Source organism: Flavobacterium frigidum (assembly GCF_048286735.1).
GTDB lineage: Bacteria > Bacteroidota > Bacteroidia > Flavobacteriales > Flavobacteriaceae > Flavobacterium.
In genome coordinates this window covers 1-57,671 of the sequence record NZ_JBLVPU010000011.1, presented here as the reverse complement: position 1 = coordinate 57,671, position 57,671 = coordinate 1, and the positions used below count along the sequence as shown (strand labels likewise).

Here is a 57,671-nt window from a genome sequence, read left to right as displayed (position 1 = left end):
TCTATTAAAACGATTGTTTATTTATTGAGTTCTATTGGTTATGAACCCTACATTAGTTTAGAAAATTATGAAACGGGAAGTGATGAAGTAGATAGAAGTTTGACTTATAAACTAGGCGTTGCTTTCTTTTGTTTTGGGAATATTATGTTGCTTTCGTTTCCAGAATATTTTGAAGTAAAAGAATTTTGGTTAGACCAATACCGTGGCTTTTTCCGCTGGTTGATTTTTGCTTTAGCGTTACCAAGTTTCTTTTACTCGGCGAGTGGTTATTATGTATCAGCGTATAAAAGTATTAAAACGAAAATGCTTAATATCGATATTCCTATTGCTTTGGGAATCGTGGTGATGTTTGTGCGAAGTACGTTTGATATCGTCATGGATTACGGTTCTGGTTTTTTCGACAGCTTAACCGGATTGATTTTCTTTATGCTTTTAGGGAAAATGTTCCAAATCAAAACCTATAGTTTTTTGAGTTTCGAAAGGGATTTTAAATCCTATTTTCCGATAGCAATTACCAAAATTAATTCGGATTTATCAGAGGAAAGTGTGGCGATTTACGACGTTGAAAAAGGTGATCGATTACTCATCAGAAATCAAGAACTCATTCCCGTTGATGGCATTCTAATTTCAGAAAATGCAGAAATCGATTATAGTTTTGTAACCGGAGAAGCGATTCCTATTGCTAAACAATCTGGAGACAAAGTTTTTGCAGGAGGAAAACATATAGGAAAAGTAATTGAAATGGAAGTTTTACATGCTGTTTCCCAAAGTTATCTGACGCAATTATGGAGTAATGATGTATTCCAAAAAAATGTAGAGCAAAAGCACAAAACGATTACGGATAGCATTAGCCGTTATTTTACACCTATTTTATTACTGATTGCTTTTGCAGGATTTGGTTATTGGATTTTTATTGATGCTAATACCGCTTTCAATGTGTTTACGGCAGTACTTATTGTTGCTTGTCCTTGTGCTTTGGCATTGACGGCACCATTCACTTTTGGGAATGTATTGCGAATATTAGGAAAACAGAAATTTTATCTCAAAAATGCGTTGGTTATTGAACAATTGGTGAAAGTAGATACCATTGTTTTTGATAAAACAGGAACGATTACCACTAATAAAAAATCGAAAATTTCTTACGAATCCTCCCCCAACCTCTCCCATTTGGGGGAGCAAAAAACAGTAGAGACTGATACAAATTTAATATTGATAAAAAACGCACTTCGTGGATCAAACCATCCATTGAGTAGAATGCTTTATGACTTTTTACCTGAAATGAAAAGATTAAAAATTGATGATTTTGAAGAGATTACAGGGAAAGGAATTAAAGTAAAAATAGAAGGGAATATAATTCAAATAGGTTCATTAGAATTTTGTACTCCGCCATTATCTGTTTTGTCTCCCTCCTCTTTGGTGAGTCCCGAAGCGTCGGGAGGGGAGGGGAATACCTCGGTTCACTTAAAGATAAATGATGTGTATTACGGGAAATTTATTTTCAATAATCAATATAGAGAAGGACTTGAAAATCTTTTCAAAAATTTAAGCAATACCTATCAAATCATAGTTTTATCGGGTGATAATGAAGGAGAACACGCTACTCTAGAACAACTTTTGCCGAAAGGCACGGAGTTAATTTTCAATCAGAAACCGGAACAAAAATTAGAATTTATTAAAAACTTACAGCAAAACGGCAAAAATGTAATGATGGTAGGAGATGGATTGAATGATGCCGGGGCTTTAGCGCAAAGCAATGTAGGAATCTCCATTTCTGAGAATGTTAATGTTTTTTCACCGGCTTGCGATGCTATTTTGGATGCCAGCGAGTTTCAAAAATTGAATTATTTCTTGAAATTATCAAAGAATTCAATTACTACTATCAAAATGAGTTTTGGACTTTCCTTATTATACAATGTAGTGGGATTATCGTTTGCGATTACTGGGAATTTATTGCCTCTGGTTGCAGCCATTATAATGCCTTTGAGTACAATAACCATTGTAAGTTTTGTTACGGTGATGAGTAGTTATTATGCAAATAAAAAATAGAATTGTATACGTTTTTGAGGTGTGCTTTCACATAGATTTAACAGATATTAGTAAGTATGACAAATGTCATATTTTACTCAAAAACGTAAAAGTAACTTTGGTAACACAAATTAAGGTATGAGTGTCATTTATTTATTAATCTCCATCAGTATAATAGTCGCCATTGGTTTCTTTATTGCTTTTATACGAGCAGTAAAAACAGGCCAATATGACGATGATTACACCCCCTCAGTTAGAATGCTATTTGACGACGAATTAATACAGCCGAAAGTTGAAAAACCAAAAGTCAAAAGTGACTAGACTTTGTGATATTCAACAGTAATTTTTAAAATTTTTCAATCATTTAATTTTTTTATTTATGGAAATGCAGCAGTTTTATTATGATAACAAAATTGTAAAAAACTTCATTTACGCGACTATTGTTTTTGGAGTAGTAGGAATGTTAGTAGGACTTACATTGGCCTTTATGTTTCTTTTTCCAAATATTACCGATGGGATTTCGTGGTTGAGTTACGGTCGATTAAGACCTTTACACACCAATGCGGTTATTTTTGCCTTTGTAGGGAACGCTATGTTTGCGGGTATTTATTATTCCTTGCAACGCTTGTTGAAAGCCAGAATGTTCAGTGATTTTTTGAGTAATCTTAATTTCTGGGGCTGGCAATTAATCATTGTCGCAGCAGCCATTTCATTACCGTTGGGGTATAGTTCTTCTAAGGAATATGCCGAATTAGAATGGCCAATTGATATCGCAATTGCATTAATTTGGGTTGTTTTTGGTATCAATATGATTGGAACTATTATAAAACGTAGAGAGCGCCATTTATATGTTGCGATTTGGTTTTACTTGGCAACATTCGTAACGGTTGCAGTTTTACATATTTTCAATAGTTTATCATTACCGGTTTCTGGAATGAAAAGTTATTCCGTTTACGCAGGGGTTCAAGATGCCTTGGTACAATGGTGGTACGGTCATAATGCGGTTGCGTTTTTCTTGACGACACCTTTCTTAGGATTGATGTACTATTTTATACCAAAGGCGGCGAATCGCCCTGTGTATTCTTACAGACTGTCAATTGTTCACTTTTGGTCGTTGATTTTCATATACATCTGGGCAGGACCACACCATTTATTATATTCTGCTTTGCCAAATTGGGCGCAAAATTTAGGTGTTGCCTTTTCAATTATGCTTTTAGCGCCTTCTTGGGGTGGTATGATAAACGGATTATTAACATTAAGAGGGGTTTGGGATAAAGTGCGCGTAGATCCAGTTTTGAAATTCTTTGTGGTAGCTATTACCGGTTACGGAATGGCAACTTTTGAAGGTCCGATGTTATCCTTAAAAAACGTAAATGCTATCGCGCATTATACAGATTGGATTATTGCTCACGTTCACGTAGGTGCATTGGCTTGGAACGGATTTATGGCTTTTGGTATGATTTATTGGTTGGTTCCTAGAATGACTAAAAGTAATATATACTCTCTTAAGTTAGCAAATTTCCATTTTTGGATTGGTACTTTAGGAATCATATTATATACTATTCCAATGTATGTTGCTGGTTTTTTACAAGCATCGATGTGGAAACAATTTAACCCAGACGGAACTTTAACGTATGGTAACTTTCTGGAAACAGTAACTCAAATTATGCCAATGTATTGGATGAGAGCTATTGGCGGAACCCTTTATTTAATTGGAATGTTTACTTTGGTGTATAACATTATTCAAACGGTTCGATTGGGTTCTAAAATTGAAGACGAATTAGCGGAGGCTCCTGAGTTAATCAAAATTAGTGCGGGTAGAGTAAAAGGAGAGAAATTTCACCCTTGGTTAGAAAGAAAACCTATTCAATTAACCATTTTGGCAACGGTTGCAATTTTAATTGGAGGTGTTATCCAAATTGTTCCCACGATTATGGTTAAATCGAATATTCCGACCATTGCCAGTGTAAAACCGTATTCTCCACTAGAATTAGAAGGACGTGATTTATACATCCGTGAAGGTTGTGTAGGATGTCACTCGCAGTCTGTTCGTCCCTTTCGTAGTGAAGTAGAGCGCTATGGACCACAATCTAAAGCAGGCGAATATGTATACGATCATCCATTCCTTTGGGGATCAAAACGTACAGGTCCCGATTTATTAAGAGTGGGTGCAAAATACAATGATAATTGGCACTTTAACCACTTCTGGAATCCGCAAAGTATATCTGCAGGATCTATTATGCCAGGTTACAAATGGTTGTTCGACAATAAACCAATGGATGTTTCTTTGACTCAAAAGAAAATGCAGGTTATGGCGACACTTGGAGTTCCTTACACAGAAAGTCAAATTGCAAGTGGTTTAGATGATTTAAGAAAACAAGCTGTCGCTATTGAAGAAAACTTGAAAAATGATCCCGATTTTGTAAAAAGTTATAACGAAAGCAAGAAAAAAGCCGCAGCCAGAGGAGAGAAATTTGTTCCAATGAACGAAAGAGAAATCGTTGCCTTAATTGCTTATATGCAAAGATTGGGAACCGATATTAAAGTAAAAGATAATACTAAAAAATAAAAGTCATGTTCGAACAAATAAAACACAATATGGAAACTATTGAAGGTGTGGCGATATATCCCATCGTATCATTATTAATTTTTTTCTTCTTTTTCGTGGGTCTTGGTTTATGGGTGTTCTCCTATAAGAAAGAGACGATAAGTGAATTGAGTCAAATTCCATTGAGAGATAATTAAATAGTATAATTTTTTAAAATTTAGAAAATGAAAAAATTAATTCCAGTATACGTTAGGGTACCTGTTATTTTCTTTGCCGTCATGATGGCGATGGAGTATTTTATCGATTCAGGAGATCAACCTGCTTTTATAAAATTTCCAATTGTTTCCGTTTTCTTATTTGTGTTTCTTTTTCTTTTGATAGCAATTGAAATTACCGTGAGTGCAGTAGATACTATTACGTATCACTTGTTGACCGAGGAACAAAAAATCCAATTAAATGCAGTTAGCGATTTAAGTTTCAAGGATAGTGAATGGTACAAGAAATTGATGGCAAAATTGACTAAAACTGAACCTTTAGAAAGTGAAGGTCAGCTTTTATTAGATCATGATTATGACGGCATCAAAGAGCTTGACAACAATTTGCCACCATGGTGGGTGTATTTGTTTTATGCATCAATTGTTTTTGGAGTTGTTTATATGGTTCGATACGAAGTTTTGGGAGCTGATAATCAAGAGATGGAGCTTAAAAAAGAAGTCGCTCAAGCCAAAATTGATATTGCAGAATACATGAAAACCGCACCGGATATGATGGATGAAAAAACGGTGACCTTATTGACAGATCCTACAGATTTAGCAGCTGGAAAAGAAATATTTACAATCAATTGTGCGGCCTGTCACAGAGCTGACGGTGGTGGACAAATTGGACCAAATTTAACGGATGATCAATGGATTTTAGGGGGCGGAATAAAAAATGTATTTCATACTTTAGTAAATGGAGGACGTGACGGAAAAGGAATGATTTCTTGGAAAGGCACATTGAAACCTAAAGAAATGCAAAAAGTTGCCAGTTATATCTTATCCTTAAAAGGTAGTAATCCACCAGATGCCAAAGCTCCAGAAGGTGAGGTTTGGGTAGAAAAAAAGAGTACTGTTGCAGTTAAATAACAATTAGAAACACACGTTTTTATTTAGCTTAAGAATTTTAATAATTATTTTGAACTTGTGTTTTAAATAAAAAAAAATGTCAAAATTACCAGACGAAGCATTTAGAGATACCATAGGAACTATTGATTTAGAAGGAAACAGAAAATTTATTTTTCCTAAAAAGCCTTTAGGAAAGTTCTATGATTACAGGAAATGGGTGAGTTATTTTTTACTGATAGTCCTTGTTGCGAATCCTTTTATAAAGATAAATGGGAATCAGTTCATGATGTTCAATATATTAGAACGCCGATTTAATATTTTAGGTTTTCCTTTTTGGCCTCAGGATATTTATCTTTTTGTGCTCTTTATGATAATCGGGGTAGTTTTTGTCATCCTTTTTACAGTGATTTTTGGACGGATATTTTGTGGATGGATTTGTCCACAGACCATCTTTTTAGAAATGGTTTTTCGTAGAATAGAATACTGGATTGAAGGCGATCGTGGTGCCCAAATTCGTTTGGAAAAACAAGATTGGAATGGGGAAAAAATAAGAAAGAAAGCCTTCAAATGGACAATTTTTTTAATCATTTCTTTTTTTATTGCCAATGTTTTTCTGGCTTATCTTATCAGTAGTGACAAGTTGCTTTTAATGATTGAAGAAGGACCAGAAAACCATGTGAGCACGCTGATTTCATTATTGATTTTTACAGGAGTTTTCTATTTTATTTTTGCATGGTTTAGAGAACAGGTTTGCATTATAGCTTGTCCTTACGGAAGATTGCAAGGGGTTTTATTAGATGATAAATCGATAAATGTGGCTTATGATTTTGTTCGTGGCGAAAAAGAAGTAGGCCGTGCTAAATTCAACAAACAAGAGGATAGAGCGACAACTGGAAAAGGCGATTGCATAGATTGTAAACAATGTGTAAATGTTTGTCCAACTGGAATTGACATTCGTAACGGAACGCAAATGGAATGTATCAATTGTACTGCTTGCATTGATGAATGCGATACAATTATGGATAGCGTTGGTTTACCAAAAGGACTTATTAGATATGCTTCAGAGGATGAAATTGAGAAAAAAGTAGCGTTCAAGCTTACCCCTAGAATGAAAGGATATTCAGCAGTATTATTCATTCTAACAGGAATTTTGATTGGATTATTGTTCTTGCGTTCTGATGTTGAAGCCAGCGTTTTAAGATTGCCAGGACAATTATTTCAGCATAAAGGCGATAATATTAGCAACATTTATACTTTTAAAATTATCAATAAAACCAATAATGACTTTGATGATATCCATTTTAAACTTGTGGGTATAAATGGAAGTTTGAAAGTGGTTGGAAAACAAGAATTAAAAGTGCCTAGACAAGGGATGAATGATGGAACACTGTTTATTGAAATCAACCAAAATTTATTAGAAAATGATAAAACAAAACTGAGAATTGAGGTGTATAATGGAAATAAAAAAATTGAAACAGCGACTACTAATTTTTTAAGTCCGCGAAGTTTTGATTAAATAGTATGAAATTCAAGGTTCAAAATATAAATATAATAGTATGAAAATTAGCTGGGGAACAGGAATCGTAATCGCTTTTGGTTTGTTTATAACCTTCATTTTGTATTTTGTTTTTACGGTTCAATCCGATTCAAAATACGATAATGAGTTAGTGGTAGAAGAATATTACAAGCATGATGCACATTTTGGAGATGAAATGGCACGTATACAAAACGCAGCTGATTTGATGCAAAAGCCAACAATTACAAGTGTCGCAAACGGAATTGAAATAGTTTTTCCAACAGTTTTTGATCCAAAGAAAATTAAAGGTAAAGTGTCCCTTTACAGACCGTCTAACAAAAAATTAGATTTTGAAATTCCAATTTCACTATCTAATGCTACTACTTTGCTCATACCTAAAAAAAGTTTGGCAGGCGGTCGATGGGACATTAATATGGAATGGCAATACGATGGAAAATCGTATTTGTCTAAAGAAACGATATATATCAATTAGTCTTACAGTAAAAAGTTTTAAAGTCCATCAATTGGCTTTAAGAATTTTTACTTTATGACATTAGAATAAAACAATGCTTTACACTGCCTTCATTTTCGGTTTAATAAGTAGTTTTCACTGCATAGGAATGTGCGGTCCTATTGCTATGATGTTGCCTGTAGACAGAACGAATCAGGCCAAAAAAGCAACTCAAATCATCACCTATCATTTAGGAAGAGTATCGGCGTATGCCTCTATTGGCTTTGTTTTTGGTCTCTTGGGAAAAGGTTTTTTCTTGGCAGGTTTGCAACAAAACTTATCTATATTTATTGGTGTAGCCATGATTGTTGTAGTGGTAATTCCAGACAAACTTTTTGCGATATACAATTTTTCAAAACCCGTTTTTAAATTAATCTCCAGAATTAAAACGGCTTTAGGAAGTCAGTTCAGAAACAAGAGTTACAAATCCCTTTTTACTATTGGTGTACTAAATGGTTTTTTACCTTGCGGAATGGTTTATGTAGCCTTGTTTGGTGCTATTGCCATGCAAAGTGAAAGTTTGGGTGTTTTGTATATGATTTTATTTGGGTTAGGAACCGTTCCCTTGATGAGCAGTGTAGTGTACATCAATTCATATCTCACAATTCCTATTCGAAACCGAATCCAAAAAGCAATTCCATATGTAGCGGTTTGTATTGGCTGCTTATTTATTTTAAGAGGATTGGGATTGGGAATTCCTTATATTTCTCCGTCGAATATGAGTTTGTTTATTCAAGAAAATCCAAACTGTCACTAACTTTTAGATCTTATAGGATATGAAAAAGCACGCCATTTCGCGTGCTTTTTTTGTATATTATAAAACATTAAATTGTCATTGAAAACAAAGCAGTTTTTGGTGCTTTTCTTTTCAAACGTAAATCGAATGCCATACAAATATTACGAACATAAGGTTTTCCTTTTTCTGTAACGGTAATCCCAAAGTGATTAATTACTAGCAATTCGTCATTTTCCATTTCCTTCAATTGTATTAATACATCTGGAATTTCATTAAAATAATCGGCTATATTTTTCCAGGAAGTTTCAAATTGACACATTAAATTCAGAATGTGCTTGCGGATGATGAGGTCTTCATTGGTCAATAAATGCCCTTTAAAAACCGGTAATTTGTTCCATTCTAGTATTTGATAATAGTCCTCCAAGTTTTTTACATTCTGTGCAAAACTAGACCAACTGTCACTGATGGAAGAAACGCCCAATCCAATCATTAATTGTGTTTTAGACGAACTGTACCCCATGAAATTACGATGCAATGTCCCATTTTGAAAAGCTTCATATAAACTGTCAGTCTCCAACGCAAAATGATCCATTCCTATTTCATGATACCCATTTTCAGATAATAATTTTTTACCTGTTTCATAAAGCGTTCTCTTTTTATCATCTTTTGGAATGTCTTCGTCGTTAAAACCACGCTGTCCATTGCCTTTAATCCAAGGAACATGAGCGTAGCTATAAAACGCCAATCGGTCGGGTTGTAATGATTTTGTTTTCTCAATCGTATCAATTACATTCTCTATTTCCTGAAAAGGCAATCCAAAAATAATATCATGACCTATAGAAGTATACCCGATTTCTCGAGCCCAAAACGTAACTTTTGCTACATTATGAAAAGATTGTAAACGATGAATTGCTTTTTGAACTTTCTCAGAATAATCCTGAACACCAAAACTCACTCTTCTAAAACCTAAATCGTAAAGCTTTTGCAAATGTTCGTGAGTTGTATTATTCGGATGGCCTTCAAAACTAAATTCATGATCTTTGGCTTTTTTAGCATGAACAAAGATGCCATTTATTAAATCCTCTAAATTTTTTGTAGAAAAAAATGTGGGAGTTCCACCACCCAAATGAATCTCTTTTATAGTTGGCTTTTCTCCAAGAATCTTGCAATATAAGGTCCATTCTTTCAAAACGGCTTCTATATATGGATTTTCAACGCCGTGATTTTTGGTGATTCGCTTGTTACAGCCACAAAAAGTACATAGGCTTTCGCAAAAAGGCAAATGAATATACAAACTAATGCCTTCTGAAGAACCACTCGCTTGAAAGGATGTATTTAATCTTTTAGCCCAAATTTCATCCGTAAAATCCGTCTCGTCCCAATACGGAACTGTAGGATAACTGGTGTATCTTGGTCCAGGAACATTATATTTTTGTAGTAAGGAATTTTTCATGGCAAAATCATTTATAGTTGTTCAAAAGTAGAACGACTACTCAACTATTAAAATGATAATTATCATATTGAAGAAACCTTTTGTAAAAATAAGAGGCTGTCTTTATTGGACAGCCTCGGGATTATTTTTGATGTAAATTTGAAATTTACTCTATTTTCAAATTTCTCAATTGTTTGAGTTTATCTTTCCAAACATCTAAACTTTCTTTATGGATAGCGATGTTTTTACGAACTTCTAGTACTATAGAATTCTCTTTTTTAGCATTTCTAGTATTGGTAAAAAATTGAATGTTGTTCTCCAATTGGAAAATTTCATTCTGAACTTCTTCAATTTTTCGCATCAAGAATATTTTCTCATTATCCAGTTTGCGCGTATCATTACTCTCTGATAAATGATCCATTCTATTAGCAAAACGCATCATTTCAGTATCTTTTTTACTCAAACTCAATTTTTCAAAAAGGGCATCCAATATTTTATTGAATTTCCCTTCAATATGTCTTCTTGGAAATGGCACTTTACCAAAGTTTTTCCATGTTTCAATATGCAATTTGATAGCGTCTAAATCAGTTTTGTGATCTCCTGTCAACTCAAATTCTCTCAACGTTTCCAAGTAGGCTTTTTTACTGTCAAATGCAGCTACTTCCTCTGTGTTCTCTTCATGTTTTTGCTCTTTTACCTTGTCAAAATAATGATTGCAAGCATCTTTAAACTCTTTCCAGATCTTATCAGAATATTTTCTTGGGACATGACCTATCTGTTTCCACTCATCCTGTATCTGTTTCATGATTGGAGTAGTCACAACAAAATCTATACTTTCTTGTAGCTCTCGAGCTTTAGCAACAAGAGCATTTTTCTTGCTTAAATTATCGTTTTGATCTTTTTTAATGTCTTTATAAAAGGAGTTTTTGAAAGAATTAAAGTTTCTAACAGCTGTTTTAAAACTAGTCCAAGTTTCCTCATTCACATCTGATGGTACTTTTCCAGCAGCAAAAAAAGCTGTGCGTAGCGCTTCTACCTTTTCTATTTGAGCCAGCCATTGGGAATGTGCATTGACTTTTTCAGTTGCCAAAACTTCAATTTTAGCAATAATTTCTTTTTTCTTTTCTAAATTCTCAAGTTCAGTTCCTCGTTGATTTTCGAATAAAACTTCCCTTTTATCATGCATTTGCTTGGTCAAATCACTAAACTTGTTCCAAATTACATCACGATGTTCTCTGGAAACAGGGCCAATGTCTTCCTTCCAAATTCGATGTAAATCTTGAAGTTCTCGAAACGCTTTGTTGATGTCAGCTTCGTTAACCAATTCTTCAACACGTGCTACGATCTTTTGTTTTTGCTCTAAGTTATGTTTGAAATCTAAATCTCTTGCTTCCCGGTCAAGATGCAAATAATCGTAGAAGTTTTCCACATGAAAATGAAAATTGTTCCAAACATGGTTGTATTTATCTTTAGGAATTGGTCCAGCAGTTTTCCATCGTTCTCTTAAATCATTAAAGTGTTTTAAAGTGTCTTTGATGTTTGCTTGCGGATTTATCAATTCTTTTAATTCCTCAACAATAGCCAAACGGTTTTCTAAATTCGTTTTTAGATTGGTTTGTAAACTCTTGAAATGGTTATTTTTAGTATCTCTAAATTGAGTATAATATTTGTCAAATTGTGACTTTAATGGCGAATGGTATTGAAAATCTTCGTTTGGATCTTGATTTTCTGCTAGAAAATCCTCTTTTTTCTCCTCAAGAAGATGATTGTATTTAGCTAGAAATGCTTTTTTTATTTCTTCAACATGTTCCTTAAATGAAAGAACTTTTTCATTAGAAACTAAATTTTTCAACTCGTCAACCAAAGCTTCAAGCGATAAAGTATCATAATTTTGCATCGGGATTTCGTGACGTTCCTTCAGCGTTTCATCCTCACTTTCGGCAGCATTAGTGTTAGCAATGGCATCTAGTACCGTCTGATTGCCGGTTTCTAAAATAAGAGCATCAGTTGGTTTTACCTCTTCAGCAATAGCTTCTACAGTGTCTTCATTAGGAGTACAAGTTGTTTGTTTAACTGTTTCAGTTTCCATGACAGTAGCTTCCATTTCATTAAAAGCAACAGCATTGTTTTCTAAATTTCCATCTGCTTCATGCAGGTTATCGTTCTTTTCTTCTAACATTTTTTCAATGTATAAGGGTTTTGTTATTTTATCGAGTTCGAAAGATACTAAAGGCGTATGAAATTTCAAAACAATTCCTTTATTTAAAGTCGTTTTAGGTTGTTTAATAGATTTTTATGGAGCAATTTCCTGCTGTACGCTATATCTTTTTTGAGCGCCAAAAGGCGGCTCAAAAAAGGATGCCGCTTCCATCAGGGCTAGGGTTTTGTGCTAAAATTAAGAATTGTTTTCAAAAAAAAAGTCCCACCGAAGCAGGACTAAAGATTTTCATCTACGGCATATAGCCTTATTGTGATAAGATTAAAGATTAGAAATTTTAATCATTACAAATGTATATAAAAAAACTTTAGTTTGAATGTGAAAAACCGTAAAGCAGGTAATTATTTTTTATTTATCTTTAAAAATTCTTACAAAACACAGATTGATATGGCAAAAATATTAGGATTAGATTTAGGTACAAACTCGATTGGATGGGCTTTGATTGATGATAAAGTAAATAAAATTATAGGAATGGGAAGTAGAATATTTCCTGTTGGAGTTGATAATTTAGGAGATGGAGAAGGAGAGCTTTCAAAAAATGCCAGTAGAACTAGTGCAAGAGGAACTAGAAGACAGTTTTTTAGAAAAAAGTTGCGAAAGAAAGTTTTACTTAAAGAATTAGCTTCTTTAAATATGTGTCCATTAACAAATCAAAATTTTGATGATTGGAAAATTACTAAAAAGTTTCCATCTAAAGAATTAGCCACTTGGTTTGCACTTAATCCTTATGAATTAAGACATAGAGCATTGAATGAAAAATTAAATTTTGAAGAAATTGGGCGTATCTTTTATCATTTAATTCAACGAAGAGGATTTTTAAGCAATAGCCGAAGTGCAGGAAAAGATGATGGAGCTATTTTTAAAGGTAATGCCAAAGAAGGTAAAATAGGAATTGATGAAACTAGAGAACAAATTGAGAATAAAACATTAGGCTCTTATTTTTATGAAATTTCACCTAAAGAGAATCAACCTTTCTTAGATGGTTTGGAGAGAATTAGAAATAGATATACTACTCGCCAAATGTATGTTGATGAATTTGAAGAAATTTGGGCACATCAAAAAAAATATCATTCTGATTTAACTCACGAAATAAAAGAGAAAATAGGCGGAAGAAAAAATGATGAAGGTTTCAAAGAAGATGGTATTTTATTTCATCAACGCCCTTTGCGTTCTCAAAAACATTTAGTTGGTAATTGTACATTTGAACCCAATAAAACAAAATCTCAATTAAGTGCAATTCCTTTTGAACTATATAGATTGCACCAATGGATTAATACGGTTGAATATAATGGTCATAAGTTACACGCCGATGAGAGAAAGTTAGTTTTTAATTTTCTTATTGAGAAAGAGAAACCAAGTTTCAAAGACATTCGCAAAGCCATCAACAAACTAGATGCAATCTATAAATTTAATTATAAAGACGAAGATAAAATTGTAGGAACTCACACTATATCTAATCTATGTAACAAGAAGTTCTTTGGGAAAAAATGGTTTGATTTCACAGAAAAGGAACAAGAAGATATTTGGCACGTTCTGTATTTTTTTGACAGTAAAGACAAAGTAAAAGAATATGCTATTAAAAATTGGGGTTTTGACGAAACACAAGCAGAAGCTATTTCTAAATTTAATTTAAAAGACAAATATGCAAGTCTTAGCCGAAAAGCAATTAATAATATTTTACCCTTTCTTGAATTGGGGTTGCAATATGACATTGCAGTAGTTCTTGGCGGAATAAAGAATGCTTTTAGTCATAATTGGGAAACACTCTCTAATGATAAAAAAGCACTGATTATTGACAATGTTCCTGATATTGTACGTTCTAATTTAAAAGGCGGTTTCATTGAACCTTTGAAACATTTTCTTAAAGCCGATTTGCATCTTACAGATAAACAATTGACTAAATTGTATCATCATTCAGCTAATATTGACGAAACTGTTTTGCTAGAGAAACTTCCAGTAAATGCAAATGCTGATAAGGAAATTCAAGCCATCAGAAATCCTGTTGTCATAACTGCTTTATTCGAAATAAGGAAGTTGGTAAACGAAATTGTCGATGATTACGGAAAACCGGATGAAATAAAAGTGGAATTAGCCCGGAATTTAAAAGCTTCAAAATCAGGTAGAAATGAAGAAAGGAAGAGGCAACAGAAATTAGAAAGGGAAAATGACAGAGTAAAAGTTGAACTCAATAATTTGGGTAAACATATTTCTCACGACAATCTTTTGCTTTATAAACTTTGGGAAGAATGCAAGCGGACTTGTCCATATACAGGAAGAAGTATAGGTGTAACGCAATTGTTTAGCGGCGAAGTTCAAATTGAACATATTCATCCTTGGAGCAAATCCTTGAACGATAGTTTTATGAACAAAACACTATGTTTTGCTGATGAAAACAGAGCAAAAGGTGACAAAACTCCTTTTGAATTTTATAGTTTACAAGGAGAAAATAAATGGCACGAAGTAAAGGAAAGAGCGTTGAAATTATTTTCGGACACAGTACAATATCCAAATAGTTATCAAAAGTTCAAACGCTTTGTGCAACAAAAATTTGATGATGATTTTGCAAGTAAAAATTTAAATGATACGAGATATATAAGCAAGGAAGCTAAAAATTATATGTCTAAAATTTGCCAAAAAGTATCCGTTTCACCTGGGCAAATGACCGCTAATTTGCGTCAAAAATGGGGTTTGAATGCGGTACTTAATCCTGAAGACAAAGCCAAAACCAGAGAAGATCATCGCCATCACGCCATTGATGCTTTGGTTATGGCTTGTGGAACGGTAAGTCATTTGCAAAAACTATCCGAATGGAATAGATACGACAGAAAACCCGAAAACAAAAATTTCCCTCTACCTTGGACTGGTTTTGTGAAAGATGCTGAAATAGCGGTTGATAAAATTTTAGTTTCTCATAAAAAACTAAACAATATTATAACCGTTAGAACTCATAAAACAGATAAAAACGGACAGGTTTATAGAAATGTTGGTGTAGCCGCAAGAGGACAATTGCACAAAGAAACTGTTTTTGGAAAGCGAAATTTTAATGGAGAAGAAGCTTTTCACGTTCGTAAACCTATAGAAAGTTTATCAACTGAAAAACAAATCGAAAAAGTAGTTGATGAGTCTACTCGACTGTTGATATTAAAAAGAATTCAAGAATTAGGAGGGTTTGTAAAAGATAAAGTTCCTGCTAATACTTTTTTTGTAGTTGATGAAAATGGTATAAACCAACCGCAAATTTTCTTGCCTAATATAAACGGCGCTCCCGTTCCTGTTAAGAAAATTAGAATGAAAGAAAGTATAGGTAGGGCAGAACGATTAAAAGAAGATATTAATCAATATGTGAATCCAAGAAATAACCATCATGTGCTAATTTATAAAGACGAAAAAGGGAATCTAAAAGAAGATGTTGTGACTTTTTGGACTGTGGTGGAACGCAAACGACAAAAGCAAACTATATTTCAATTGCCAGCAGATGGAAAATCAATCCTTACCACATTGCAAATTAATGATATGTATTTGTTGGGGTTGAAAGACGAAGAAATTAATTGGGAGAAGCCAGATTATGAGATTTTGAAAGAACATGTATATAGGGTTCAGAAGTTATCTTCAAAATTTTATGAATTCAGATTAAGTAAAGAAGCTTCAATTCAAAATAATTTTCAGCCTTATTATGTAAGAATACAAAGTTTTGGAGAAGGTAAAACTGGTTGGGATACTTTTAATCCAATAAAAGTAAAAATTTCAGTTGCAGGAAAAATTCAGAAAATTTAATTCCATCTCAAAAGTTTGGTGTAAATTTACACCAATCAAAAAACTATTATTATGGCCAGACAAAGTATCACTTTAGCTAATCAAAATGATGAATGGTTGAAAAAGCAAGTTGCAAAAGAAGAATTTACTAGCAAAAGTGAAGCGGTAAATTATTTAATCAAGCAAGCACGTGTGCGGGAAGAATACCACAACTATGTACAAATGAAAATCGATAGAGGTTTGAAAAGTGGTTTTAGCACCAAAACCAAAGAGGAACTTTTAGCAGAAATTAAAAGTAGGCTAAATGTATAAGTATCATTTATCTTATGAAGCTGAAGAGGATATTGTAAGAATTTTTGAGCACGGTTTGGGAAGATTTGGTTTGCAACAAGCAAATAAATATTACGATATGTTGTTTGAATGTTTTAATAAAATTGCATCAAATCCGTTTATGTTTCCAGTTGTTACAAAATACAAGGATGTAGATCGTTTCTGTGTTTGTGGAGTTGATACAATTTATTACAATATCAAAGGTGGTGAAATTGAAGTCATTACAATCATTGGAAGACAAGATTTTTAAAAGTTCTTTGACATGCAGTTTTTCATTGTCTTAAACAGCCAAACCACAACTGAAAGATATGGCATCCGCCCAGCAGGGATGCAGTAACTTTCAGTTGTGGTTTGATTAAAGATTAGAAAACACGATATTCAAGTCCATTTTTAAAGTAATTTGCATTAAGTTGTGGTTTGATTAAAGATTAGAAAACACGATATTAAGACAATCCGTTTTGTCCTTTAGAGTCTAGTTGTGGTTTGATTAAAGATTAGAAAACACGATATTTCAAACCTTATGCCTTTAGTTCAGTTAGGCGGTTGTGGTTTGATTAAAGATTAGAAAACACGATATTATAAAGGACATTGACCACATGGAACAGGAGGTTGTGGTTTGATTAAAGATTAGAAAACACGATATTTGCCCATGTGGGGAATGTGATAATCATAACGTTGTGGTTTGATTAAAGATTAGAAAACACGATATTAAATTTACTAAAAGAATCATTATTAACACGTTGTGGTTTGATTAAAGATTAGAAAACACGATATTAAATATATAATACATTTGATTTGTGCGATGGTTGTGGTTTGATTAAAGATTAGAAAACACGATATTCAACCCGTAGCAATTAGCATTGGTTCGAGCGTTGTGGTTTGATTAAAGATTAGAAAACACGATATTTAAATAGTAATATCAAACGGGTAACCCTCCGTTGTGGTTTGATTAAAGATTAGAAAACACGATATTGAACTAAAGTGCCAATTAGATATTCAACGGTTGTGGTTTGATTAAAGATTAGAAAACACGATATTTTATATAAATAGCAAAAGTACATTAATCGTGTTGTGGTTTGATTAAAGATTAGAAAACACGATATTGCTTGAAAGTTTAACCCGTATTAAGTCGGTGTTGTGGTTTGATTAAAGATTAGAAAACACGATATTAAAGACATCATTCCTTGTGATTCTGCTGATGTTGTGGTTTGATTAAAGATTAGAAAACACGATATTAGACCAGGTTGACCGAGTAGCCAATGGCTTGTTGTGGTTTGATTAAAGATTAGAAAACACGATATTTCTGTTGATAAAATACAGAGCAGTACGGTGTTGTGGTTTGATTAAAGATTAGAAAACACGATATTAGTTGGCTTGTTACCTTTTAATTATCAAAGGAATATGGGTGAATATCGTATAAAAAAACGCCTCTTTTTTGGATTGATAACCCAATATTGAGGCATTTTTTTGTTTCTAGAACAACTCCAACTGCGTTGGTGCAGCAACAGCATCTTGTTTTGCCTTGCCTAAATAATTGATAATCATGCCAAATTGTTTATCAGTAATACGTAAAACGCTCACTTTTCCCAAAGCTGGAACAAGTCTGTTAATGCGTTTTTCATGAACGTCTGCACTTTCTCCACTCGCACAATGCCGTATATAAACCGAATATTGCATCATACTAAAACCATCTTTCAATAAATTCCCTCGAAACTGAGAGGCATTTCTTTTGTCTTTTTTGGTTTCTGTTGGTAGATCGAAAAACACAAACAACCACATTATTCGGTATCCGTTAAGTTCCATAAGTTTGGATATTTAATTTTTTTACGGTCTCCTGTAAAACATTGCTGTAGGGAACTGGCTGTTTTTTGTAATCCTACCATTAATGGACTCTTCTCGTCCTTAAAATAAACGGTTTGGGTAAGCATTTGTAATAGTTCCGCTTTTATTGCCGTGTTGAGCTCTTGTTCATGATACCGTTTCATAATATCAAAAACTTTTTCGTCAACAATGGGACGGAAAGGTTCCATAATATCGTCTGCAAGGGCAAAAGCATTGTATTTACTTTTGTGATGAATGCCAAGTGTATTTAACAATCCGCTTCCTGATAACGCACGAGCTGTCGCAGCCCGTAAAATTGCATACCCATAGTTTAAAAAATTATTGGGATAATCGCCATAACGCTCTCGTTTTATCCCATCTTTTTCATGATTGGGTAATGGAAAATTCTTCCAATATTGTTGTGCTGCAACACCTTCCATATTTGAAGTATCACCGCTTAAAACTTTACTGGCTAGAAATTCAAAGGTGTTTTTATTTGTAGTTATTTTTTCTAATAGTGCACCTTGATTTTTAATTTTTTCAATAATGGTTTGTTGCCATAATTGTTTTTTTAGTGGAATAGAAGCCTCGATTTGATTTTTGAAGATTTCTTGTTGAATGTGGTGGCTGTTGAGGTTTAGAAACATTCCGTTTGGCAGGTGGTTACTGCCGCAAATAATAATAGCAGTATTGTTTTCTAAGATCAAATTCATAGCGGGAATACTTAGATAAATTTCAGCATGATCGAGAACTAGAAAACCAATGTCTTCTATAGGAATAGCATTTTCTCTAATTTCAGATTTGAGTACTAATTGTTGATTTTTTGTCGTGATTGAGGTTTTGTTCTCGACGAGGATTGTTCTTTTAATCATAATTTAAAGTGTTAAATTAAATTCAAGAGTTTGATTGTCAGTCAAATTAACACATTAATTAATTACAATAGAGTAAACCTCAATACTATTTAAATGAACGATAAAAAAATGTCTTGTTTAAAATTGATTTACATTAATGGTAAAGTCAATTTTCAAACAAGACTAATATGGTATTTTTTAGCGTGAAGTTTTTTTTATTTATTCCAAATCTTCCATGCTTTCTCTGCCTGAAAAATAAGCATATCCAAACCATTTTTAATTTGAGCCCCGTGTTGTTTTGCTTTTTTTAGAAATTGAGTTTCAGCCGGATTGTAAATTAAATCATAAGCAATATGGGTATCGGTGAAAAACTCGTAAGGAATTAACGGAAACGCTTCTACGTTAGGACTTGTTCCTACTGGTGTAGCGTTAATGATAAGATGGTAATTATCAAAAGTAGTGGCGTTGATTCGCTTGTAATCAATGGTGTTTTCCTTGAGTTCTCTAGAAACAAAAGTGTAGGTTATGCCTAGTTCGTCAAGAGCGAATGCAACTCCCTTAGACGCGCCGCCAGTTCCTAAGATGAGTGCTTTTTTATGATGCGGAAGTAATAAAGGCTGCAATGACTTTTTAAAGCCATAATAGTCAGTATTATAGCCTTTTAACTTTCCTTTTTTTGTTATTTTTATGGTATTTACGGCGCCAATTAGAGTTGCTTTTTTTGATAACGTATCCAAAAAAGGAAGTATCGTTTCCTTGTACGGAATGGTAACATTCAATCCTTTTAAATCCGAAGTGTTTTTAATTACCTCTGCAAAGGCATCAATTTCGGGAATATCAAAATTTTCATACGTACAACCAGCAAAGTTTTCGTTATTGAATTTATCTGTAAAATAGCCTTTAGAAAATGAATAGCTAATGTTGCGTCCTAATAATCCAAAGCGTTTTCTAACTGTATCAGCCATTACTGTTTTTTATGTTTTGCAATGTAATTCTGCACCATTTTTTTGGCCCAAACCACAGGAAATAAATCTTCTAGTAATATGTAATTTTCAAAATTTAATCGCATTCCGTTACTCAAGTGAAATTTTGCTTTGGTATTGTCTGTTAGCATAAAGTACAATCCAGCCAAACGATATTCAATTTCGTATGCTTCAGGAAAATATTCACAAGCTTGCAGTAACGTTTGAATAGCACTTTCAAATTCGCCTAAGAATTGAAGGATATCGACCCAAAACAACCAGGTTTCTAAACCAGTCTCGCCAAATTCAACTGCTTTGCGATACCCAAATTCTGCTTCTTCAAAAAAGTTCATTTGTTTATTGATACTGGCAAAACGTTTCCAATACAGTCTATTTTGGTTGTCAATTGCTAATGCTTTATTGACAAAGAATAATGCTTTTTGATAATTTTTTTGACGTACATAAAAGTCAGTAATGGCAATCCATCCTTTGTCTAAAAGAGGATCTTCATGTACCGTTTGGTTGAAATATTTTAAGGCCAAGGCTTTGTTACCAAGTCTTTCGTAACATTTTCCTATTCGCAATAGCGCGTAGGAAGTTGCATCGTCTAATTCGATTGTACGGTTGTAATTTTCAATGGCTTTGTCATATTTTTTTAAGCGCTCGTAGGCTTTTGCCTTTTCCATAAAGGCACCCATAAACTCATCATCTATCAAAGTAGCATATTCAAAAGCTCTGATGGCATTTTCATATTCTTTTACGCTGTAATGCAAACGTCCCAATTGGTGCCAAGCAATTTCGCTATATGGATTTTTGTCAATGTATTTTTTTATATAACTGATGGCATCTTGATTTTGATCTAAAAATTCAAAACAATAAACAATGTTATATAAGGCAGATTGATCTTCTAAATCCTCTTCAAGACATTTGATAAAGCTATTTTTTGCCATTTCAAGATTGTCCATAAAAAGATATTCCATGCCTATTAAATTATAGACATCAGCAAAATCATCTGTGTATTTTAAGGCTGTTTTTAATAATTCAACTGCTTTTTCGTGTTGGTCTCTTTTAGAGCAGATGTTTGCCTTTTGAATATAAATTTCTTCATTGGTTGGTTCGATGGCATACAACTCATTCAATAGCTTTTCCGCTAATTCGAGTTTGTCGTCATATACTAACATTTCAACTTGCACTAATTTTAATCCTGATGACTTTGGGTGTTGCTCCAAGGCCAATTTGAGTGCTTTTTTTGCCAAACTAGCCTTACCCATATCAAGATAATGAAGAATAATTTCTTCAAATTCTTCGGAGTCAAAAAAGAGTACTTTGTTGGTTTTCAACATCGATTCAAATTTAGACAGAGATAAGTTATAGTCTTCTTCTTCGTTGCTTAATTGCATACTGTGTTTTTTAATTGAGCCTTATTAAAATTAGGCATTCGTGCATGTAATGTGAGGGAAAGTTGGAATTGTTGTGAACAATTTAGTTAACAAATTTCATTGTCAACGGCAAAAATCATTTTCAATAAATAGATTTCTAATCAACGAGATCTCTTAGCCCCGATAGCAGTGAAAATCCTTTTATGGCGGCGTTCGCCATAAAAGATTATAACGGATAGCGGGAAACAGCTCCTGAAAAATTACTTTCTATTATAAATCTCATCCATTACTTCTAGCATAATTGCACAACCTTCTCGAATCTCTTCTTCAGAAATAGTAAGTGGCGGTGTGATTCGGATTGCAGTTCCCTCGAATAACAACCAAAATAATATGAGTCCTTTGTCTTGACATTTAAGAATTATTTCATTCGTGATATCAGCACTTTTAGTCATCGCTGCGAGCATCAATCCCTTTCCTCTTATTTCTTGTATCAAAGGATGTACCAAAAGGGCACGAAATAGATTTTCCTTTTCTAAAGCTTCGGCCATTAAATGGGTTTCAGTTATTTCTTTCAAAGTAGCCAAACAAGCTGACGCAATGACAGGATGTCCACCAAATGTGGTAATGTGACCCAGCTTAGGATTAGTACTCAATAAATGCATCATATCAGATGAAGCAGTAAATGCGCCTACGGGCATGCCGCCACCCATTCCTTTCCCCATTACAACTATATCTGGAACGACGTCGTAATTTTGGAATCCAAAAAGGGCTCCTGTTCGTCCAAAACCCGGCTGAATTTCATCTAGAATCATCATGGCACCTACCTCAGTGCATCGTTTTCGTACTTTTTTTAGAAAATCATTCTGCGGTTGAATGAATCCTGCACCACCTTGAATCGTTTCTAAAATAATCCCTGCAGTTTTGGTAGTAATTTTTTGTAAATCGTCTTCGTTGTTGAAGGTAATAAAATCTACATCAGGTATCAAAGGACGGAAAACTTGCTTGCGTTCTTCAAAGCCCATAACGCTCATCGAACCCATAGTGTTGCCATGGTACGCATTATGACAGGATATTAATTGGCTTCTTCCGGTGGTTCTTCTTGCTAATTTTAGTGCTCCTTCAATAGCTTCTGTCCCAGAATTAACTAAATACGTGGTGTCTAAAGGAGCAGGTAGTAACGAAGCTAAAAGCTTGCAATATTCAACCGCTGGACTTTGCGAATATTCGCCATAAACCATTACATGCGAATATTTATCTAGTTGATCCTTAATAGCTTGATTAACTCTTGGGTGTTGGTGTCCCAGGGAACAAGCAGAAACTCCGGCCACAAAATCAAGGTATTTTTTGTCATTGGTTGCGTATATGTATGAACCTACAGCATGCGAAATTTCCATACCTAATGGATAGGGAGACGTTTGTGCTTGATATTTCAGGAAATCAGTATTCAATTTTTTAGAGATTTAACTGCAAAGTTTGCAAAGTTTTTTCGCAAAGTTCACGAAGGTTTTTAAAGGTGTTTTTTTAATCGGATATCCATGAAGTTATTGTCTTTAAATTGAGACTGAAAACTGCTCTCGAAGCTTCGGGATGAACACAAAACTATTTTTTTGTTTTCTTCTTATCGTAATTCAAAGTTTCTTTTCGGATTTTCATCGGAATGGCTTCTTTTGCTACTGCTGCTTTTGTTGCTTTGGCTAATTTTTCATTGTCCTCGTTTTCTTCGGGTGGGAAAATGTCATCTTTTGATTTGATTCGTTCATCGCCTCGCCAGACTAATCCTCTCAATTTCCTGGCATTTTCTGGCAATTCTTTTTCAGGAAAAATATCACCATCTACTTGCTGGAAAAAGGTAATAGTTTCAATTTCATTTTTTTCTAAAATAAGATTGATTTTACTACTCTTGTTTTTGTTAATGCCAATGAGCTCCTGTGCATCATTCCGCATATAATAAATCACTTCGGCATTTTTTACAATATCGACATCGTGTAGTTTTCCTTCTTCAAATTTACCGTAAAGATTTTGTCCTTTTACTTGATTGTATCCGGTTCCTAAAGTATCTCTGGAGACTATAAATGTATTTTCAAGCACTTTAAGAGAATCTAGTTTTTGGGTGGTGTTGTTACCAATGAGGTGCATAATATCGCCTGTAATTTGGCTTTCGGCATTCCAAAGTATAGGATTCCCGATCATTTTTGTCAAAGCAGTTTTAGAACTCGAATGAATCGAATCACATTTACCACTCATGTCTGTTTTATAAAACCGAACATTATTAAACGCTCGGATAATTTGGTTTCCCTCTTTTCCCGTAACCATCAATTTTTTTCCGTGGATGTAAACAGAATCATTTTCTACAAAATTTACCGCAACAGCTCGTTTAGTTACGTACATAGAATCTAGTTTTTTATATACTTCAGCATAATGTCCTTTTACAATGCCTCGATTGATGGAATCAGTTATTTTTACATTACGTGTTGCCGATGCAAATTCTCGATTGCGATCATAATACAGACTGTCGCCTTTTATCACTCGATCATCGTACCTGATATAAGATTTATTTAGAAAATGAGCCAGATTTTTTTTAGTATCATAAAACCCTTTTTCAGTATAAATATAATTGGCTTTACTGGTAATGGTCGAGGGTCCAAAAAGATACGAATGCCCTGAATTGCTAAAATAATCTAAATGATTCGACTTGATTACATAAGTAGGATTTGTGATTGTAACTGCGGTCAAGAATTGAAACTTCTTTTGTTTTACAAAATACCTTCCTGCATTACTTTTTAGAGTATTGTCTTTATTGGTAATGGTTCCCGGAGTATCATAAAAAACTTCTTGAATATTTCTATCAAAATTAATGATTTCAGTAACTAAAGTAGCATCTGGTGAACTCATCACTGCATCTCCCGAAGCATATGCTTTTTTTACATTTCCGTTGTATTCAGCGTATTTACTGTTCAAAAACAAAGTATCGCCTTGTACCATTTGAACATTTCCAAAGGCTTTTATATAATTTTCTTTTTGGAAATAATATGCTTTGTTACAAGTCAAAACCACGCCATCATGGTTAACGCGCACATTTCCTATAAGCAACAATGCATCTGGGATTTCTGTCTGGTTGACATCACCAAAATCAGAGTTTTCTACAATTATTTTTTTTGGAGCTTGCGCCAAAACCAACTGTACAGTCAATAAAAATGATAGTTGAGTAAGGAAAAAAAGTATTTTCTTCAATGGATTTAATTTTTGTCAAATTTATGAAAAAGGAAACAATCCTAATCCATATTAGGATTTATTTATAATTAGTCCAAGGCAGGAAATTCTTTTATAAGATTGTATTAAAGTTATCAACAAATTCAGAGACTCTTTCGTTGTAGTTTATCTCTTGTAGTTTCATTTTTATTAATTTTTGATAGGCTACTACTTGAACTATTTTAAAAATAGTAAATTTAAAAACTGATAGTCATTTTGCAATAATGAATCAAAATCAGAATAAATAATTTCATAAAATGAAAAAAGTATCTACTGTTGTCGGGATTAGCATGCTGCTTTTAGTGAGTGGATGTAAAACGAAAGATTTAAAAATGAATACTGTACAAAAGGTGACAGTCTCTCCTAAAAAGGAAGTCGTTTATCAGGTTTTTACTCGATTATTTGGAAACAAAAATACAACTGACAAACCTTGGGGAACCTTAGAAGAAAACGGAGTAGGAAAGTTCAATGATTTTACACCTAAAGCGCTGCAGGAAATTAAGGATTTGGGTGTAACTTATATTTGGTACACAGGAGTTCCGCACCATGCTTTGATACAGGATTACACTGCAATTGGAATTTCTAATGATGACCCAGAAATTGTCAAAGGTAGAGCTGGTTCTCCTTACGCGGTGAAAGATTACTACAATGTAAATCCTGATTTAGCTATAAACCCAGCAAATCGTTTGCAGGAATTTGAAGCTTTGATTGCACGAACACATCAAGCGGGATTAAAAGTAATTATAGATATTGTTCCCAATCATATTGCTCGTAAATATGAAGGTAAAAACAATCCCGTTGGAGTGAAAGATTTTGGTGCGAATGACGATGTAACTGTTGCCTACAAAAGAGATAATAACTTTTATTATATACCAAATACTCACTTCGAAATACCAGAAACTATCAAGCCATTAAACGGTGAAAAAAATCCATTAATAGATGGGAAATTTGAAGAAAATCCCGCAAAATGGACAGGTAATGGTTCGCGAATGGCAAAACCAGATAAAAATGATTGGTATGAAACGGTAAAAGTGAACTATGGTATTCGCCCAGATGGCTCTAAAGATTTTCCAGAGCTTCCTGCTGGTTTTGAAACCAAATCCCATAAGGAGCATTATGATTATTGGAGAGGCAAGGAAGTGCCCGACTCTTGGACTAAATTTAGAGATATCGCTTTGTATTGGACAGCAAAAGGAGTAGATGGTTTTAGATATGATATGGCCGAAATGGTTCCCTATGAATTTTGGAGCTATATGAATTCTGCTATTAAGATGAATAATCCATATGCTTTTTTATTGGCCGAAGTGTATAATCCAAAAGAATATCGCAATTATATCCGTTTAGGTAAAATGGATTATTTGTATGATAAGGTAGAAACGTATGATAAATTAAAGGATGTCATTCAAGGGAAATCGTCGCCAGATGGATTGTCTTCCATACAAAACGGATTGGCAGATATTGAACATCACATGTTGCATTTTCTTGACAATCATGATGAGCAGCGATTGGCTAGTCCAGAATTTGCAGGAACACCACAAAATGGGAAACCTTTAATGGTAGTATCTACAACTATTAGTACGTCGCCTACAATGGTATATTTTGGTCAGGAAGTGGGAGAAGCCGGAAATGAAAATGCAGGTTTTGGAACGCACTCCAGAACATCAATATTTGATTATATTGGGGTGCCAAATCATCAGCGCTGGATGAACGGTGGGAAATTTGATGGCGGTCAATTGACAAAAGTGGAAAAAGACCTTCGAGATTTTTACAAACGGCTATTGAATTTCTCATTGAGTAGTTCGGCTTTAATGGGTAAATTCCAAGAAATTCAAAAGGTAAACAGACAAGTTGCAAAAGGATATGATTCCGGGATATACGCTTTTACACGTTGGTCAGACGTTCAAAAGTTACTTATTGTTGTTAATTTTTCTTGGCAAACTACAAGTACATTCGAATTAAAAATCCCTTCAGATATCATTCAAAAATGGAATTTGAAAGACGGAAATTATACAATTACGGATCAATTATACCATAAAAATTCTATTCAGGTACAGGTTTTGAATGGGGAAGGAAAAGCACAAATTACGATCGCACCTTCAGAATCATTCATTTATCAATTTTAAAAATAACTTTTTGTAGTAGCAAAAGAAAAAAAAATGCTGATATTAAATTATATCAGCATTTTTTTACGGTTAAAGTGAAAGCTATTTTTTTGCAACAGCATCATAATTCTCTTCTACTTTTTTCCAATTGATAACATTAAAAAACGCATCGATATAATTTTTTCTACGGTATTGATAATCTAAATAATAAGCATGCTCCCAAACGTCTAAAGCTAAGATAGGAGTTCCTGGAACAACTGCATTTCGCATCATTGGATTGTCTTGGTTATCAGTCGCAGTTACTTGTAACTTCCCTGTTTTACCAACGATTAGCCATGCCCAACCGGAACCAAACTGATTTGTTGCCGCTGATTTAAATGCCGATTTAAAATTTTCGAATGAGCCAAAATCTTTTGTTATAGCTTCAGCTAATGCAGTTGTGGGTTCACCACCGGCTTTAGGAGCCATACATTTCCAATAAAGCGAATGATTATAATATCCACCAGCATTGTTGCGAATAATAGCGTCATTAGGGTCTAATGTTGCTACTACTTCTTCTATTGTTAGATTTTCTAAGGGTGTTCCTAGTACTGCTTTATTCAGGTTATTAGTATACGTTAGGTAATGCTTAGAGTAATGCATTTCTAAAGTTGTAGCAGATATATTTGGAGCCAGAGCATTATAAGCATAAGGTAATTTTTCTAGCTGAAAGGAACCTTCATCAGCCTTTACATCATCTGGGGATCCCATAATAGTAACCGGTTGTTCCGTTGTAGGTAAAGGAACTTCGACTACCTCAGTGAATTTCTTGTCGTTGCAGGATAGTATTGCTAAGAATGAAAATAAAATTGTAATTAAAAAACAGGACTTTTTCATAATTATATTATTTTTCATTCAAAATATTTATCAATTCAATGTATTGTTCTTTTGCTTGTTCGGGAGTCAAATGGCTAATTTGCATCCAAGCATTGGTTTTAAAAGCGTCCCTTAAATGATAGGATGATGTTTGTTTTAAGTCTAAAGTTCCAAAAGTAGCTTGCTTGTAATAGGCATAAAGCCTCAATTGGACATCTTGAGGTAAAGATGCTTGAGTCATTTCAGAAGCTATTTCAACTGCCTCCAAAAATCGAATATCTAAATCTTTTTCAATCATGCTTATTTTGTAGCAATAACAGTCTTTCCGCCTATTGCTTTTTGGTTTAATACCACATTTACAGGTGTTCCCAAAGGTAAAAAGATGTCAACTCGAGAACCAAATTTGATAAATCCAGCATCAGTACCCTGAATTACTTGCATTCCTTCTTGTGCGTAATTGACAATTCTGCGGGCCAAAGCTCCGGCTATTTGACGGTATAAAATTTCGCCAAAAGTAGTATTCTCAATAACAATCGTAGTTCTTTCATTTTCTTCACTAGCTTTAGGATGCCAAGCAACTAAGAATTTCCCTGGATGGTATTTGCTAAATTTCACAAGACCACTCAATCCATAACGGGTTACATGAACGTTTATAGGCGACATGAAGATAGAAATTTGTAAACGTTTATCTTTAAAATATTCACTTTCAAAAACTTCTTCAATAACTACAACTTTCCCATCAACAGGAGCAATAATATGATTAGCATTAAGAATTACTGATCTTTTTGGATTTCTAAAAAATTGCAAAATGATTATTAGTAACAATAAGGTTGCTATTTGAATACTCATTTTAAGCCAATTAGCGACAATGAAATAATCAGACAATAATAGCACAACGGCAGTAAAAATAGTGCCTAACAAAATAGATTGGGTTCCTTCTTTATGAAACATAGTTTAAGATTTGATAAAATAAAAAAATAATTGGTGCTACAAATATAACACTATCTAAACGATCTAGGATACCTCCATGACCGGGCATAATATTTCCGCTATCTTTTACACCTGCAATACGCTTGAACTTGGATTCAATTAAATCACCTATAGTTCCTACTATTCCAACAATAACAGCTATCGAGGTCCAAATTAAGATAGACCGATCACTAAATTCAGGATTTGCTTTAATGTAATATTTTGAAATTAAATAACCTGCTAGAATTGCAAATAGAATGCCGCCTAAGAATCCTTCAATAGTTTTTTTAGGTGAAATTTTTTCAAATAATTTGGTTCGACCTATTGATTTTCCAACAATATAAGCAAAGGTATCATTAGTCCAGATTAAGATAAATAATCCAATTATGATCTTTGGATTATAATCATTTATTCCAAATGAGATTTTTGTAATAAATACAAACGGTAATATGATATAACCTAATAAATAAAGGTACTTTGACGAGGTGCTTATTTTTTGGATGCTATCATAAAACAAAAAAAGAATACATTTTATGGATACAACTAAGGCAATAACTAATAAAACAACGTTTAGTTGTTGAATATTTATAGCTATTTCGACATCAGTATTAAAGGTCTGATTGATTGCTTCTGTTGTCAGAGTATTGTAATGGCTTATTAGAGTTACTGTCGTGTACAATATAATTCCAAAAATAATTGGAAATACATTGTTTATTTGAATTAAATTACAAAACTCATAAACGGCTATTATTAGGAATACGCCAAAAAGCACAAAAAAACTTTCAGTTGAATATAAAATAGATGCAAGTAGCAGTATAATGTATATTGCCCCTGATATTCCTCGTTTTAGAGTTTCACTCATCTTATAAATCTTCTAAAAGCAGTAAATATAGATTTTTTGCCGAACTTCCGTATTGTGTAAAATCTTCTTCTTTGGCTTTTTCGAAATATTTAATCGTAGTAATATTGGTAGGGTAATCTCTTTCGTATTTTTTTTTAATAGCACTTAGACCATCACTTTTAGCACCAAGAATCTGACTGGTTTTGGCTATAATGATAATATTTGTTGGTAACTCGTTTGGTTTGTTTTGCTTTATTTGCTTAGATGAAAAAAGTATTGAACCTTCTTCAGCGATTAAATTTTCGCAACTTGCAAGAAAAAATTTTGGACTAACAGGCTTGTCGTAGGTAAGTCTATTGTCATCAAGAATCCCAAAAAGATTGGGTTCATAACACAACACCTGGCTTTCAAACCAATCGTTTTCCTCTAATATGTTTTCAAATTGTTCTTTGACTTCTTCTTGGTTTTCACAATACAAAAATTTACCGCCATTCTTTTTGAAGTTATAAATAAATTTTTCATCAATTGAGGTTGCGTTTTCAGTATGGGAGTTACTAAATTCACTTTCTTGCTCTTCTTCAGATGCAGGATTGTTTGTACCAAAAAATTTTCTAAAAAGACTCATAATTTATATTAACTACTGAAATTTGTTAATTGAAAACGTCCAAAGATAAAAAAATCTTAATTCAAAAGTTGATTTTGAATTAAGATTTTAAAAATAATTATATTTAGGATATCTTTTTAAGACACTACTTCTTCAAGATTTTTATCAAAGGTTCTTTTTCCGAAAATAGCTTCTAAATCATCTTTAAAGATAACTTCTTTCTCAATCAAAATATCAGCCAAACGATTCAATTTATCTTTGTTATCTTCTAAAATTTGAATAGCTCTTTGGTACTGTCCCTCAATTAATAACGATATTTCTTCGTCAATTACCCTCGCAGTTTCCTCAGAATAGGGTTTAGAAAAATTGTACTCGCTTTGTCCAGTAGAATCATAATACGTTACGTTTCCAATTTTTTCATTCAAACCATAAACGGTAACCATTGCTCTTGCTTGTTTGGTTACTTTTTCTAAATCGCTTAATGCTCCGGTTGAAATTCTGTTGAAAGTTACTTTTTCTGCAGCTCTTCCTCCCATAGTGGCGCACATTTCATCTAGCATTTGATCTGGACGAACAATTAAACGTTCTTCTGGTAAATACCATGCCGCTCCTAAACTTTGTCCTCTTGGTACAATTGTTACTTTGATCAATGGCGCAGCATGTTCTAGCATCCAACTTACCGTTGCGTGACCAGCTTCATGAATAGCAATCGCTTTTTTCTCATCTGGAGTAACGATTTTGTTTTTCTTTTCAAGACCACCTACAATTCTATCTACAGCGTCAAGGAAATCTTGTTTGTCAACTGCAGTTTTGTTATTTCTAGCAGCAATTAGCGCCGCTTCGTTACAAACATTTGCAATATCAGCACCTGAAAATCCTGGAGTTTGTTTGGCTAAAAAGTCAGTATCCAATCCTTCCACTTTTTTCAAAGGAGCAAGGTGAACTTTAAATATTTCTGCACGCTCGCGAATATCTGGTAAGTCTACAAATATTTGTCTGTCAAATCGACCTGCGCGCATTAATGCTTTGTCTAATACATCTGCTCTATTGGTAGCTGCTAAAACAATTACATTAGAGTTGGTTCCAAAACCGTCCATTTCGGTTAGTAATTGATTTAGCGTATTTTCACGCTCATCGTTTCCACCTGACATGTTGTTTTTTCCTCTAGCTCTACCTACTGCATCTATTTCGTCAATAAAAATAATTGCTGGTGATTTTTCTTTTGCTTGTTTGAAAAGATCACGTACTCGAGAAGCACCTACACCCACAAACATCTCAACAAAATCTGAACCTGATAACGAGAAGAAAGGTACTTGTGCTTCACCTGCTACGGCTTTCGCCAAAAGCGTTTTTCCTGTTCCAGGAGGTCCAACAAGTAAGGCTCCTTTTGGAATTTTTCCTCCTAGATTGGTGTATTTTTCAGGATTTTTTAAGAATTCAACAATTTCTTGTATTTCTTCTTTTGCTCCTTCTAATCCTGCTACATCTTTAAAAGTAGTTTTAATATCAGTTTTTTCATCAAACAATTTTGCTTTTGACTTGCCAATATTAAAAATTTGACCCCCGCCACCACCAGCACCGCCACCAGACATTTTTCTCATGATAAAAATCCAAACGGCTATGATAATGATGATTGGTAATAAACTGATTAAAATGTCCGACCAGTTACTTGCTTCTTTAAAATCATAATTTACTAATTTCTTTTGAGCTTTAGCTTGATCTAATTTCTCTTGAAAAGATTTTAAATCACCAAATTTCGTAGTATAATGAGGACCTTTGTTTGGCCTGTCAAAAACATCTTTAGCTACTTTTTTATTGGTAGGATCTTTCAAAGCTGCATCTGAAAGGTAGATTTCAGCATCTTTATTATTAAAAATAATAACATTTTTAATTTGCCCTTTGTTGAGCATATTATCAATGTCAGAAGATCTTAATTGACCTGGCTCATTCAAACTAGAACCGCCAGTTACAAAAGTAATCGATAAGAAAATTAATAGTATTGCAGTGTAAATTAACCAAGGGCTTATTTTAAACTTATTCGAATTTGGATTATTATCTTTAGCCATTACTAGGAGTTATGTTTCTTTAGTATTTGTTTTCTATGGTAGTTATTTTAGCATCGCCCCATAAGTTTTCGATGTTGTAATATTCACGAATGTGTTTTTGAAATACATGAACAACTATATTCACATAATCCATCAGTACCCATTCGGCATTATCAGTTCCTTCAACATGCCAAGGCTTGTCTTTTAATTCTTTAGAAACTGTTTTTTGAATAGAGTTTACTATAGCGTTAACTTGTGTGTTTGAATTACCGTTGCAGATGATGAAATAATCGCAAACTGCAGTATCTATCTCTCTTAAATCAAGAATATCAATATCATTTCCTTTAACTTCTTCTATCCCCTTAATGATGTTCGCCAACAGAACGTCATTATTTATAGTCTTTTTCGTCATGAATTATTTTTATTTATAAGTCTGTAAAGTTACCATTTTTTGTGATTATTTTTGAACCTTAACACAATATTAAATTCTGTTTCACATAAAACTGTATATGAAGTTAATCAAACTCGGTGCCATAGATTCTACAAACGACTTCCTAAAAGGATTATCAAATAAGCAGCAGTTGGAAAATTTTACTGTAGTTACTGCTGATTCTCAAACAAAAGGAAAAGGGCAAATGGGCGCTGTTTGGTCCTCGGAGCCTAGTAAAAACCTAATAATGAGTCTTTTGGTTAAAGATTTTTTAAAAGATATTTATGATATTTTTAATCTTAATAGTATCGTTTCTCTAGCAGTGATTGAAGCATTAGAATTATATAATATTCCTAATCTTAGAATAAAATGGCCGAACGACATAATGTCATACAATAAAAAAATAGGTGGCATTTTGATTGAAAATGTTATTAAAAGCGACGCGACAATCCATTCTATAGTTGGTTTAGGACTCAATGTGAATCAAACTAATTTTGAAATGTTACCTAAAGCTTCTTCGCTAGCTCTTATTTGTGACGTATTATTTGATAAAGAAGAAATTCTTTATTCTATATGTAATGCGATGGAAAAAAAAGTAATAGCGTGCAAACTTGACAACACAACGTTGTTGGAAGAATATAGTTTTAAATTGTATAAAAAAGGTATACCGATGCCTTTTTCGGATCAAAATAAGCAAAATTTTATGGGAATTATTCTGGGAGTTTCATCGATAGGTAAGCTGCAAGTGCTCCTAGAAGATGATAGTATTAGAGAGTTTGATATCAAAGAGATCCAGATGTTGTATTAATGTGAATACAAAAGAAACAGTAGTTGTTTCATAAAATTTAAAATGTAAAAAGCGAAAAAAATTATACTATTGTAAAATTCTTTTCGCTTTTTGTATTTCTTGGTAGTGGTTTATAAGTTCACCATATTTGCAGCAAGTGTCTCAATAAATTTACCGATAGGTCCTTTAATCATCATTGCCATCATTGGGTTAAAATCTCCCTCAAAATCTAGTTTTACTTCGCTAGAGCTATCGGAAACTGAATCTATATTTGCAATCAAAGTAAATGGAAGTTTGTCGCTAGCTGCACCCAAAACGATTTTGTTTGGAGCCACTTTTTCTTTCATTTTTAATTTTATTTCAGGCATCCCTTTCAATCCAAAAATAAAAGCATCTTCTCCGATAACTTCAAACTTCGCAATGTTTTCTGGCATTAATTTTTCAAAATTTTTCACATCACTCAATAAGTCAAACAATTGTTGAGCTGATTTTTGCACGGTAACTTTAGGACTCTCTAAGTTCATTTTTATATCGTATTAATTTGATTATTTAAACTTCAATGGTCCAAGTAGAAGGGCTTTCATTCCATTCTCTTAAAGTTTGCTCTTCCTCCTCACTGATATACCGTTTGGCAACAGCTAAATTTAATAAATTTTGATAGTTGCTCAAGCAAAAAAAATCAATATTAGCATTTTTAAAATTTTCTTCCGAAACAGCAAACCCATATGTGAATATAGCAGCCATGCCTTTCACATTGGCACCGGCTTGGCGCAAAGCTTCAACGGCTTGTAAGCTACTGTTTCCAGTGCTAATTAAATCTTCGACTACAACTACATTTTGTCCTTTTTGTAAAAAACCCTCCACTTGATTTTGTCTGCCATGTTTTTTGGGCTCTGGACGAACATATACAAATGGTAAGCCCATACTTTCAGCTACTAGCATGCCAATTCCAATTGCTCCTGTAGCAACGCCAGCAATTACATCTGGTTTACCAAATTGTTTTTCAATATTTTTCGAAAATTCATCCCGAACATAATTTCTTACTGCTGGAAATGAGAGGATTAATCGGTTGTCACAATAAATAGGTGATTTCCAACCGGAAGCCCATGAAAAAGGATTTCTTGGATTCAATTTAATTGCATTTATTTGCAATAGAAATTCGGCTGTTTTTTCGGCTGTATCTTTATTAAAAATCATAATACAAATGTATAAAGTTTTTGTTAACGACAAACCACTTTTTTTGACAAATCACATCTCTAAGGAGACGGATTTTCAATTATTCTTGTTAGAGAGTATTGATATTGAGCAACTTATTGTAAAAATATTTCAAAATAAAATTAATAAAGCCTATTTGTATCATCCTGACGAGAGCTTGATATTGAAGACTTTAAAAGCAAAAATTCCTGTTACCAAAGCTGGCGGTGGATTGGTTTATAATAAAAAAGGTGAGGTTTTATTTATTTTTAGAAACGGAAAATGGGACTTGCCTAAAGGCGGAATTGAAAAAGGAGAAGAAATTGAAGCCACTGCCATGCGTGAGGTAGAGGAGGAGACAGGTGTAAATAGGTTGTCAATATCTCATAAACTTCAAAAAACCTATCATGTTTTTAGACGTAATGGCAAATATAAATTGAAAATTACCCATTGGTTCGAAATGCAATCTGATTTTGAAGGAATACCACAAGGCCAATTAGAAGAGGGAATTGAAAAAGTGGCTTGGATGAATCCAGAGCAAATAAAAGAGGCTTTAAAAAATTCCTATGAGAATATAAAATTATTGTTTGAAGAAGAGTATAAAGTTTAAAATACTTTTAACACCATCAATTATTATAGTATGGAGATAAATTTCACGAACTGCCACTAAATAATTAGTGTAAGTTAGTGAATTTTCTTTTTTTTCTAAACATTCAAAAAAAGCCTTTTTATCTTCGATAATTAGAACTGAAAACTCAAGTTATTATTTTACAATACGATAGACGGGATACTGCAAATGCGCCTTTTCATAATAGGCAGAATGTTTGTAAATCCAATCCAGTTGCGCTTCAGGGTTACCCATGAATTTAGAGTCGCTCTGTTTTTTTTGCTCAAATTCGGTTTTTAGTTTTGGATTTTCTTTTAAAATCGCTGTAGCTGAATCTTCAAAAACATAATCAGAATAGCCTTCTTTTTGTTGTAACATGGTATCGAAAAAATTCCAATTAAAAAAAGAGTCCATTGCCTCTGGTTCTAATGTTTCAAGTAGGTATTTTATTCCTTTTTGTTGTGTAGGAATGATGTAATCTCCTTTGGCGAAAGCCACCTTTTCTATACTAGAAGTTATTGTGGTATTTCTATGCAAATAATGTCCTTCGTATGCGGAATTTGCAGTTTTGTAATCTGCTATTTTGTAGCTTTCTACTTCAATGATGGTGTCATTTTTTAGTTGGCTACATGAAATAGTATTGCTTTTTAATAAATCAATGACAGGCCAGAATCCCTTAGGAATAATATATGCTTTTGGAATGATAATTTCTTTTACAGATTTGAACTCTTTGCTGTACGGAATGTCTTTTTTATAGGGTTTTGTGCGGTCATAAAATAAGCGATTTCCAGTGGTAACATCACTTTTTTTGTACCCTGCTTCGTATCCTAAAAAGGAGAATGGCAGCGTTTTGGAAGTGTCAATTTCCCATTTTATAGTATATGATTTTTGGGGTTGGTATTGCTCTTGATTCTTTAAACGGAGTTGTTTTATTTTTTGATAATTAGCATCAGTGAAATCAATTGCGGAGCGCATATATTCGTAAGTCACTTGTACACGATCTGCATATTTTTTTAGCATGTGTGTCTCTACTACAAACCCAATTGCGTTGAATAGCGAAGTATATCCCGTTGCAAATCGTGGACTTTCAAAAAATTGACCAAAACCTTTATCAGGTGTATCACTAAAAGCATTAACATAAGGAGTAGTTTCGATGTTCTTTTTTTGTAGATCTTGAACTAATGCTGGCATCATTTCTGAATTTAAAAAATCACCTAAAACGGTTCCTAATTTGTCATGCTGCGTCATAATATAGGTGAGTTTGTATTGGTAATCGGAGCCATTACTAACATGATTGTCAATAAAAACATCGGCATTTATGGTATGGAATATTTCAACAAAACTCTTGGTGTTTCTGGTATCTGATTTAATAAAATCTCGGTTCAAATCATAGTTTCTGGCGTTGCCACGAAAACCATACACTTCTGGTCCATCTTGATTGGCTCTTGAAGTAGAATTTCTGTTTAATGCACCACCAATATTATAGACTGGAATACAAACGATAACCGTGTTTTTTGGCGCTTTGATTTTTTCCAAAGCTAAATCTCTAAACAGCTGCATACTAGCATCAATCCCGTCTGGTTCTCCTGCGTGTATGCCGTTATTGAGCAGAATTACGGCTTTATTTTTTTGGATGGTTCCAAAATCAAATTGCTTTTCAGGATTAAAAACCACCATGTGCAATGGTTCGCCACTATCTGTCAATCCCATTTTTTTCATTTCTACAGTTTGGAAATCATCTGCCAAAAGTTTGTAGTAAGCAATTGTTTCTTGGTAGGAAGCCGATTGATTTCCATTCCCTTTTTCGAAAAAAGTATCGTATTTATTCTTTTTTTGCGCAAAAGAACAGATGGAGAATAGTATTAAAAGGAATGTGCAAAATCTCATATTTCGGTTTTTTTAATGGAATATCAAATGTAGCTTTTTTTCGATACGTATAGAAATGATCAGGACAAAAGGAAACTTCCAATTTAAAAAAATGAAAATTTATAATTCAAAATTCATAACTCGCAATTAAAAATTACCTTTGCACCAAATTGAAAAAATGAATAAGAATCACCATTCCAACAATATACTTTTAAATTTAGGCATCGAAAGCCTGAACGAAATGCAGGAAGTAGCTCAAGATACGATCCTGAACGACAATAATGTTTTATTGCTTTCGCCAACAGGTTCCGGTAAAACCTTGGCTTTTTTGTTGCCCATTTTAGAAATGTTACAACCCGAAATTCAATCGGTTCAATGTTTAATTTTGGTTCCATCACGAGAATTAGGATTGCAGATTGAGCAGGTTTGGAAAAAAATGGGAACAGATTATAAAGTAAATGTGTGTTACGGCGGACATTCTATTGATACTGAAATCAAGAATTTAAGTAATCCACCAGCAGTTTTAATAGGAACTCCGGGTAGAATTGCAGATCATATTGATAGAGGAACTTTTCGTGTGGATAAAATTCAAACTTTAATCTTGGATGAATTTGATAAATCCTTGCAGCTGGGTTTTCATGAGCAAATGTCATTTATCATTGGGAAATTAACTAAGTTAAACAAGCGTGTTTTGGTTTCGGCAACTTCTGATATTGATATTCCAAGATACACAAGAGTCGTGAACCCAACTATTTTGGACTTTATTCCAGAAAACGTAGCAGAAACGAATCTTTCGATGAAAATGGTCGTTTCGAAAGAAAAAGACAAAATAGGAAGTTTATTCAATTTGATTTGTTCGTTGAAATCACAGTCGGCTATTGTTTTTTGCAACCATCGTGATGCTGCAGAACGCATTAGTGATACGTTGAACGAAAAAGGAATTTATGCCACCTATTATCATGGCGGAATGGATCAGGATGAAAGAGAACGCGCGCTAATCCAGTTCAGAAACGGAAGTGTGAGTTATTTAATCACCACCGATTTGGCTGCCCGTGGACTCGATATTCCAGAAATGAATCATGTTATTCATTATCATTTGCCATCTAAAGAAGACGAATTCACCCATAGAAACGGACGTACAGCACGTATGTTAGCTTCAGGAACCGCGTATATTATTGCTCATGAAAGTGAGAAAAAAATGGATTACATTGATTATAGCATAGAAGTTTTGAAAGTGGAAAACTCCACTTCATTACCAAAACCACCTGAATTTCAAACCATTTATATCAGTGGCGGAAAGAAAAATAAATTGAATAAAATTGATATTGTAGGTTTCTTTTCTCAAAAGGGAAAACTAGAAAAAGGCGATTTAGGATTAATCGAAGTGAAAGATTTTATTTCATTTGCTGCCGTAAAATTCAACAAAGTAAAAGATTTATTGCACGCCATTAAAGACGAGAAAATGAAAGGCAAGAAATTCAAAATTGAAGTTGCTCGAAAAGTGATTAAGAAAGAGGAAGAGTAGTGGGTGGTGAGAAGTGAGAAGTGAGTGGTGAATCGCGTATTATGAAAAAAGTACTGATTCCTTTTATAATGTTTATAAAAAAATCGTTAGTAGTAAAGTGTTACTGCTAACGATTTTTTATATCAAAAAATGATTCTTTTGGAGGTAATTGTAAATCTAAACTAGTAGCCATTCACTTCTTACCATTCACTTTTCACTAAAAAAGAATTATATTTTTTTAACGTATTGTGTTATGATAACGATAGTCTGACCATCTACTTTTCCTTCAATATATTCGGCGTTTTCATGGTCTAAACGTATGTTACGGACTGCAGTTCCTTGTTTAGCTACCATGCTGGAACCTTTTACTTTTAAATCTTTGATTAAGACGACTGAGTCACCAGTTGCCAGAATCACCCCATTACTATCACGGTGAATTACTTTTGTTTCGTCTTCTTCGCCTTCGCCAGTTGCTTGTGCCCAAACTAAAGTATCTTCATCTAAATACATTTGGTCCAGTAATTCCTGAGGCCAACCAAAGCCACGCAAACGGCTTAACATTCTCCACGCGACAACTTGTACGGCAGTATGTTCGCTCCACATGCTGTCATTCAAACATCTCCAATGATTTAAATCTATGTTATCTGGATTTTCAATTTGGTCAATACACGTATTGCAAGCCATAATACTTTCGTCAAGTCCGCCTTTTTTGGTAGGTAAAACTTGGTATACTTTTAGGTTTTCTGTTGTACCACAAAGTTCACATTTCGATCCGCTGCGTTTGCTTAATTCTCTTTCTATACTCATTATAGATTGTGTGTTTTTTAGGTTACGAAATTACAGCTTAATAGTAGGTTTTACAAATTTATGTTCTTGGTTGTTATCTACGTTCCCTTGCTACAGAAAGTTTGAGAATAATTTAAGACCAATATTCGGATTTGCCAAAACTCTCAGGCGCAAAAATAACCCTCTATTAAACCCAAATCCCAATTTTTATAGTAAGTGTTGGCAATTGGTTTCTGTAGTTTAAATTTCTAAGTCAATTATTTCATTTTTTCTACAGTCTGCTTTTTTAGTATAATTATTACTATCGTAAATAATAGCAAGCAAAAGACAATAAAAATATCTCCAATAATAGAATATATAGTGGTAACTCCTTTTGTTGGTAATAGTGTAATAAGAACCTTTCCATTATCAGTAAAGTGATCCATTTCACTAATGACTCTTCCAGTATAGTCTGCTCCAACCGATAATCCATTACTCGTTTGTCGGATCAAATTAAATCCTTGTTCTATAGCTCTATACCTTGCCATATCGGTATGTATTGGGTCTATTGCCTTCCAATCATTACTTGGGGCTAATAAAATGTCTGCTCCTTTAGCTTGTTTTAGATATTGTGGAAAATCCAAATCAAAGCAAATTGCAGCAGCAATAGTTCCATAAGGCGTTTTTGTTTTTTGAATTCCAGTACCTTTGACGTTACTCATATCTGCTTCAGCACCAGGAACAGGAATAGCTTTCCAATATTCTATACATTGTTTCCCATTTGGGTCAAATAAAACAAATTTATTCTCATAAGGTCGACCGTTTGTTGCATCTATAACTGCTAATCCTAGGCCTAAATATATTTCATTTTCTTTAGCTATTGAACTTGCAAATTCATACAATTTTTTTTCCTCTTCTTTTAAAATAAAACTATTGCCCTCAGCCCAAAAAACTATTTTAGCACCTGCTTTTGCTTCTTTAATAGTACGAGCAAATAAATTTTGATTTAATTTGGATGCCCTTTTTCTGAACCTTGCTGTATTTTCAATTTCTGCTCCATTTTCTTTCAAGCCAAATACATCATTATCATAAATTCCTAAACCTTCAATAGTTGAAATAGAAGCAATTCTTATTGTTTCAGAATTAGGTTTTTGGAGTAGTAAACGGTAACCACCATACCCCATAGTTATACCAAAAACGATGCTATACGCCAAAACTCCTTTTTTTGTTTTTTGCCAATTGAATTTTTCTTGATAAACCCAATTGCAAACGGAAGCAAACCAACTAATTATAAAGGTTATATAACCCAAACCAAAAACAGAAATAGACTGCAACAGCATAAGTTGTGATTGTTGGGTATAGGCAATATGTCCCCAAGTGCCATATGGGTTAAATCGACGAAAAATATATTCGATAAGAACCCAAGATATTGGAAAGATTAAAGTGTGTAAAAAAATATTTTGCTTTTTTGAAAATAATAAGTCAATAAGATATGGTAAAGCTATAATGAATCCGGATCCAGCTGACATAAGAATGTAAAAATGAAGTGGCAGAGGAACTATTTCATAGAATTGAAACAAAAATGCAATACTTAATAATAACCAAGCATATAGAAATCCACGTGAAGTAGAGAACCTACGAACAGCATAAAGTAGCATAGCCGTTGAAATCCAAGGAGCAAAGAATAGAGTGAACCTCCCGTTTGAAATTAGAAGAAAAGATATTAATGTTATTACGAATAGTATCTTTTTAATTTGAAAGTTTGAATTGTATTGCATTTGTTTTGATTTAAAATTACTTGTCAAAATTAAAATCAAAAACAGGTATATTGAAGGCAATTGAAGGTTTAGGTATAAAATATGCGGTTTTAGGTATGAAAATTACAAGGACAATATATTCTCTTTGTAATTTTTAGAAATTGGGAGCTCAATTTGGGTAAGGGATATGGTATTTTGGTTTTTCCAAGCCTTAAAATGAAATGGATTAATTAAATGTGAACGGTGTACTTGTGTTAAAAAATCAAATTCACTTTGAATTTTTCTAAGGGAAGTACGAACTAATTTGGTTTTGAGTTGGCCATCTTGTATAAAGAAAATTTCAACATAATTTTGGGAATTAGAGATACAAATCAAATCATTTTTTTTAATTTTTAAAATATCCAATTTATTTTCTCCCTTGATAGTTAAAATGTCTTCTTTTATTGGAATTATTTTAATTAAATATCTTCTAGCCAGAATAATTACGGGTGTTAAAATAATGACTATCTTAATAAAAATTATGGAAAAGAACTCAAAAAAGGTATAGCCTTTCATGATAGGGCTTTTATAATAAGCATAGAGACAAATTAAATTAAGTAAATTAAAAAAAATGTGGCTGGTTATTTCAAAATAAATATTCCATTTTGATGTTTTTTGGTAAACTTGTTTTTGAATTAAAGCAAGTAATCCATAACAAAGAAATGTGCTTAGGCTAAATCCAAGACTCATTAAAACCCAAGACTGAAAATTGATAGTACCATCATCAAAAGGTCTTATTACAAAGGCAAAAATGAAAACCCAGAGACTAATAAGAAGACCCACTAGTAAATGATGTTTGATTGACGGGTTTAATTTTTTCATTTAAATAAAATAGACATTTGTTTTTAAAATTCGTTACAGTATTTGGTACCGTTTTAAGTATGGCTGATTATTTTTTTCGTTTGTTACCAATTAATTGGTAAATGGTATTATTTGTGCTATTTCACACGAACAGCATCGGGAACCAGCATTTCATATTCTCCTCCGTTACGAATTACATCTCTCACGATGCTGGAACTGATATACGAGGTTTTTGCGGCTGTCAATAAAAATACAGTTTCTATTTTTGATAAACGACGATTGGTATGGGCGATTGCTTTTTCAAATTCGAAGTCGGCGGGATTGCGAAGACCACGCAAGATAAAGTCTGCTTTCAATTTTTTACACAATTCAGTAGTTAATCCTTCATATGTAATTACCGAAATTTTAGGTTCGTTTTTGAAGGTTTCTTCAATAAAACGCTTTCTATCCTCTAGCGAAAACATGTATTTTTTTTCGGCATTGATTCCAATAGCAATTACGATTTCATCAAATAACGGAATACTTCTTTTGATGATGTCTTCGTGTCCTAAAGTGATTGGATCAAATGAACCCGGGAATATTGCTTTTCTCATTTTATATGGTAATTAAATCGTAATGACTTTCGTTAGATTGAACTAGGTTTTTCGAAGTGTTTTAATTGATTCGACCCATTCAGATTTTGCACAAACGTTGCATAGGGCATTTCCTGGTTTGTGACTTTCTGTATTGCCGCAAAAGGTACAGGAATAAATCCCTTCTGTTGGGATTGTTTTACTTTTTAGCTTAAATAAAAAAGGTAAAATTGGTAAGCCTGGTTGGACTTCATGATCTTCATAATAGAAAACACTGACCTCGCCGCTAGTTTCCATAAAGGCATTTTTCACTTGTCCTAAATGCTCTATTGATTTCATGCGGAGTTCCGAAAAGAATTCATCTTGTGCGAGACTTTCCTTTTTGAAAGTTGCAATAGAAAATTTTCCCTCGTTGATAATACATTCGGTTTTTCCTTCTATAAACTCTTCAAATCGTTTACTTTTTCCGGTGAGCCAAGTGACTAATCGGTACAAAAGTATGATAACTAGAAATACGGTTATAGGAGGGATGATACCAACTTCTTCATAAAACATGGGATCTCCGGCTGCAGATCCTAAAGCAATAATGATAACTGTTTCAAAAACAGATAATTGCTTCACGCCACGTTTTCCAGCTACTTTTAATGTCAGCAATAAAACGGTAAACATTATGGTAGAACGGAAAATGACTTCTAAAAGAAAGGATTCTGGTAAGTCATTATATAATAATCGGTTCCATTCAAAGATTTCTGTCATAATAGAAAGTTAGTTATTAAATGCCAATTCGATCGCATTTGTAAACAAATCCTCGAGAGAAATTCCAGCCGCTTTGGCTTGTTGCGGAATCAAACTTTCTGTTGTTAATCCTGGGATAGTGTTCATTTCTAACATGTGTGGTTCTCCGTTTACCAATATAAATTCGCTTCTGGAGAAACCTTTCATCTTGAGTACATCGTAAGCGCGTTTGGCTATATCACTTACTTTTTGAGTCATTTCATCAGAGATTCTAGCCGGTGTGATTTCTTGTGATTTACCTAAATACTTTGCTTCATAATCGAAGAAATCATTGTCCGAAACGATTTCGGTTATTGGTAAAACGGTTACTTTTCCTTTGTAATTAATGACACCTACTGAAACTTCGGTTCCGTCCAGGAAACTTTCTATGATGATTTCATTGTCTTCTTTGTAAGCGACTTCTATCGCGATTGGCAATTCGGCAACAGTTTTTACTTTTGAAATTCCGAAACTAGAACCGGCTTTATTGGGTTTTACAAAACAAGGCAAACCAACTTTAGCGACAATTTCGTCTGTATTGATGGTGTCGCCTTTGTTTAAGTAATAAGATGTTGCGGTTTTTATTCCGTATGGTTTTAAAACAGATAACAAATCACGTTTGTTGAACGTTAATGCGGCTTGGTAATAATCGCAGGTTGTTTGCGGAATATGCAATAATTCGAAATACGCTTGCATCAATCCGTCTTCTCCTGGTGTTCCGTGAATGGCATTGAAAATACAGTCGAAGGTGATTTTGCTACCATTAACGGTTACAGAAAAATCATTTTTATCGATGGGGAATTCATCGTCATTAGCATCAACATAGACCCATTTTTCTTTAAAAATATGAATTCGGAATCCGTTGTATTTTGTTTTGTCCAGAAATTGATAGACGACGTTTCCGCTGATGAGTGAAATTTTATACTCGCTGGAATATCCGCCCATGATGATGGCTATATTTTTCATTTTTATAGGATAAGTGTTGTGAAAACGATTTGTTTTTAGCCCCGATAGCAGCGATATCCTTTGTTTTTTTTCTTTAAAAAAGCAAAGATATAAGCGAATAGCGGGAAATAGCTCCTGAAAATCATCAGTACTAATCCTAAAAACGATTAAACAAAATTATCATTTTTTTTGAAACGAAATAGCTTTATCTTTGCCACATATAAAAATAAATTTATGAGTTTACGTAAGTACCTAACTAGTCGTGTTTTTCTTATACAAATGTTAATTGCAATAGCCATCATTGCGGCTTTGGGGTATTTGTTTATGCATTGGCTGACGTTTACAACGGATCATGGTCACGAAATTGCGGTTCCAAACTTAAGTAAATTGACTGAAGAGCAAGTGGAGGAAAAGCTAGATGAAATGGATTTAGATTATGTCCTTTTGGATAGTGTGGATTATAGAAGCGATTTTCCGCAGTATAGTGTTGTGGAACAAGATCCGTCACCAGGGACTATGGTTAAAGTGGGTCGAAAAATATACATTAAAATTAATACATCAGGATTTTCATCTGTACGGATTCCTGATTTAATCGAGAAAACGTATCGTGAAGCGGTACCTACCTTAAAAGCGTTGGGACTTGAGGAAGGCACGATTACATATGTTCCTAACTTAGGAAAGGACATGGTTCTGGAGATGCGTTTTAAAGGAAGAAATCTAAAAGTAGGAGATCGTGTTTTGAAATCATCTAAAATTGATTTGGTTTTAGGCGATGGAAAAATGAGTTATGAAGAAGAAGAAACTGCAGCAGATACTCTGGCTGCTCCAATAGAAGAAACACCAGTTGATGAACAATAATATAGATACAATAGATTTAGAAGACGAGTTATTTGAACATTTTAGATTTGAAGTTCCCAAAGGCCAAGCATCCTTGCGAATTGATAAATACTTGATGAGCCTGATACAAAATGCGACTCGCAATAAAATACAAACTGCAGCAACCGAAGGAAATATTTTTGTAAACGATGCTACGGTAAAATCGAATTACAAGGTAAAAGCCAATGATGTGGTTCGCGTAATGCTTACCCATCCTCCATACGAAAACCATATTATTCCGGAGAATATTCCGCTTGATATTGTGTATGAAGATGAAACCCTATTATTGATTAACAAATTACCAGGAATGGTGGTGCATCCTGGTCACGGGAATTATACTGGAACCTTGGTACATGCATTGGCCTATCATTTTGATAATTTGCCAATGAACAGCAGCGAACGTCCTGGGTTAGTTCATAGAATTGATAAGGATACTTCGGGTTTATTAGTGATCGCTAAAACCGAAGAAGCGATGACACATCTAGCTAAGCAATTTGAAGCCAAAACTTCGGAAAGAGAATATGTAGCTTTGGTTTGGGGAAATGTAGTTGAGGATAAAGGAACTATTGAAGGCAACTTAGCAAGACACTTGAAAGATCGCATGCAAATGGCGGTTTTTGCTGACCCTGAAATAGGCAAACCAGCAATAACGCATTATAAAGTTTTAGAGCGTTTTGGGTATGTAACGTTGATTTCGTGCCAACTAGAAACCGGTAGAACACACCAGATTCGTGCGCACTTAAAACACATAGGACATCCATTATTTAATGACGAGCGTTATGGCGGTCATTTGATTTTGAAAGGAACTACGTTTACCAAATACAAGCAGTTTATAGACAATTGTTTTAAAGCGCTACCAAGACAAGCTTTACATGCTAAAACTTTAGGTTTTGTTCATCCTACAACTGGTGAACTGATGCGTTTTGATACAGAACTTCCGCAGGATTTACAGGATTGTATCGAGAAATGGCGAGGCTATTCAAAATCCTATGGTACAGACGAAGTAGAAGAATAAAATATGAGAAGCCCCGTATTGGGGTTTTTTTGTGGATTTAATCGTGGTACATTATATTTTGAAACTATTATTATAGGCTCGCAATAGTTTTTCAAAAAGAAGTCTCAAATTCTCTCGATTTTATTGGGAGAATTTGAGACTTCTTAGCTTAAATACATCTCTATTGAAAGTTAGGAAATGCTTTTGTATGTATTATTTTTTATCTACAAAAGGTCTGTTTTCTCGATTGGCCAGTTCCCAAGCAGTTACAAATGCAAATTGTGTTCTTTTAGCCAAAGCATCATACTCTATTTTGTCTGGACTGTCCGTAGGTTTATGGTAATCAGCATGAACGCCATTAAAAAGAAAAACAGATGGTATTCCTAATTTAGCAAAGTTATAATGATCAGAACGCTCATAGAAATGGTTTGGATCTTTAGGATCATTGAACCTGTAATCTAAATCTAGTTTAGTGTAAGTGGCGTTTGCAGTAGTGCAAATAGCATCTAAATCTGTTGATAGACGGTCTGCGCCAATTACATAAACGTAGTTGTTACTTCCAGCATGTGCTTCATCACGGCGGCCTATCATATCGATATTAATATCAGTTATAGTATTGGCAATGGGAAACAGTGGATTTTCAGAATAATAACGAGAACCATGTAAGCCGTGTTCTTCGCCAGTAACATGAAGAAAAAGGATAGATCTTTTAGGACCATTTCCTGCTTTTTTCGCCATTTGGAATGCTTGTGCAATTTCTAATAATGCCACTGTTCCAGAACCATCATCATCTGCACCATTATAAATTTCTCCATTACGTGCTCCCACGTGATCGTAGTGCGCAGAAATTACCAATATTTCATTTGGTTTTTCTGAACCTTCGATAAAGGCCCAAATATTTTCAGAATCGGGCAGGTTTTCATTGTACTTGGCATTTAGGAATGCAGCTGGAATTTTTTGATAATAGTCAGCGGCAATAGTAGGATAGGGAATGCCGTTTTTCTTGTATTGATCAATAAGGTAAACACCTGCTTTTTTTTGTCCTGCTGAACCGGTCTCGCGACCTTCCATCTCGTCTGCAGCTACAATATACAAGTGAGTTTTTAGTTCCTCTGCGGTAATGGTATTCATGTATTTTGTAGGTTCAGTAACTGCGGTACTGATTTTTTGTGAGGTACAGCTACTTGTTATAACGACGAGTAAACCTAGTAAAGAAAATTTTTTCATAATTTTTTAATGTAAATTGATAAATGTATAAAGAGCAAAAAGTGATAATATAATAGAGACTAGTATAAAATTGATAAAAAATAGCAGGCTGCATTTTATAAAGGAGATAAAGCGAGTTTCCCCATAAAAACGACGGTGAGCTGGATAGAAATAATAAAACATCCATCCAACACCAATAAAATTAATTAGTAACTGTATGAAAGAAACGAGACTCGATTCTGAAAATGGCGTCAATCCTTTGTTTATCAGGAACAGCAACAAAAAGAGTAATAACAAAAAGGAAAAGTAATGTAAGGTGAAAATACCATGATCAAAGTAATACCAGCGTTTCTTATTGTGGAATAGCCAGAGGAAAAAAGCAAAAATAGGCATGAATACAAAAAGGACTTTTGAGAAATTATGGATGAATGATTCTGTGAATTTTTTAAATAGGTCTCCTTTTGGGTTGTTGTCTATTACAATTTGGACTTTCCTGTTGGCCCAATAACTAAAATTGGATAATTTTTCTGACTCAGGTGCGTGTTTTTGTATCGAATCTAATTCTCGAACTGATTTATAGCTAAAATATTCCTCGTCAACAACCGCAATATTGTTTTTAATGGAATCTTTGTCTTCTTTTGAATCAGTTTGGTTCTTTTTAAACGAATCATTTTTGGTTATGGTATTCTGAAACGATTTGTTTTTGGTGGTAATAGTGGATTTCTTTTTGATAGTTTTTTCTGAAGAATTGATTTCACCAGGGAAAATGGCAATCAATAGAAAAGTGATAAAACTAATAAAAATATAAAGCCGAACCGGAGCTAAATAAGACAATCTTTTTCCGGAGAGGTATTCCTTGGTAAGTGCAGCGGGCTTGAATAAAAGATTTTTTATAGTACGCCAAAAAGCATTTTCATAATGTGTTAAATCCTCAAAAAAATGAATAAAAAGGTGATGAAACGTTTTTCGGGTATCAGTATTTTCTTGTCCACAATTAGGACAGAATCTATTTTCGACCACATACCTGCAATTGAGACATGTTTTGTCGTTTCTCATTTTACTTTTAGACATAAAAAAAACAGTATAAATTCTAAATTTTTGTTGAATTGTAAGGTATAAAACTAACAAAAAAACGGAACTTATACTGTTTTATTAAAATATTTTTGATGTATTATTTTAACACATCTTTCAAGAAAGAATTCATCCGCTCCCAAGAACGCTTGTCTGCTTTTGCATTGTAAGCTGCTCCTTTAGAGTTGTCATTTCCAGCTTCAGGATCTGTAAAAGCGTGAACTGAATCTGAGTAATAAATCATTTCCCAATCTGCTTTGGTATCTCTCATTTCTTGCTGAAATGCTGTTACTTCAACCGCAGGAACATATAAATCATCTGCACCGTGAAGAACTAAAACTCTAGTTTTTATTGCGTTGTTTGCTCTAGCAGCATCTCGGCCTAAACCACCGTGAAAAGAAACTACTCCTTGAACTTTCATACTGGCTCTTGCTGCTTCTAGAACTCCAGTTCCTCCAAAACAGTACCCTATAACTACAATATTACTTGGGTTGGCTCCTGCTTTTACCAATTGATCTAATGCTAATTGAATACGTCGTTGATAATCGGCTACATTACTTTTATAATACCCAGATAGTTTTCCTGCTTCTTGCGTATTTGATGGATAGTTTCCTTCGCCATAAATATCAGCTATGAAAGCATGATACCCCATTTTTGAAAGCTTTTCAGCTGATTGTTTGGCGTGGGTGTCAATTCCTTTCCAGGCAGGAAGGATGAGAATTCCAGCTTTAGTTTTACTTGCTTTTTTGGGAGCAATTGCCAATCCATTTAATTTTTGATAGCCATCAGTGTATTGCACTGGTTTTAACTGTGCATTAACACTAGTAGAGAAGAATGCTATTCCTAGAAATGTAAATAGTATATTTTTCATATTTGTTTGTTTTAATTTTACAAATGTCTCATTAATTATGTCACATGAGAAATAATATGATTTTTTTAGTTTATGGCTGTATATTTAATTCTTATGCTGGGAATTTAATGTTTTATTCTCCAGGATGGTAGATTTTTTCTGCATGCTTCAGTACATCTTCTTTGTAAAATAACACGTCTTTGAATTGACCTTTTTGATATATTTCGGCTTGATCATAAAAATGTTTCGACTGTGTATTACCACTATTTCCCCCTGCAAGTAGTGATTTTGCTTTTATTTTTGGCCCAAATTCAACTGCGCAAACAAAGCTATTTCCATTGCTACCATAGCGTTTTTTACTACCGTTTTGATAATTGCTTTTGTAAGCGGGTAAACTACCCCAGAGCGCCGGTCCAAATGCAATAGCTAAACTTTCTGCGGCATCATTATATTGTAGGTTGATTTCTCCATTCGGTCTTTGAAAACGATTAATTGTTCCCCATTGAATTTCCCAAGTACCAAATTTAAGTTTCAATTCGGAAATCACGCGTTGTAATTGTGGAATTAATTGATCTGGTGTTGCAGTTTTAGCAAATTGTATCGTATTTTCTACCTGATCCATCTCGCCTTGGTTAATGTACACTTTCTGAATAATGGGATCCAGTTGATATGCCCATTCCACAGCAAGTGTTGTCGCTATCGAATTTTCTCGGGCATAATAATCCCAATTTTTCAAAACAGTTATTGGTGCTATCAATTCAGCATATAATGAATTGTCAGTTTTGATATTTTCTTCGAAATTCGTTATCAAAGCTGGAATTAAATATTCAAACGCGGTTAATTTGGTATCATAACCATCGGCTATTAATTTGTCGAGTGTGTAGTTATCGCCTTTACTTAGTAGGCGTATAGCATTGAGTCCTCTAAAACTTTCGCCATCAGGAGCCATATATGGCGGGTAGTTTTCTTCTTTTGGACTATTGACACCAGCTACAGAATACGGTGTTGAGTTGCAATTTTGTAACCAGCCGTTTTCAGGATTATAGGAATGAACCGTTTCTAAAACGTCGTGTAATCCCATCCACTGTGTAGTGGCGGTTGTGCCATCCATTACTTTAGACCAATTCAATTTTTTGTCTCTTATTGGAATAAAATTTCCGTGCCAGTATGCAATATTTCCTTCTTTGTCCGCATATACAGTATTGTTTGAGGTGTTGGCCTTTAGATCCACTGCTTTTTTATAATCTTCAAAACTTTTCGATTTGGTACGCATCCAACTTTGTTCTAAGCTTTTCATTGAGCGATTGTTGGATTTTAAAGCGATCCATTTTCCGTCTCTTTTTGCCATTATAGGACCATGATTGGTGTAATAAGTGGTAAAGGTTTTGGGTATCAGTTTGCCGTTTTCTAGATAGTTTAGAGTTATTTTCTTCTCGATAAGAGGAAGCAGATTTTTTTCGTATTCATAAAATAATTTGTTGTTTTTAGCTACAATTTTCTCTGCATACATATCGGCAACATCTACATTAGAGGAAGTGTGCATCCAGCCACAATTTTCATTAAACCCTTGGTAGATAAAAAATTGTCCCCAAGTTACGGCTCCGTATGCATTCAAACCTTCACTACTAGTTACTTGAATTTCAGGTCTGAAATAAAACGTAGTATGCGGATTAATGTATAACATGGCATTGCCCGAAGCTGTTTTTGATGGAGCAATAGCAAATCCGTTAGAGCCAGTTTGTACGTCTTTCTCCCGTTCTATGTAAGCTACCTTCTCCGTATTTCCAGAGTAAAATGCTTTGAGTTCACCGGTAGAAAGATCTGCAGTGCTTATGGCTCCAATACTTCCATCAGTCCAAAGCAAAGGAAACCACGGTTCAAAATGGGTTAATAAAGCGGGCTTAACTTCGGGGTGTTTGTACAAGTAATAATTGATGCCATCTGCATAACTGTTTAATAATCTTTTCAACCACGGCGCTGCTTTTTTATAATCAGCTTTGGTGTCTTCGATATCTATCAAGAGTTTGATTTCTAGATCATTGTACAAAACAGATTGCCCTTTGATTTCAGCCATTCGACCTAATTTTTCAATATAATTGAGTTCTACTCGTTTAAAATCATCTTCACATTGCGCATATAACATCCCAAAAACGGCATCCGCATCCGTTTTGCCATATACATGTGCAATTCCCCAGTTGTCTCTTGTTATGGTTACTTGTTGGGCAAGTTTTTGTAGCCTTGCTATTTCAGCAGTAGTAATTTTTTGAGCAAATAGGGGGAAACTAATACTGAAAACGATTAATATTAAATAACTTTTAAGATGTTTCATTAGGTAGTAAATTATGTTAAAGACTCACATTTCTTTTAAAGGCACACCCCAATTCAATAATCGAATCAGTTTTGGCAATACCGGGAATAGTATCAATTTTTTCATAAAGCACTTTTCGCATGTGTTCATGATCTTTAGCAATGATTTTTATGTAAAGTGTAAATGATCCAGTGATGTAGTAGCACTCTGTTATCTCAGTAATTTTTTTAAGTTCCTCAATAATGCGATCCGAATCTTGGTCTTTATTTAAGGTAATTCCTGTAAAAGATCCCCAATCATAACCAACTTTTTTTTCATTAATAACAGGTTTTATTCCAGTAAGAATTCCTTGTTCAATAAGTCTGTTGATGCGTTGATGCACCATGGTATTCGAAATTTTAAGGTTCGTAGCTATAGCTGAATACGCCATTCTTCCATCTTTTTCTAGTTCTTTAATAATATTGATATCGAATTCGTCTATTATGTTCATGAGGGTGCAATTATAAATGATATTTGTGTTTTTTTAAAGTGTAATTCTCTTGTTTTTGAACGAGTTTTAATTAGACTTAAAAATTAGAAATGACTTAATTTTAGTCTAAATTAATTAAATATTTTTAATTAAGCCTATTTATAAAGTCAAAAAATTTATTTTTATTGTTAAATTAAAAAAAAAATCTAATTTTGTATTCTAAAGCTTTTAAATATAAAAATCATGACACATACAGAACAAAACCTTTCATTAAAATCTGAAGCGCTGATTGCTAAAGAGAGTCAACATGGAGCACATAATTATCATCCTTTACCAGTCGTTTTAGAAAGAGGCGAAGGCGTTCATGTTTGGGATGTAGACGGAAAAAAATATTATGATTTCCTTTCTGCTTATTCTGCTGTCAATCAAGGGCATTGCCACCCGAAGATTGTAAGTGCCATGATCAAACAAGCACAAACACTTACCTTAACATCACGTGCTTTTTACAACGATCAGTTAGGACCTTTTGAAGAATATATAACCAAGTATTTTGGGTTTGATAAAGTTTTACCAATGAATACTGGTGCAGAAGCAGTTGAAACTGCTTTAAAATTATGTAGAAAATGGGCGTATGAAGTTAAAGGAATTCCGGAGAATCAAGCTCAAATAATTGTTTGTGAAAATAATTTCCACGGAAGAACTACTACTATTGTCTCTTTTTCAAATGATGAAAATGCACGAAAAAGCTTTGGACCATTTACAGCTGGTTTTATTAAAATTCCTTATGATGATACAGATGCTTTAGAGACAGCATTAAAATCAACCACGAATATTGCTGGGTTCTTAGTTGAACCTATTCAAGGAGAGGCGGGAGTTTATGTTCCAAGTGAAGGTTATTTGGCCAAAGCCAAAGCACTTTGCGAAGCGCACAATGTACTATTTATTGCAGATGAAGTGCAAACAGGAATTGCGCGTACCGGGCGATTATTAGCTACTTGTGGCAATTGTAATTGTAAAAAGGGATGCGAAAATACGCCAGAAGTGAAACCAGATATTTTAATTCTAGGGAAAGCAATTTCTGGTGGAGTTTATCCTGTTTCAGCAGTTTTAGCAAACAATCACATCATGAACGTGATTCAACCTGGACAGCATGGTTCTACTTTTGGAGGAAATCCAATTGCAGCAGCTGTAGCTATTGCCGCACTTGATGTAGTGAATGAAGAGAATTTAGCACAAAACGCAGCACATTTAGGAGAAATTCTACGAGCGGGATTGAACGAAATAGCCGCTAGAAATCCAATAATTACCTTGGTCAGAGGAAAAGGACTTTTGAATGCAATCGTGGTGAATTGCGATGAAGAGTCTGATTTGGCTTGGAATATTTGTATGAAATTTAGAGATTATGGGTTATTGGCAAAGCCAACGCACGGTAACAAAATTCGATTTGCACCGCCATTGGTTATCACCGAATCACAAATTCAGGAATGTTTGGCTATTATCGAAAGAGCTTTAAACGATTTTAGATAAGATATAAAACCATGGGAAAAACGATAAAATTAATAAAGAATAGGTCGGACATTGGTGCTGGTACTCGGGGATCCGACTTAGGGATTGATGCAATTGAAATTGCTGCAATTAATAAAAACAGTGACTTTTTCAATCAATTTGAGTTTGAAGATGTCAAAACACATAACGAATCTATTTACGACAAAAACCGTAGTTCATCAGCAAAAAGGATTGAGCACGTTGTAGAGCAGTGCACCCGAGTGTGCTATGCAGTAAAGAAAAATCTTGACGGCAAGTATTTTCCTATTGTGTTATCAGGAGATCATTCCTCAGCATTAGGTACTTTGAGCGGTATTAAAGCCGCGTACCCAGAGCAAAATATAGGCGTTTTTTGGATCGATGCACACGCTGATTTGCATTCGCCGTATACATCACCATCGGGAAATATTCACGGAATGCCATTATCTGCTGCTCTTGCTGATGATAATTTAAGTTGTCAGAATAATGAGGTACCAGCCGAAACGCAAGTTCATTGGGAGCAAATGAAAAATTTAGGCTACAATGGACCTAAAGTTTTAGCTGAAAATCTAATTTATTTTGGTGTTCGTGACACGGAAGAAGAAGAGGATAAGCAAATTGAAATACTAAATATTAAAAACTACAAGGTTGATGAAGTGCGATATAGAGGTTTAGAAACCTGCGTAGCTGAAGCTTTATCAAAAGTAGCGCATTGCGAAGTATTGTATATTTCTTTTGACGTGGATTCTATGGATTGTGATATGATTTCATACGGAACCGGAACGCCCGTGCCTAAAGGCTTTGATCAGTATGAAATTATAGCGATTATCAATCAGATTATTGAAACCAAAAAAGTGGTTTGTATCGAATTCGTGGAGGTAAATCCTTTGTTGGATACCAAAGGAAATAAGATGGCAGAAACTGCATTTGAAGTATTAGAAGCTATAACATCAACGCTGTTGCTACATACAGAATAATTAATATTTCAATAAAAAACAAAAATCCCGAAATCAAAAATGTAGATTTCGGGATTTTTTATAAAATTATTTTAACGTAAATATTTTATAATAATTAGGCAGTCTTCATTGAAATATTTGATAAATATCATTTTTTTAGACTTTCACAATACTCACTAATTCTTACTGATCAACTAATTTTTTAGTGTAGGTACTATTTTACTATAGTATTTTTTCCTTAGCCAAAAAGAAACATTCACTAAAATAATCAAAGCTGGAACTTCAACTAATGGGCCAATAACTCCTGCAAATGCTTGTCCGCTATTGATTCCGAAAACGCCTATTGAAACAGCAATTGCCAATTCAAAATTATTCCCTGATGCGGTGAAGGAAAGCGCAACGGCATCTCTATAATTAGCTCCGATTTTTTTGGAAACAAAAAACATCAGAAAAAACATAATGGTGAAGAAAATTACTAACGGAATAGCGATTCGAATCACATCCAATGGCAAGTCAACAATCATTTCCCCCTTTAAACTAAACATGATTACGATCGTAAAAAGCAGAGCTAATAAAGTAATAGGAGAAACAAAAGGAATAAATTTTTGATTGAACCATTTGTCACCAATGAATTTTTTGATAGCATAACGGCTAATTACCGCTAATGCAAATGGAATTCCTAAATAAATACCAACTGTTGTTGCGATTTGAACAACGGTTATATTCAATTCTAATCCTTTTATTCCAAATAATGGCAGCATGATTTCCAAATAAAAATAAGCATACAAACTAAAAAAAAATACCTGAAGCAAACTATTAATTCCGATTAATCCCGCCGTTAATTCCCTATTTCCCTCTGCCAGTTCATTCCAGACAATAACCATTGCAATACAAGGCGCGATACCAATTATGATTAAACCGGTCATGTATTCTGGATAATCTTTCAAAAAGAATGTCGCCAGTGAAAACATTAAAAACGGACCAATAATCCAAGTAATAAAAAATGAAGCAGTGAGTAATTTAGGCTTTTCAAACATTAAAGGTATTTTCGAAAAATCAATTTTAGTCAAAGGCGGGTACATCATCAATATTAATCCAATTGCAAGGGGAACATTGGTGGTTCCGCTAGAAAAGGAGTTGATGAAACCACTGCTGGATGGAATAAAGTAACCAATGGAAACACCCATAGCCATTGCCAAAAATATCCAAATTGTTAGATAACTGTCAAGAAAATTCAATCTTTTTTTAGAAGCCATTATTCTGATTTTATTTGGGAGAATACATATAACATTTCGGTTGCAATTTGTAAACTGCGTTCTTGATATTTCTCAGCTTGTTGAGGTGTGTTGTCAAATGCTTTCGGATCTTCATATGTAATTGGAATACGCTTGTCAGCGCCTGCAATAAAAGGACAGCCGCCATCCGCTTGAGAACACGTCATAATCGCCGCAAATTCACTTTTCGGATTAAATTCGTCGTCGTATTTTTTAGAAAATCCGATAACAGGATGTGTATTCTCGGCATATTTAATCGAATAAATAGGATTGTTTCCTGCTGCAATGACTCTAATTTTAAAGCCAGATTGCTCCAATGTTTGTGCTGCCATAGGATATAAAGCAGTTGCTTCGGTACCACCAGAATAGCAAAATACATTTTTTATGTTGTAATATGCCGCTGCCGTTTGCGCCCAAACTTGTGATAGATGACTTCTTCGAGAATTATGAGTGCAAATTAAGTTGAGCCTAATATCTTCTTGATTGTAAACTTTGTTTTGAATGAAATCAACTAGTGGTTGCAAAATACTCTTTCGTTCCCCTGTTATGGTTTCAAATTGTAAGCTCTGAATTATTTTTTCTATTTCTGGAAATAGAATGCTTTTGGTCTGTTTCATAATACAGTTTTAAAATTAACAACAGCCACCACCAGGAACGCAAGTATTGGTTTGGCTGGAAATTTCGGATAATTTCACTTTCTCTTTTTCTGTTGGAATGCCACATTGGTCCTGAGCTAAGCAGGCAGTTTGTTTATTTATTAAAGTAAATGTTGTTCCTTCGAAACCCAAGTCATACTTGCCAATTGTTTCAGCTTGGTATTCTACCTCAATTTCGAAATCGGCTATTCCTAATATTTTTTCTGAAAGTGCTATGATATCTAGAAGTTTTTTTGGTTTTAAACGGTGTTCAAAATCATTAGCATTCCATAATTGAAAGTTCACCACAGTTTCATTCCTTACTTTACCACCACAATCAATAAAGTTTTTAGTAACCAATCCCACTTCAGTTACGTGAAAATGTTCTGGAACAAAACTTCCGTTTGGTAGCATAAAATTTACATTTTCTAAATTGGTCAATTGTTCTTTAATTTCTGATATTCTCATGATTTTTATGATTTAAAAATTAGCAACATTTATTTTTTTTATTATCTAAAAATACATCAATGTCTTTAAAAAAAGTTTTTAGGGTTTCAAATCCGTCTTCATTAAGACAATAACAAATCGCATTACCTTCAAAATTCCCTTTAATGAGACCAGCATTCTTTAACTCCTTCAAATGTTGGGAAATAGTTGGTTGGGCAAGGGGTAGTTCATTAACAATATCGCCGCATACACAACTATTCACTTTGATGAGATGTTGAATAATAGCAATTCGAGCAGGATGTCCTAATGCCTTAGCTAAAGTTGCCAATTGATTTTGCTCTTCTGTAAAGCATTCTGTTTTTGTAATTCCCATCTGTATATAACTATATTGCAATATTACGATATTGTCTTTAAATAACCAAATGCAGAAATTCTAATTTTAATAACAATGACTTGAATAGTTACAAAGTCAATAATCGCAATAAACAAAAGCATAATCCCCTCCTATATAATAACAAAAATATCGCCTGTAAGCGCGATACGTTTCGATTAATTTTTTTTGGCGTTCCTCCTTATATATAGAAAGGCGATTATCGAAAAGGATAATCGCCTTTGTACATATAAGGAGTCGGGCTCTTCGCTACAAGTCCTCGTTAAGTTCCGTTACACTTCACTTACCTGTGGGCTATTCGCTGCTATCCCTAACGCGAGCCCAGAATAATTAAGACAAACAGTCCAATCCAGCGGATAAGAACTAACGCCAACCCAAAATCAGTTACCTTATATATAGGAGAAAATGAAAAAGCGATTAGTATACAAGGAAAAGTATAAAAGCATTTTATGGATCTAGCGTAGTTTTTGGTTAGAATACTGTTAAGGCAGTCTATTTTGAGAGATTCAGACAAGGAGAAGAGCTGTTCAAACATAAACAAAGAACGAATTTCGAAAGATTTAAGAAATACAGCCAGGTAAGATACGCATACGTTTAGGTATACAAAGCCTATTATATTATCCATTTTGTTACCTTCTGCTTTGGAGCGTGGTGGTGAGCGAAAAAAAAATTACTTACAAAATTCACGTTTCCAGCGATTTAAAACATAAGTTAAGAAAAAGGCAAAAAAAAGTAAATAAAAAGCTTGTAGAAGTGAATAAAGGTGGTACTTTTGCACC

Annotated in this window: 52 protein-coding genes and 1 CRISPR repeat array (1 of these 53 running past the window's edge); of the genes, 19 read left to right on the top strand and 33 right to left on the bottom strand. The window is 33.9% G+C overall.

What is annotated here, in order from left to right; all coding sequences use genetic code 11:
• The 8 genes from ACNQGO_RS08335 to ACNQGO_RS08300 form a co-directional block, all read left to right on the top strand.
• Window positions 1-2,046, top strand: partial view of a heavy metal translocating P-type ATPase gene (locus tag ACNQGO_RS08335; protein WP_417984975.1) — the 3' portion only. Its footprint begins 402 nt before the window's first position; 2,046 of the gene's 2,448 nt are visible here — the last part of the coding sequence; its start codon lies off the left edge, out of view; its stop codon occupies window positions 2,044-2,046.
• Window positions 2,047-2,163: 117 nt separating this feature from the next.
• Window positions 2,164-2,346 carry a cbb3-type cytochrome oxidase assembly protein CcoS gene (gene ccoS, locus ACNQGO_RS08330; protein WP_417984974.1) on the top strand — a complete coding sequence of 61 codons (183 nt, stop codon included), beginning with the start codon at window positions 2,164-2,166 and terminating at the stop codon, window positions 2,344-2,346.
• A gap of 58 nt (window positions 2,347-2,404) precedes the next feature.
• Window positions 2,405-4,594: a cytochrome-c oxidase, cbb3-type subunit I gene (gene ccoN, locus ACNQGO_RS08325; protein ID WP_417943788.1), complete on the top strand. Its 2,190-nt coding sequence runs from the start codon at window positions 2,405-2,407 to the stop codon at window positions 4,592-4,594.
• Between the two features lie 5 nt (window positions 4,595-4,599).
• Window positions 4,600-4,770 carry a CcoQ/FixQ family Cbb3-type cytochrome c oxidase assembly chaperone gene (locus tag ACNQGO_RS08320; RefSeq protein WP_417970813.1) on the top strand — a complete coding sequence of 57 codons (171 nt, stop codon included), beginning with the start codon at window positions 4,600-4,602 and terminating at the stop codon, window positions 4,768-4,770.
• Between the two features lie 27 nt (window positions 4,771-4,797).
• Window positions 4,798-5,697 carry a cbb3-type cytochrome c oxidase N-terminal domain-containing protein gene (locus ACNQGO_RS08315; protein ID WP_417984973.1) on the top strand — a complete coding sequence of 300 codons (900 nt, stop codon included), beginning with the start codon at window positions 4,798-4,800 and terminating at the stop codon, window positions 5,695-5,697.
• Between the two features lie 76 nt (window positions 5,698-5,773).
• Window positions 5,774-7,192 carry a cytochrome c oxidase accessory protein CcoG gene (gene ccoG, locus ACNQGO_RS08310; RefSeq protein WP_417984972.1) on the top strand — a complete coding sequence of 473 codons (1,419 nt, stop codon included), beginning with the start codon at window positions 5,774-5,776 and terminating at the stop codon, window positions 7,190-7,192.
• A 40-nt stretch (window positions 7,193-7,232) separates the two neighbouring features.
• Window positions 7,233-7,685, top strand: a complete 453-nt coding sequence (locus ACNQGO_RS08305) for a FixH family protein (RefSeq protein WP_417984971.1) — start codon at window positions 7,233-7,235, stop codon at window positions 7,683-7,685.
• Window positions 7,686-7,758: 73 nt separating this feature from the next.
• The gene (locus ACNQGO_RS08300; RefSeq protein ID WP_417984970.1) at window positions 7,759-8,460 is read left to right on the top strand and encodes a sulfite exporter TauE/SafE family protein; all 702 of its coding nucleotides are present in this window, start codon (window positions 7,759-7,761) and stop codon (window positions 8,458-8,460) included.
• A gap of 67 nt (window positions 8,461-8,527) precedes the next feature.
• Here the strand turns inward: ACNQGO_RS08300 and hemN are convergent, their stop codons facing one another.
• The gene (hemN, locus tag ACNQGO_RS08295; protein WP_417984969.1) at window positions 8,528-9,892 is read right to left on the bottom strand and encodes an oxygen-independent coproporphyrinogen III oxidase; all 1,365 of its coding nucleotides are present in this window, start codon (window positions 9,890-9,892) and stop codon (window positions 8,528-8,530) included.
• 145 nt (window positions 9,893-10,037) lie between these two features.
• The gene (locus tag ACNQGO_RS08290; protein ID WP_417985005.1) at window positions 10,038-11,960 is read right to left on the bottom strand and encodes a DUF349 domain-containing protein; all 1,923 of its coding nucleotides are present in this window, start codon (window positions 11,958-11,960) and stop codon (window positions 10,038-10,040) included.
• Between the two features lie 516 nt (window positions 11,961-12,476).
• On the opposite strand from ACNQGO_RS08290, the gene cas9 reads away from it, so the two are divergent.
• The 3 genes from cas9 to ACNQGO_RS08275 are packed head-to-tail and all read left to right on the top strand — an operon-like array spanning window position 12,477 to window position 16,422.
• Window positions 12,477-15,863 carry a type II CRISPR RNA-guided endonuclease Cas9 gene (gene cas9, locus ACNQGO_RS08285; RefSeq protein ID WP_417984968.1) on the top strand — a complete coding sequence of 1,129 codons (3,387 nt, stop codon included), beginning with the start codon at window positions 12,477-12,479 and terminating at the stop codon, window positions 15,861-15,863.
• 51 nt (window positions 15,864-15,914) lie between these two features.
• Window positions 15,915-16,154 (top strand): ribbon-helix-helix domain-containing protein, encoded by a 240-nt coding sequence (locus tag ACNQGO_RS08280; protein WP_417948014.1) that lies wholly within the window; start codon window positions 15,915-15,917, stop codon window positions 16,152-16,154.
• Window positions 16,147-16,422: a type II toxin-antitoxin system RelE/ParE family toxin gene (locus ACNQGO_RS08275; RefSeq protein WP_417948015.1), complete on the top strand. Its 276-nt coding sequence runs from the start codon at window positions 16,147-16,149 to the stop codon at window positions 16,420-16,422. Before ACNQGO_RS08280 ends, ACNQGO_RS08275 begins: the two co-directional genes overlap by 8 nt.
• A 93-nt stretch (window positions 16,423-16,515) precedes the next feature.
• A CRISPR array of direct repeats spans window positions 16,516-17,539; the repeat unit is 36 nt; unit sequence GTTGTGGTTTGATTAAAGATTAGAAAACACGATATT.
• Between the two features lie 106 nt (window positions 17,540-17,645).
• Here the strand turns inward: ACNQGO_RS08275 and cas2 are convergent.
• The 6 genes from cas2 to ACNQGO_RS08245 all read right to left on the bottom strand — a co-directional run bounded on the left by cas2 (window position 17,646) and on the right by ACNQGO_RS08245 (window position 24,416).
• The gene (gene cas2 / locus ACNQGO_RS08270; RefSeq protein WP_417947861.1) at window positions 17,646-17,975 is read right to left on the bottom strand and encodes a CRISPR-associated endonuclease Cas2; all 330 of its coding nucleotides are present in this window, start codon (window positions 17,973-17,975) and stop codon (window positions 17,646-17,648) included.
• On the bottom strand, window positions 17,951-18,865 hold the full coding sequence (gene cas1 / locus ACNQGO_RS08265; protein ID WP_417947862.1) for a type II CRISPR-associated endonuclease Cas1: 915 nt from the start codon (window positions 18,863-18,865) through the stop codon (window positions 17,951-17,953). Before cas1 ends, cas2 begins: the two co-directional genes overlap by 25 nt.
• 194 nt (window positions 18,866-19,059) lie before the next feature.
• Entirely contained in the window at window positions 19,060-19,809 is a 750-nt protein-coding gene (locus ACNQGO_RS08260) for a shikimate dehydrogenase family protein (RefSeq protein WP_417984967.1), read from the bottom strand.
• Entirely contained in the window at window positions 19,809-21,206 is a 1,398-nt protein-coding gene (locus ACNQGO_RS08255) for a tetratricopeptide repeat protein (protein WP_309758849.1), read from the bottom strand. Before ACNQGO_RS08255 ends, ACNQGO_RS08260 begins: the two co-directional genes overlap by 1 nt.
• A gap of 239 nt (window positions 21,207-21,445) precedes the next feature.
• Window positions 21,446-22,633 (bottom strand): aspartate aminotransferase family protein, encoded by a 1,188-nt coding sequence (locus tag ACNQGO_RS08250; RefSeq protein WP_417984966.1) that lies wholly within the window; start codon window positions 22,631-22,633, stop codon window positions 21,446-21,448.
• Window positions 22,634-22,784: 151 nt separating this feature from the next.
• Entirely contained in the window at window positions 22,785-24,416 is a 1,632-nt protein-coding gene (locus tag ACNQGO_RS08245) for an OstA-like protein (RefSeq protein ID WP_417970827.1), read from the bottom strand.
• A gap of 275 nt (window positions 24,417-24,691) precedes the next feature.
• Between ACNQGO_RS08245 and ACNQGO_RS08240 the strand changes: the two genes are divergently transcribed.
• Window positions 24,692-26,557 carry an alpha-amylase family glycosyl hydrolase gene (locus ACNQGO_RS08240; protein ID WP_417970829.1) on the top strand — a complete coding sequence of 622 codons (1,866 nt, stop codon included), beginning with the start codon at window positions 24,692-24,694 and terminating at the stop codon, window positions 26,555-26,557.
• 81 nt (window positions 26,558-26,638) lie between these two features.
• On the opposite strand, the gene ACNQGO_RS08235 is transcribed toward ACNQGO_RS08240, so the two are convergent.
• From ACNQGO_RS08235 to rsfS, 7 genes are all read right to left on the bottom strand, one after another.
• Window positions 26,639-27,412, bottom strand: a complete 774-nt coding sequence (locus ACNQGO_RS08235; RefSeq protein WP_417970831.1) for a superoxide dismutase — start codon at window positions 27,410-27,412, stop codon at window positions 26,639-26,641.
• A gap of 7 nt (window positions 27,413-27,419) precedes the next feature.
• Window positions 27,420-27,689, bottom strand: coding sequence for an acyl-CoA-binding protein (locus ACNQGO_RS08230; protein ID WP_417943801.1), 270 nt, complete (start codon window positions 27,687-27,689; stop codon window positions 27,420-27,422).
• 2 nt (window positions 27,690-27,691) lie between these two features.
• The gene (locus ACNQGO_RS08225; RefSeq protein WP_309756071.1) at window positions 27,692-28,342 is read right to left on the bottom strand and encodes a phosphatidylserine decarboxylase family protein; all 651 of its coding nucleotides are present in this window, start codon (window positions 28,340-28,342) and stop codon (window positions 27,692-27,694) included.
• The gene (locus tag ACNQGO_RS08220) at window positions 28,332-29,222 is read right to left on the bottom strand and encodes a phosphatidate cytidylyltransferase (protein WP_417984965.1); all 891 of its coding nucleotides are present in this window, start codon (window positions 29,220-29,222) and stop codon (window positions 28,332-28,334) included. The genes ACNQGO_RS08225 and ACNQGO_RS08220 overlap by 11 nt, the downstream gene beginning before the upstream one ends.
• Before the next feature lies 1 nt (window position 29,223).
• On the bottom strand, window positions 29,224-29,826 hold the full coding sequence (locus ACNQGO_RS08215) for an LUD domain-containing protein (protein WP_417984964.1): 603 nt from the start codon (window positions 29,824-29,826) through the stop codon (window positions 29,224-29,226).
• 116 nt (window positions 29,827-29,942) lie between these two features.
• Window positions 29,943-31,871: an ATP-dependent zinc metalloprotease FtsH gene (ftsH, locus tag ACNQGO_RS08210; protein WP_417984963.1), complete on the bottom strand. Its 1,929-nt coding sequence runs from the start codon at window positions 31,869-31,871 to the stop codon at window positions 29,943-29,945.
• 19 nt (window positions 31,872-31,890) lie between these two features.
• Window positions 31,891-32,262 (bottom strand): ribosome silencing factor, encoded by a 372-nt coding sequence (gene rsfS / locus ACNQGO_RS08205; RefSeq protein WP_417943805.1) that lies wholly within the window; start codon window positions 32,260-32,262, stop codon window positions 31,891-31,893.
• Between the two features lie 97 nt (window positions 32,263-32,359).
• On the opposite strand from rsfS, the gene ACNQGO_RS08200 reads away from it, so the two are divergent.
• Window positions 32,360-33,088 carry a biotin--[acetyl-CoA-carboxylase] ligase gene (locus ACNQGO_RS08200; protein ID WP_417984962.1) on the top strand — a complete coding sequence of 243 codons (729 nt, stop codon included), beginning with the start codon at window positions 32,360-32,362 and terminating at the stop codon, window positions 33,086-33,088.
• Between the two features lie 110 nt (window positions 33,089-33,198).
• Here ACNQGO_RS08200 and ACNQGO_RS08195 read toward each other — a convergent pair whose 3' ends face one another.
• Window positions 33,199-33,591: an SRPBCC family protein gene (locus ACNQGO_RS08195; RefSeq protein ID WP_309756082.1), complete on the bottom strand. Its 393-nt coding sequence runs from the start codon at window positions 33,589-33,591 to the stop codon at window positions 33,199-33,201.
• Window positions 33,592-33,616: 25 nt separating this feature from the next.
• Entirely contained in the window at window positions 33,617-34,264 is a 648-nt protein-coding gene (gene pyrE, locus ACNQGO_RS08190; protein WP_309756084.1) for an orotate phosphoribosyltransferase, read from the bottom strand.
• Window positions 34,265-34,271: 7 nt separating this feature from the next.
• Between pyrE and ACNQGO_RS08185 the strand changes: the two genes are divergently transcribed.
• On the top strand, window positions 34,272-34,871 hold the full coding sequence (locus ACNQGO_RS08185) for an NUDIX hydrolase (protein WP_309756086.1): 600 nt from the start codon (window positions 34,272-34,274) through the stop codon (window positions 34,869-34,871).
• 153 nt (window positions 34,872-35,024) lie between these two features.
• On the opposite strand, the gene ACNQGO_RS08180 is transcribed toward ACNQGO_RS08185, so the two are convergent.
• A complete protein-coding gene (locus tag ACNQGO_RS08180) occupies window positions 35,025-36,755 on the bottom strand; it encodes a M14 family metallopeptidase (RefSeq protein WP_417984961.1) in 1,731 nt (576 codons plus the stop codon).
• A gap of 157 nt (window positions 36,756-36,912) precedes the next feature.
• Between ACNQGO_RS08180 and ACNQGO_RS08175 the strand changes: the two genes are divergently transcribed.
• Window positions 36,913-38,259: a DEAD/DEAH box helicase gene (locus ACNQGO_RS08175; RefSeq protein WP_417984960.1), complete on the top strand. Its 1,347-nt coding sequence runs from the start codon at window positions 36,913-36,915 to the stop codon at window positions 38,257-38,259.
• A 207-nt stretch (window positions 38,260-38,466) separates the two neighbouring features.
• Here ACNQGO_RS08175 and ACNQGO_RS08170 read toward each other — a convergent pair whose 3' ends face one another.
• The 6 genes from ACNQGO_RS08170 to ACNQGO_RS08145 form a co-directional block, all read right to left on the bottom strand.
• Window positions 38,467-39,045, bottom strand: a complete 579-nt coding sequence (locus ACNQGO_RS08170) for a PhnA domain-containing protein (protein ID WP_417984959.1) — start codon at window positions 39,043-39,045, stop codon at window positions 38,467-38,469.
• Between the two features lie 236 nt (window positions 39,046-39,281).
• The gene (locus tag ACNQGO_RS08165) at window positions 39,282-40,781 is read right to left on the bottom strand and encodes a nitrilase-related carbon-nitrogen hydrolase (RefSeq protein WP_417984958.1); all 1,500 of its coding nucleotides are present in this window, start codon (window positions 40,779-40,781) and stop codon (window positions 39,282-39,284) included.
• Between the two features lie 102 nt (window positions 40,782-40,883).
• Window positions 40,884-41,621: a LytTR family transcriptional regulator DNA-binding domain-containing protein gene (locus tag ACNQGO_RS08160; protein WP_417984957.1), complete on the bottom strand. Its 738-nt coding sequence runs from the start codon at window positions 41,619-41,621 to the stop codon at window positions 40,884-40,886.
• A 116-nt stretch (window positions 41,622-41,737) separates the two neighbouring features.
• The gene (coaD, locus tag ACNQGO_RS08155; protein ID WP_417943812.1) at window positions 41,738-42,193 is read right to left on the bottom strand and encodes a pantetheine-phosphate adenylyltransferase; all 456 of its coding nucleotides are present in this window, start codon (window positions 42,191-42,193) and stop codon (window positions 41,738-41,740) included.
• A gap of 42 nt (window positions 42,194-42,235) precedes the next feature.
• Complete coding sequence (locus ACNQGO_RS08150; RefSeq protein ID WP_417984956.1) at window positions 42,236-42,928, bottom strand: DUF421 domain-containing protein; 693 nt, start codon at window positions 42,926-42,928, stop codon at window positions 42,236-42,238.
• A 9-nt stretch (window positions 42,929-42,937) separates the two neighbouring features.
• Entirely contained in the window at window positions 42,938-43,912 is a 975-nt protein-coding gene (locus ACNQGO_RS08145; RefSeq protein ID WP_417984955.1) for a D-alanine--D-alanine ligase, read from the bottom strand.
• 213 nt (window positions 43,913-44,125) lie between these two features.
• On the opposite strand from ACNQGO_RS08145, the gene ACNQGO_RS08140 reads away from it, so the two are divergent.
• Window positions 44,126-44,749: a PASTA domain-containing protein gene (locus ACNQGO_RS08140; RefSeq protein ID WP_417970860.1), complete on the top strand. Its 624-nt coding sequence runs from the start codon at window positions 44,126-44,128 to the stop codon at window positions 44,747-44,749.
• Window positions 44,739-45,782 carry an RluA family pseudouridine synthase gene (locus ACNQGO_RS08135; protein ID WP_417984954.1) on the top strand — a complete coding sequence of 348 codons (1,044 nt, stop codon included), beginning with the start codon at window positions 44,739-44,741 and terminating at the stop codon, window positions 45,780-45,782. Before ACNQGO_RS08140 ends, ACNQGO_RS08135 begins: the two co-directional genes overlap by 11 nt.
• Window positions 45,783-45,974: 192 nt before the next feature.
• Here the strand turns inward: ACNQGO_RS08135 and ACNQGO_RS08130 are convergent, their stop codons facing one another.
• The 5 genes from ACNQGO_RS08130 to ACNQGO_RS08110 form a co-directional block, all read right to left on the bottom strand.
• The gene (locus ACNQGO_RS08130; RefSeq protein ID WP_417984953.1) at window positions 45,975-46,988 is read right to left on the bottom strand and encodes a M28 family peptidase; all 1,014 of its coding nucleotides are present in this window, start codon (window positions 46,986-46,988) and stop codon (window positions 45,975-45,977) included.
• Window positions 46,989-46,994: 6 nt separating this feature from the next.
• Window positions 46,995-48,038, bottom strand: a complete 1,044-nt coding sequence (locus ACNQGO_RS08125) for a DUF3667 domain-containing protein (protein ID WP_417984952.1) — start codon at window positions 48,036-48,038, stop codon at window positions 46,995-46,997.
• Window positions 48,039-48,138: 100 nt separating this feature from the next.
• Window positions 48,139-48,909 (bottom strand): dienelactone hydrolase family protein, encoded by a 771-nt coding sequence (locus ACNQGO_RS08120; RefSeq protein ID WP_417984951.1) that lies wholly within the window; start codon window positions 48,907-48,909, stop codon window positions 48,139-48,141.
• A gap of 112 nt (window positions 48,910-49,021) precedes the next feature.
• Entirely contained in the window at window positions 49,022-51,217 is a 2,196-nt protein-coding gene (locus ACNQGO_RS08115; RefSeq protein ID WP_417984950.1) for a penicillin acylase family protein, read from the bottom strand.
• Between the two features lie 16 nt (window positions 51,218-51,233).
• A complete protein-coding gene (locus ACNQGO_RS08110; RefSeq protein WP_417984949.1) occupies window positions 51,234-51,686 on the bottom strand; it encodes an Lrp/AsnC family transcriptional regulator in 453 nt (150 codons plus the stop codon).
• Window positions 51,687-51,908: 222 nt separating this feature from the next.
• On the opposite strand from ACNQGO_RS08110, the gene rocD reads away from it, so the two are divergent.
• Both rocD and ACNQGO_RS08100 read left to right on the top strand, forming a co-directional pair.
• Complete coding sequence (gene rocD, locus ACNQGO_RS08105) at window positions 51,909-53,192, top strand: ornithine--oxo-acid transaminase (RefSeq protein WP_309755916.1); 1,284 nt, start codon at window positions 51,909-51,911, stop codon at window positions 53,190-53,192.
• Window positions 53,193-53,203: 11 nt separating this feature from the next.
• Complete coding sequence (locus tag ACNQGO_RS08100; protein WP_417984948.1) at window positions 53,204-54,166, top strand: arginase; 963 nt, start codon at window positions 53,204-53,206, stop codon at window positions 54,164-54,166.
• 173 nt (window positions 54,167-54,339) lie between these two features.
• Here the strand turns inward: ACNQGO_RS08100 and arsB are convergent, their stop codons facing one another.
• Genes arsB through ACNQGO_RS08080 form a run of 4 tightly spaced genes read right to left on the bottom strand, consistent with a single transcriptional unit; the run spans window position 54,340 to window position 56,874 of the window.
• Window positions 54,340-55,401 (bottom strand): ACR3 family arsenite efflux transporter, encoded by a 1,062-nt coding sequence (gene arsB, locus ACNQGO_RS08095; protein ID WP_417984947.1) that lies wholly within the window; start codon window positions 55,399-55,401, stop codon window positions 54,340-54,342.
• Window positions 55,401-56,036, bottom strand: coding sequence for an arsenate-mycothiol transferase ArsC (locus ACNQGO_RS08090; protein ID WP_417984946.1), 636 nt, complete (start codon window positions 56,034-56,036; stop codon window positions 55,401-55,403). Before ACNQGO_RS08090 ends, arsB begins: the two co-directional genes overlap by 1 nt.
• A gap of 15 nt (window positions 56,037-56,051) precedes the next feature.
• Window positions 56,052-56,522, bottom strand: coding sequence for a DUF6428 family protein (locus ACNQGO_RS08085; RefSeq protein WP_417984945.1), 471 nt, complete (start codon window positions 56,520-56,522; stop codon window positions 56,052-56,054).
• A 19-nt stretch (window positions 56,523-56,541) separates the two neighbouring features.
• Window positions 56,542-56,874 (bottom strand): ArsR/SmtB family transcription factor, encoded by a 333-nt coding sequence (locus ACNQGO_RS08080; RefSeq protein WP_417984944.1) that lies wholly within the window; start codon window positions 56,872-56,874, stop codon window positions 56,542-56,544.
• Between the last annotated feature and the right edge of the window lie 797 nt (window positions 56,875-57,671).

Excerpts from the sequence above, each read along its gene's own strand:
- pyrE (WP_309756084.1), bottom strand. The coding sequence starts at position 34,264 with ATGATTTTTAATAAAGATACAGCCGAAAAAACAGCCGAATTTCTATTG.
- ACNQGO_RS08100 (WP_417984948.1), top strand. The coding sequence starts at position 53,204 with ATGGGAAAAACGATAAAATTAATAAAGAATAGGTCGGACATTGGTGCT.
- ACNQGO_RS08225 (WP_309756071.1), bottom strand. The coding sequence starts at position 28,342 with ATGTTTCATAAAGAAGGAACCCAATCTATTTTGTTAGGCACTATTTTT.
- ccoS (WP_417984974.1), top strand. The coding sequence starts at position 2,164 with ATGAGTGTCATTTATTTATTAATCTCCATCAGTATAATAGTCGCCATT.
- cas1 (WP_417947862.1), bottom strand. The coding sequence starts at position 18,865 with ATGATTAAAAGAACAATCCTCGTCGAGAACAAAACCTCAATCACGACA.
- ACNQGO_RS08290 (WP_417985005.1), bottom strand. The coding sequence starts at position 11,960 with ATGGAAACTGAAACAGTTAAACAAACAACTTGTACTCCTAATGAAGAC.
- ACNQGO_RS08140 (WP_417970860.1), top strand. The coding sequence starts at position 44,126 with ATGAGTTTACGTAAGTACCTAACTAGTCGTGTTTTTCTTATACAAATG.
- ACNQGO_RS08080 (WP_417984944.1), bottom strand. The coding sequence starts at position 56,874 with ATGGGAATTACAAAAACAGAATGCTTTACAGAAGAGCAAAATCAATTG.
- ACNQGO_RS08300 (WP_417984970.1), top strand. The coding sequence starts at position 7,759 with ATGCTTTACACTGCCTTCATTTTCGGTTTAATAAGTAGTTTTCACTGC.
- rocD (WP_309755916.1), top strand. The coding sequence starts at position 51,909 with ATGACACATACAGAACAAAACCTTTCATTAAAATCTGAAGCGCTGATT.
- ccoN (WP_417943788.1), top strand. The coding sequence starts at position 2,405 with ATGGAAATGCAGCAGTTTTATTATGATAACAAAATTGTAAAAAACTTC.
- ACNQGO_RS08275 (WP_417948015.1), top strand. The coding sequence starts at position 16,147 with ATGTATAAGTATCATTTATCTTATGAAGCTGAAGAGGATATTGTAAGA.
- ACNQGO_RS08090 (WP_417984946.1), bottom strand. The coding sequence starts at position 56,036 with ATGAAACAGACCAAAAGCATTCTATTTCCAGAAATAGAAAAAATAATT.
- ACNQGO_RS08220 (WP_417984965.1), bottom strand. The coding sequence starts at position 29,222 with ATGAGTGAAACTCTAAAACGAGGAATATCAGGGGCAATATACATTATA.
- ACNQGO_RS08115 (WP_417984950.1), bottom strand. The coding sequence starts at position 51,217 with ATGAAACATCTTAAAAGTTATTTAATATTAATCGTTTTCAGTATTAGT.
- ACNQGO_RS08240 (WP_417970829.1), top strand. The coding sequence starts at position 24,692 with ATGAAAAAAGTATCTACTGTTGTCGGGATTAGCATGCTGCTTTTAGTG.
- ftsH (WP_417984963.1), bottom strand. The coding sequence starts at position 31,871 with ATGGCTAAAGATAATAATCCAAATTCGAATAAGTTTAAAATAAGCCCT.
- hemN (WP_417984969.1), bottom strand. The coding sequence starts at position 9,892 with ATGAAAAATTCCTTACTACAAAAATATAATGTTCCTGGACCAAGATAC.
- ACNQGO_RS08260 (WP_417984967.1), bottom strand. The coding sequence starts at position 19,809 with ATGGCTGATACAGTTAGAAAACGCTTTGGATTATTAGGACGCAACATT.
- rsfS (WP_417943805.1), bottom strand. The coding sequence starts at position 32,262 with ATGACGAAAAAGACTATAAATAATGACGTTCTGTTGGCGAACATCATT.
- ACNQGO_RS08320 (WP_417970813.1), top strand. The coding sequence starts at position 4,600 with ATGTTCGAACAAATAAAACACAATATGGAAACTATTGAAGGTGTGGCG.
- ACNQGO_RS08165 (WP_417984958.1), bottom strand. The coding sequence starts at position 40,781 with ATGCAATACAATTCAAACTTTCAAATTAAAAAGATACTATTCGTAATA.
- ACNQGO_RS08120 (WP_417984951.1), bottom strand. The coding sequence starts at position 48,909 with ATGAAAAATATACTATTTACATTTCTAGGAATAGCATTCTTCTCTACT.
- ACNQGO_RS08315 (WP_417984973.1), top strand. The coding sequence starts at position 4,798 with ATGAAAAAATTAATTCCAGTATACGTTAGGGTACCTGTTATTTTCTTT.
- ACNQGO_RS08125 (WP_417984952.1), bottom strand. The coding sequence starts at position 48,038 with ATGTCTAAAAGTAAAATGAGAAACGACAAAACATGTCTCAATTGCAGG.
- ccoG (WP_417984972.1), top strand. The coding sequence starts at position 5,774 with ATGTCAAAATTACCAGACGAAGCATTTAGAGATACCATAGGAACTATT.
- ACNQGO_RS08130 (WP_417984953.1), bottom strand. The coding sequence starts at position 46,988 with ATGAAAAAATTTTCTTTACTAGGTTTACTCGTCGTTATAACAAGTAGC.
- ACNQGO_RS08255 (WP_309758849.1), bottom strand. The coding sequence starts at position 21,206 with ATGCAATTAAGCAACGAAGAAGAAGACTATAACTTATCTCTGTCTAAA.
- ACNQGO_RS08180 (WP_417984961.1), bottom strand. The coding sequence starts at position 36,755 with ATGAGATTTTGCACATTCCTTTTAATACTATTCTCCATCTGTTCTTTT.
- ACNQGO_RS08175 (WP_417984960.1), top strand. The coding sequence starts at position 36,913 with ATGAATAAGAATCACCATTCCAACAATATACTTTTAAATTTAGGCATC.
- coaD (WP_417943812.1), bottom strand. The coding sequence starts at position 42,193 with ATGAGAAAAGCAATATTCCCGGGTTCATTTGATCCAATCACTTTAGGA.
- ACNQGO_RS08230 (WP_417943801.1), bottom strand. The coding sequence starts at position 27,689 with ATGATTGAAAAAGATTTAGATATTCGATTTTTGGAGGCAGTTGAAATA.
- cas9 (WP_417984968.1), top strand. The coding sequence starts at position 12,477 with ATGGCAAAAATATTAGGATTAGATTTAGGTACAAACTCGATTGGATGG.
- arsB (WP_417984947.1), bottom strand. The coding sequence starts at position 55,401 with ATGGCTTCTAAAAAAAGATTGAATTTTCTTGACAGTTATCTAACAATT.
- ACNQGO_RS08235 (WP_417970831.1), bottom strand. The coding sequence starts at position 27,412 with ATGAAAAAGTCCTGTTTTTTAATTACAATTTTATTTTCATTCTTAGCA.
- ACNQGO_RS08215 (WP_417984964.1), bottom strand. The coding sequence starts at position 29,826 with ATGAGTCTTTTTAGAAAATTTTTTGGTACAAACAATCCTGCATCTGAA.
- ACNQGO_RS08195 (WP_309756082.1), bottom strand. The coding sequence starts at position 33,591 with ATGAACTTAGAGAGTCCTAAAGTTACCGTGCAAAAATCAGCTCAACAA.
- ACNQGO_RS08200 (WP_417984962.1), top strand. The coding sequence starts at position 32,360 with ATGAAGTTAATCAAACTCGGTGCCATAGATTCTACAAACGACTTCCTA.
- ACNQGO_RS08145 (WP_417984955.1), bottom strand. The coding sequence starts at position 43,912 with ATGAAAAATATAGCCATCATCATGGGCGGATATTCCAGCGAGTATAAA.
- ACNQGO_RS08150 (WP_417984956.1), bottom strand. The coding sequence starts at position 42,928 with ATGACAGAAATCTTTGAATGGAACCGATTATTATATAATGACTTACCA.
- ACNQGO_RS08305 (WP_417984971.1), top strand. The coding sequence starts at position 7,233 with ATGAAAATTAGCTGGGGAACAGGAATCGTAATCGCTTTTGGTTTGTTT.
- ACNQGO_RS08185 (WP_309756086.1), top strand. The coding sequence starts at position 34,272 with ATGTATAAAGTTTTTGTTAACGACAAACCACTTTTTTTGACAAATCAC.
- ACNQGO_RS08280 (WP_417948014.1), top strand. The coding sequence starts at position 15,915 with ATGGCCAGACAAAGTATCACTTTAGCTAATCAAAATGATGAATGGTTG.
- ACNQGO_RS08110 (WP_417984949.1), bottom strand. The coding sequence starts at position 51,686 with ATGAACATAATAGACGAATTCGATATCAATATTATTAAAGAACTAGAA.
- ACNQGO_RS08085 (WP_417984945.1), bottom strand. The coding sequence starts at position 56,522 with ATGAGAATATCAGAAATTAAAGAACAATTGACCAATTTAGAAAATGTA.
- cas2 (WP_417947861.1), bottom strand. The coding sequence starts at position 17,975 with ATGGAACTTAACGGATACCGAATAATGTGGTTGTTTGTGTTTTTCGAT.
- ACNQGO_RS08135 (WP_417984954.1), top strand. The coding sequence starts at position 44,739 with ATGAACAATAATATAGATACAATAGATTTAGAAGACGAGTTATTTGAA.
- ACNQGO_RS08160 (WP_417984957.1), bottom strand. The coding sequence starts at position 41,621 with ATGAAAAAATTAAACCCGTCAATCAAACATCATTTACTAGTGGGTCTT.
- ACNQGO_RS08170 (WP_417984959.1), bottom strand. The coding sequence starts at position 39,045 with ATGAGTATAGAAAGAGAATTAAGCAAACGCAGCGGATCGAAATGTGAA.